Below are 57,671 nucleotides of genomic sequence, written 5' to 3'. Positions count from 1 at the left end.
CCTTTGGTAATCTTTCGGTCTGGGATGATGTATGTAATGTCTGCCTTGTGCTCTGTATTTACAGTGTCTGCCTCAAAACCAACATATTCTTGTTCAAAATGATAAAGTCCAGAATTTCTAAATTGAATGGTAAGCCTATCGCGTTCGTTCACAAAATCATTAGCGGCATATTGCTTTCCGGGAACGATAAATGATTTGCCTTTTGTACGTTGAAAAAGTGAATCTACCACCGGCGAGCTTATCTTTTCGGTAATAGAATCGCCCACAAAATACGGTTGGTGTTTTTTAACCAAATAAGTAATTTTTGCGCGTTTGTTTTTCTTTTCGCTAGGTTCAATTTTAAAATCTACTTCATCATTAAAATATCCATAACTAGCGTACCAACGTTTTAGCCGTGCCATGGATTTATCAATTTTTTGTTGGTCGATAATTGCGGGGGCCTCTCCAGATTTTTGAAGCCACTGATTGAAGTTTACATAACTACTATCAATTTTATCGACCTGTTTTTTTGAAAGAAGATTAATTAGCCGCGCCTCGCGTTTAGGGTTTTTATGAAGCCATTTGTAATACGTAGAGTCTGGCTGTTGGTCGGCTAGATTGTAGATGTGTAACTCCAAGGGTAAACCAATTAACGGAATGGTGGTATTTGGCTTCTGAGCTAGCTGGCTATAGAGTCCAGCATCCTTAACTTTTACACTATCCACCAAAATTGTATTTTCGGTGAGCAGGTATTTTCCGTCTGGCACTCTTTTTACAGCATTGCACGAATAAAACAGACTGATAATTACTATTATTATTGATATTTTTGTCGGGTCGCGCTTCAAGTGTACATTTTTAATCGAATTCAAAAATACTATATTTTGGTCAGCAAAAGTCAAACAAAATTAATAACGAGTCTGCAACAAAAAAAGTACCGTGCTCTAAATGGTCTTTTTGTTGCTGAAGGGCCAAAAGTAATTGCCGAATTGCAAAAAGAAGGGTTAAAACTTCATTCATTTTTTTCAACCAATGCTTCTGAAATTACTGCTGAAAATCATTTTCTTGTTACCGAAGCCGAGCTTAAAAAAATTAGTTTTCTAACAACCGCAAATACTTCTTTGGCGTTATTTGAAATTCCAAAGGCAAATGCGTTACAGAATTCAGGATTAATTGTAGCGCTGGATGCTGTGCGCGACCCCGGAAATCTGGGCACAATAATTCGTTTGTGCGATTGGTTTGGCGTGCAACAGTTAATATGTTCTGAAGATACAGCCGATTGTTTTAATCCAAAAGTAGTGCAAGCAACTATGGGTTCTTTAGCCCGAGTTCAAGTGCATTATTTGTCGCTTTTGGAATATTTCGAAAATACTACTTTGCCCATTTTTGGGGGTTTTATGGAAGGAAAAAATATATATTCCGAAAAACTTCCGAAGGATGGTATAGTGGTAATGGGTAATGAAGCGAATGGTATTTCAGAAGAAATAATTCAGAAAATAACTAATAAAATAACTATTCCCCGTTTCGGAAAAATTCAAAAAACAGAAAGTCTTAATGTAGCTACGGCAACCGCTATTCTTTTAAGCGAATTTAGAAGATCTATTGAAATGTAAAGTTTATAAAAACACCTCGAGTAGAAAGTTTTTCTATGTTTCCAGTCCACGGACTGTTAGGGTTGTCGTCGCGAATTAATTCATCATTCATCGCAAAAACACCTCGAATAGAAGGCGTAAATTTGAAGTAATATAGGTATAAATCAATTCCAAAACCTAGCTCGTAATAATTTGTGCCATTGGTCATTCGGAATCTTCCCTGCTCGTTGTCTTCCGGGTTTTTCTGGTTGCTAGAAAGATTGAGCGAAGTAGAAACACCGCCAATAAGGAACGGTTTTATATTATTTAATCGTTTGGTAGAAACCTTAACCAAAAGCGGCACGTGGATATAGGTAGATTTCACCTCGCGCAGAAAATCTCTTTCTTCCGTAAAACCAGGAAAAATTAAATCGCGCTGGGTAAAATAAAGTCCCGGCTCCAAACGTAAGTTTATATATTCGTTGATGCGCAAATCGCCAACAAGTCCTACGTTAAAACCTGAAGATCGCTCCACAAGAATGTCTGTGTTATTATCGGCATATTGATCTTTATAGTCAAATTTAAAATCGTAGCTATTAAAGCCTAAGAAGTAACCCCAAGTAAATTGTTTTTTGTCGAAATTCTCTAAATTGGCAATACGCTCTTTGTTAAAAAACCACTGCGCATTTACGCTGTTTGCAATACATAAAAAGGCAAGTAGAAAAAATAGCTTCTTCATAAATTATTTAGTAGCATTATAGATGGTTGCCACGCCAAAAGTTTGTGGTTTATTTTTCACTTCATTAAACCCCGTTTTTCGCAAAATATTGTTGAGCTTTTCACCATAAGGAAATACCGAGGCACTTTCGCTTAAATATTTGTACGCCACTTTATCTTTAGAAAAAAGCTTTCCAACGAGTGGCAATATGTTTTTTGAATAAAAATAATACCCTTGTTTAAACGGAAATTTTGTGGGAACCGAAGTTTCCAAAATAACAAATATGCCACCTTTTTTTAGTACACGCAGAATTTCAGAAAGTCCTTTTTCAAGATTTTCAAAATTTCTGATTCCGAAAGAAACGGTGATGGCGTCAAAGGTGTTATCTTCAAAAGGCAAGGCTTCAGAGTCTGCTTGCACAAATTCAATTTTTGCTGAAATTTCCTTTCCCAAAACTTTTTTGCGGGCAACGGAAAGCATGCCTTCAGAAATATCTAAACCAATAATTTTTTCTGCCGAAGTTTTTTCGGCAAACTGAATTGCCAAATCGCCCGTACCCGTAGCTATGTCTAAAATAGATTTCGGATTTTTTTCGGCAACCATTTTAATGACTTTTTTTCGCCATTTAATATCAGAACCCAATGAGATTACACGGTTTAAGCCGTCATAATTTTCAGAAATAGTATCAAACATTTGTTCAACCTGCTTCTTTTTTCCGTCAGAAGAATCTTTATAAGGTGTTATTTTCTTTTCCATAAAATCGATTGCAAAACTACATATTTTTTAAGAGGTGCTACTAACTTTGTTGAAGTTTCAAACTTTTGAGTGTAATTATTCTACCAAGACTATTTGGTTAACGATGCCTTTTATTTCTATATCTTTGCTGCTGTAAAGTTTCATAAAAGATTTACTTGGAGTTGATTCCACAAAAAGTTATTCTGAAAAAACTAATCCCATCTAAATGAAGATTATTATTGCCGGGGCCGGTGAAGTAGGGTTTCACCTTGCAAAATTGCTTTCCTTTGAATCGCAAGATATCACCCTTATTGATCCCAACCGCGACTCGCTTGCTCACGCAGACACCAACCTAGATATACGGGTTGTGCGCGGAGATGCCACATCCATTTCTGTATTACAAGATTCGCGCGTTAACGATACCGATCTTTTAATTGCAGTTACTTCTAGTGAAACCACCAATATTACCGTTTGCGTACTTGCAAAACAATTGGGCGCTAAGCGTACAATTGCGCGTATTTCCAATACCGAATTTATCGATAGAAAAGATGAAGTAGGATTTAAAAAATTTGGGATTGACGAACTTATTTCGCCAGAATCTTTGGCTGCCAATGAAATTGAACTATTGCTTGGCCAAAGCGCTTTTAACGATACCTATGAATTTGAAAACGGAGCCTTAACGATGATAGGGCTAAGTTTATCGCGTACTTCGGCATTTGTTGGAAAATCTGTAAAAGAAGTTGCGAAGCTGAATCCCGAACTGCGCTACGTGCCAATTGCATTGCAGCGTTATGGTACGCAGTACACGCTTATACCACGTGGAGACACACAATTTAAAGAAGGAGATCAAGTTTATTTTACTACCTGCAAAAATGGTTTGGATCAAATATTCAAACTTACAGGAAAGGTGCGCCAGGAAATTAAAAATGTAATGATTCTCGGCGGAAGTAAAATTGGTTATAAAACAGCAAAAGATCTTTGTAAAGGAAATTTCAACGTAAAACTTATTGAAAGCAATAAAGACAAAGCATTCGAAATTGCCGATGATATTCCGGGCTGTCTAGTAATTAATGGCGATGGTAGAAATGTTGATTTATTATCTGAAGAATCTATTGAAGATATGGACGCTTTTATCTCCGTAACTGGAAATAGCGAAACCAATATTATGTCTTGTTTGGTTGCAAAATCAAAAGGAGTGAAAAAAGCAATCGCTTTGGTAGAAAATATGGATTATTTTCAACTTTCGCATTCCATAGGTATAGATACCCTTATTAATAAAAAGCTTTTGGCGGCCAATAATATATTTCGCTACGTACGTAAAGGTGAAGTTGTGGCAATGACGAAGCTAAACAACATGAATGCAGAACTTCTCGAGTTCGTTGTTTCGAGCCATTCTAAAGTCTGCAACAAAAAAATTAAAGATTTAGATTTTCCTGTTTCGGCTATAATTGGCGGAGTAATTAGAGATGGAAAAGGCATTATTGCCTTGGGCGATTTCGAAATTAGAAACGGCGATAGAGTAGTGGTTTGCTGTCTTCCGCAATCTATCAGGAAAGTAGAAACAATGTTCATTTAATGAATTCACTCGCCAAACTTAATTATAAAATCATTTCGCACTTAATGGGCCTATTGCTCATGGTGAACGGTGGTTTTATGTTATTGTCTTCCATCGTAAGTTGGTATTACGAAGATGGCGTGTTTACTGAAATGATAATGGCGGGTGCCGTCGCGCTGGGCGTTGGGGGAATTGTAATGCTGCTTACCCGAAACCACAGAAAGGAAATCAAAAAGCGGGAAGGTTATATAATCGTTACTTTTGGTTGGATTTTTATGGCGCTGATTGGTACGTTGCCCTATCTTTTTACCGGTGCCATTCCGGATTTTACAAATGCTTTTTTTGAAACGATGAGTGGTTATACCACTACGGGAGCATCTATTTTAACTGATATTGAAATTATCCCGCGTGGTGTTTTGTTTTGGCGTAGCATCACACATTGGATAGGAGGGATGGGGATTATTGTTTTAGCAATAGCCATTTTACCATTGCTTGGTATTGGTGGTATGCAGCTCTTTTCTGCCGAAGCACCTGGCCCAAGTGGCGACAAACTTCATCCACGAATTACAGATACGGCTAAGCGATTATGGCTAATTTACGTGGGTTATACTTTAGCTGAAACCATATTATTGAAAATTGCTGGAATGAGCTTTTTTGATGCTATAAACCATTCTTTAGCAACGCTGAGTACAGGAGGATTTTCAACTAAAAATGCTAGTGTTGCTTATTGGAATGATAATCCGATGGTGCAATACATTATCATTTTCTTTATGTTTTTAGCGGGGAGTAATTTTGTTTTAAGCTATTTCGCCTTTAAGCGCAAATTTCAGAAAATACTTCACGATGAAGAATTTAAAATGTACACTATTTTTATAGTTGCGTTAACCATTGTGGCAGCCATATTAATCTATTTTGAAGCAGATGTAACCGTTTCAAGTATAGCGCACCCAATGGTTTGGGGTCCTTTTGAAAGCGCTTTTCGTCACGGACTATTTCAAGTACTTACGATTATTACAACCACAGGTTTTGTGAGTGCCGATTACACAATGTGGACGCCATTTTTAACAATTTTCTTTTTCGGAATGATGTTTTTGGGCGGTTGCGCAGGTTCCACAGCTGGAGGAATTAAGATAATGCGCCATTTAATAATGATTAAAAACGGCGTACTTGAATTTAAAAGAACACTTCACCCGCACGCTATTTTGCCGGTGCGTTATAATCAGAAAGCGGTGCCCAAACAAATTGTATTCAATATACTGGGGTTCTTCATTCTTTATATGCTTTCATTTATTGTTGGGACTTTAGTTTTTTCTTGGTTGGGCTTAGATTTTAAAACCGCCCTCGGTGGAGCTGCGTCAACATTAGGAAATGTGGGCCCCGCCCTCGGTGATCTTGGCCCGGTGAATAATTATGCATACTTGCCCGATGCTGCCAAATGGTGGTCAAGTTTCTTAATGCTTATTGGTAGACTGGAATTGTTTACGGTACTTATTCTTTTAACGCCTTTTTTCTGGAGAAATAGGTAGGTTGAAATTTCAAATAGAATAAAGAGACTAAGCAAAACCTTATTCACTTCGTGAATTATGTGTTCCACTAAAATCAGTCATTTATAATTTTAATCTGACGTTACTTTTACATTATTAACTAAGTTTTTCGCTCTTTCAATAACCTTATCGATATCACCATCTAAATTGTCGTACGTTAAAACTACGCCCATTCTTCGGTACGGACGGGAAGTGGGTTTGCCGAAAATTCTAAAATCTGTTTTTGGCGATGCCGCTACTATTTCAAGCCCTTCAAAATTAGGGTTTTCAGAATTTTCTGTAGCTAAAATTACCGCGCTGGTGCCTATGCGTTCTAGCGTAATTTCAGGAATTGGGAGTCCGAGTATGGCGCGAAGGTGCAATTCAAATTCATTAAAATTTTGGGTGTTCGCTAAGGTTACCATCCCCGTGTCGTGCGGACGAGGAGAGAGTTCTGAAAAATAAACCCCATCATCTGCAACAAAAAACTCAACACCCCAAATACCACAGCCTGTTAGGGCAGTGGTTACTTTTTCGGCCATTTGTTGTGCTTCTTCTAAAACAGCGCTTTTCATGGGTGCAGGTTGCCAGCTTTCCATATAATCGCCGCGTTCTTGACGATGGCCAATGGGCGGGCAGAAAAGTGTTTTTCCGGTGCGCTGGGTAACGGTGAGCAGTGTAATTTCGTAATTAAAATTTACAAATGCTTCCACAATCACTTCGGCAACATCGCCGCGGGAACCATCTTGTGTATATTGCCAGGCTTTTTCAATATCTGCTTCGGTTTTTATTGTGCTTTGGCCTTTTCCGCTGGAAGACATTAAGGGTTTTACAACGCAGGGCATTCCTATTTCTGCAACCGCTTTCTTTAAGCTCTCGGCTGAGGTTGCGTAGCGATATTCGGCAGTTTTTAAGCCTAATTCTTTAGAGGCTAAATCGCGAATGGCTTTTCGGTTCATGGTGAAATTTGCCGCCCTCGCAGAAGGGATTACCGTGTAACCCTGTTTTTCATATTCATAAAAACGTTCGGTGCGAATGGCTTCAATTTCAGGTACAATGTAATCTGGTTTGTATTTTTCAACTAACGCATCCAAAGCTTTGCCGTCCAGCATATTTATTACTTCGGCAAAATCTGCGAGTTGGGCCGCGGGAGCATTGGGATAGCTGTCTACAGCAATTACAGTTTGTCCTATTCTTTTGGCGGCAATGGTGAATTCCTTTCCTAATTCTCCACTTCCGAATAATAAAATTTTGGCCATTTTTAAAGTTTTTGTAAAAATACAGTATTAGATTTAACGAAAAAACCCAAAGCAGTATTAGTGCTTTGGGTTTTTAAACTAATAAATATTCGAAATTACTTAACGATAATTCGTTTTACTCTTCCGTTGTCTTTGTTACCAACGCGAACTAAATAAACTCCTTTAGCTACATAACTCATATCTAATTTGTAAGTGTATCCGTTGCCATTGTTTTCCAGTTTTCTGAATAACAATCTTTGGCCAAGGGTATTAAACACCGTTAGATTCATAGATTCTGAGTAATTAATAGTTTTTAAGCTTACATCGAAATTGTTGTTTTCTAACGTTAGAATTGTAAGTCCATTTTCGTCAAAAAGGTTATCTGTAACACCAGCAGTTCCAATTTGTGCAGAATAATCTTCAGTTTCACCAAAGTTAGTTTCTTCACAAGCATCGTCTGGTACTGGTCCATTCCAGTTAGTTTTAGCTCTCATTAAATGCTGACCGAAAGCCGCACCTGCAGGAACAACTAAATCTGTTGTAGTAGTATATGATCCACCAGCCTGACCCGGTGCAATTATTATATTATCTACAACAAGCTCATCCATACTGTAAACGAAATCGTCGTTAAAATCTATCCAAACACGAACGTACTGATTTCCGTAACCTGTTGTTAAAGTAAGATCGTAAGTAGTATCTGCTTCCATTCCTGCTATAAGATTAGTGAAATCTGCATAACCTTCGCAATCTGATGTATTGTTAATGTCTGTAACACTGAAAAGTTGCAATCCATCGCCGAAAGAACAATCTCCAACAGGCTGGCAATTTTGGTGTGCAATAATTACAGTTTTAGCATCATTTGTAGTATCACTATCGCCTGGCAAAGATGTGTAAGCCGATAAATTATAACTTCCAATGGCAGAAAAATCTCCTGTTTGCGCAAAAGTGAAAGAAGCTGCCGTATCTCCAGCTAATGTGCCAGTATATACTTCAGTAACCACTGTTCCGTCTAAATCGTAGGAAACGTCAAAATTTGATTGTGACTCTCCACCAAAGTTAGTAATGGTAACAATTATATCTTCGGCAGCTGTAAGGCTAGTTCCCGATACAGGTGAAGTAATAGCACTTACACCAATATCATTAGGCTCTAAATAAATAACTGATTTTGTGCGAGCATCGTTTCCATTGTCTTCGTCGCCAACTAAATTAGTTTTTGCTGTAATAATGTACGTTTGTCCTACCGTACCTAAGTTAGCAGTAGCCGTAAATGTATATTGCGCAGTAGCGGCAGATGCGATTGTACCTGTATAAGTTTCAGAAATAACGGTTCCACCATCAACCTGAAATGTTACAGGAAAAGTGGAAGCGCTGTTTTGTCCGTAATTAAAAATAGTAACAGTAACCGTTTCACTATTAGATAGCGTTCCAGTTTCTGGAGCATCAATACTCACTACACCAATATCATCATTGAAGTTTGGTGCAATTTGAAAAACGCCTACAACATCTTTTCTTCCGGTATTCATATATTCATTAATAAACCAGAATTGTTTATCGTTAGCAGGATCTATATCAATTTTACTGTAATCGCCGTAACGAGTTCCAGGGATATTTTGATTTCCAGCAGCAATTAATTCTTCTGCAACCGTCATCGTGTTTAATGGATCGCTTGAGTAGCGCCCTGTGTAATATGAACTAACTCTTTTAGTAGTTGGATCTGGCGTTGTTGGACCAGCCATAGCCGTGTAACCCATACCTATGTTTCCTTGAACATCCATCATCATACTTGCGTGCCAAGCGTGTTTTCCATCAGGCGAAGTATATGTACCTTCCTGATAAATACTCCACGGTTGTCCGTCAGCAGGTTGTCTAAGTTCAAACCAGCGTACTCCTGCAAGTTCTCCTCCAGAAGCATCAGTATCTACAACAAAATTAAATACTGCAGAATTATGACCTCCAAATTTTCTGAATTGAGCCTGGTTCATTACTGTAGCCTGTAGCGCATCTATGCTAGCACCACCGCCTGGTTGAGCCAAGTTTGAAAAGCTTCCACCGTCAAAAACTGAAATGAAAGGTGTAGTTGTTAATTCAACTGGAGCAGATATTGTAGAGCTTCCTGGAGTTGTCCAGTTTACATCTACAGTCCAAAGTTTTACGTGATCTTGTGCAACACCCGACCATGCATCATCTTGCAAATAAACAATTGGCATACCTCCTGCAGCAGGAAGATTGTCATTGGTTACGTTTAGTGCTTGTGGGCTATAAAAACCGCTTGTTACAATTCCAGGAAGTGGAAAACCAAGTATTTGAGCAGTTGGGTCACCAGCTAGCATCTTCGTTCTTTCCATTGCATAAATTCTATTTGCAGCACTGGTATTGTCAGTCATATAATAGCCATCACTCCAAACTGAAAGTTTTTGATAGTCATTAATTTGAGAAATAGTATAAACATACCAGCCATCATTTACTGGGTCTGGTCCATCAGAAACTGCTATTTGAGCGCCACTACCTAAAAAGGTCATAACAAATCTATCTGCAGCGTTGTCATAAGAAATGGTAAGATCGCAGCAACCTCCATTTGGAAAAATGGTTGGGTTTGGTGAAATTTGCCCGGTAAGTGGATTTCCACTTTTATCAAAAATCCTGAAACCAGTGTTGAAAACAACAACTGCATGATTTGGGCCTACACCTATTGAAGGATCTGTAGGTTGTGAGTTTGACGAAGCTGCATCAAATACTAGAGATGGAGCTCTTCCGCTAAGCATTTGCTCCAATTTGTCTGGATTTCTCTTGAAATAATCATCCTCTATTTGTGGATCTTTTCCAGGAACAATTAAGTTTTTAGAAGCTCTTCCATCTTGCATAACTTGTTCCTTCACTCTAGCTGGAGCAAGATTAGTCTGAGAGGCTATTGACGGAACGTGTACCATGGAGCCTATGGTGCCAATAAAAGTTGGCTTTGTTTTTTCCTGTGCTAGCATTCCGAAGGAAAGTGCAAAGAAAAAAAGTAATAGCGTAATTTTGGTTTTCATTGTTTATAATATGTATTAGAAGTTAAAAAATATAAACGCCCAATTTACAGATAATTTCTAACAAGAAAACGGGATTGATTTAAAATTATCAATCCCGTTTTGTTATGATGAAAATTTTTATTATTCTATAGCTTCTTTAATTCTGCGCATAGCTTCTTTTATGTCTGTTTCTGATGCAGCATAAGAAAGACGAATGCAGTTTGGATCGCCAAAAGCTTCACCAGTAACGGTGGCTACCTTGGCTTCTTCTAGTAAATAAAGTGAAAAATCTGAAGCGGTATTTATGTTTATTCCGCGCAGCGTTTTTCCGAAGAAATACGAAATATCTGGAAACACATAAAATGCGCCTTCGGGTTGGTTTGTTTTGAAACCTTCAATTTCAGAAAGTAATCCTAAGATTAATGTTCTTCGTTCTTTAAAGGCGTCGACCATAAACTTTATTTTGCTTGGCGAATTTTCCAAAGCAGTTATGGTTGCTCTTTGTGCAATACAGTTTGCACCACTAGTTACTTGGCCTTGCATTTTAGTGCACGCTTTGGCTATCCACTCTGGAGCGCCAATGTAACCAATACGCCAACCGGTCATAGAAAAGGCTTTAGAAACACCATTTACTACTACGGTGCGATCGTACATGTCTTCAAATTCTGCCATAGAGGCGTGACCTCCGCTAAAATTGATATGTTCGTAAATTTCGTCGCTAATAACAATAATGTCTGGGTATTTTACCAAAACATCTGCAAGTTTGCGAAGTTCTTTTTTACTATAAACAGAACCACTTGGATTACAAGGGGAGCTGTAGATAATCATTTTAGTTTTTGGAGTAATAGCAGCTTCTAGTGCTTCTGCAGTAACTTTAAAATCTGTTTCAATAGAGCTGGAAATTTCTTTTGGAACTCCGCCTGCTACTTTACATTGGTCTGCATAACTTACCCAATATGGGGCTGGAAGCAAAACTTCGTCGCCTTCTTCTAAAAGCACCATTGTTAAATTTGCCAAAGACTGCTTAGCGCCTGTGGAAACCACAATTTGCGAAGGTTTATAATCTATGTTATTGTCTCTTTTAAATTTAGTGATGATGGCTTTTTTAAGATCGCCATAACCATCTACGGGCGAATAAGAGTGGTAGTCATTCTCAATAGCCAGAATAGCAGACTCTTTTATATAATCTGGTATTGGAAAATCTGGTTCTCCAAGACTCAAACCAATAATATCGATTCCTTGCTCTTTTAATTCTCTAGTTTTGGCGGCCATTGCCAGCGTGGCAGAGATTGCCATCTCGTTCACACGTTTTGAAAGTCTGTTGTCCATAAATATTATGCGGATACGGCAGGTTTAATGCCCATTTCTTTTAAATGACGGAAATGTGCAAGAATAGCGCTGCGGGTAGTTTTATATTCTTTGTATGGTAGATTAAATTCTTTTGAAGTACTCTTCACTATTTTCGAAATGTTTTTATAGTGAACGTGGCTAATATTCGGAAATATATGGTGTTCTACTTGATGATTTAAACCACCAGTGTACCAATTTACAATCTTGTTTTTTGTTCCGAAATTCGTAGTAGTGAACAATTGGTGAATCGCCCAAGTGTTCTTCATTGTGCCGCTTTCATCTGGCAATAAGATATCAGTATCTTCAACAACATGTGCAAGTTGGAAAACGATACTCAGTATTAGTCCTGCTACATAATGCATTATAAAGAAGCCTAGCAAAATTTTCCACCAAACAATGTTGAAGAATAATATAGGAATTACAATCCAAAGTGAAATATAGATTAATTTAGTAACCACCAAAATACTCCACTGCGTAATTGGTTTTGGCAATTTTCCGTAAGAAAGCTTACGCGCCAAATATCTTTTAGTCTGAAAAAAATCTGTAGTAAGTACCCAGTTAAAGGTTAACAAGCCATAAAAGAAAATGCTGTACCAATGTTGAAATTTATGCATTTTGTTCCATTTTGAATGTTTTGAAAAACGTAATATTCTTCCCGCTTCCAAATCTTCATCGTGACCGTGAATATTGGTATAAGTATGGTGAAGCACATTATGCTGTACCTGCCAATTGTAAACATTTCCGGCAAGTATATACATACTGCTGCCCATTACTTTGTTAACCCATTTTTTTGATGAGTAAGATCCGTGGTTTGCGTCGTGCATTACATTCATACCCACGCCAGCCATACCAACACCCATAACAACGGTAAACAACAATTGAGCCCATCCGGGGACGTTTAGCGTTAAAAGTAAAAAGTAGGGAGTAAGGTAAATTGAAAACATGATAATAGTTTTCAGATGCAATTTCCAATTGCCTGTTCGAGCTATTTCGTTTTCTTTAAAATAATCGTTAACGCGCTTATTTAGAGTCCTAAAAAATTTAGCGCTGTCAACTCTTGAAAAATTTAAATTTGTATATGTCAAAATGTAATTGTTAACTGAAATTTGTTACGGTGAAAAGCACAAAAATAATTATCTTTTGTGGAAATCGGGAGGTACAAAATCATAATTTTACCAAAGATAACATACTTTTGCCTCTTAAATATAATTATGGAACTCATATTAAAATATTTTCCGGAGTTAACTGACCATCAAATGAGTCAATTAACCCAATTACAAGCGCTTTATGAAGATTGGAATTTAAAAATAAATGTGGTTTCCCGAAAGGATATTGAAGAGCTTTACCTTCGGCATGTGCTCCATTCGTTAGGAATTGCAAAAATACAGCCTTTTCTTCCTGGTTCAAAAATATTGGACGTGGGTACGGGAGGCGGTTTTCCTGGTATTCCGCTTGCTATTTTATATCCAGAGGTAAAGTTTCATCTTGTGGATAGCATCGGAAAAAAAATAAAAGTTGTTGAAGAAGTAGTTGCAGGCCTGAAATTGGAAAATGTAAAAGCCACCAATGCGCGTGTGGAAACGGTTTCTGGAAAGTACGATTTTATAGTAAGTCGCGCCGTGGCCCAGATGGAAACTTTTGTACATTGGGTAAATGGAAAAATTGCCAAACAAAGCATGCACGAACGAAAAAACGGAATCCTTTATTTAAAAGGAGGTGATTTAAGTGAAGAATTAAAGGTTTATAAAAATGCTGCAATCTTTCCTTTAAGTGACTTTTTTGAAGAAGAATTTTATGAAACCAAAAGCGTGGTATATCTACCTATGAAATTTAAGGGCTAATGTTTAAAGTCTTTAAAAGGAGCTCTTTTTGAAGCAAATACCATTGCAACGCAAGAATAGTTTTGGCGTCTTTCAATTCTGAAATTTTAGAAGCTATTTCTGAAACAGGAATTTTTACTAGTTGAATATCTTCGCTTTCTTCTGAATTACCGCCACCATTTCCAATTTTATCATTCTCAGAAACTTCCGAATAATATAAAAATATACGTTCCGTTGAAGCACCTGGTGAGGTGTAGAAGGTGCTTATTAATTTTGGATTTGCTATTTGGTAGCCCAATTCTTCCATTACTTCGCGTTTTACACAATCTTTGGGCTCTTCATTTTCTTCCAGAGAACCTGCGGGTATTTCTAGCAGCCAGCCATCTTGGTTTTTACAACTTGGATAACGGAATTGATTGGTTAATAAAATACTTTGGGTTTCCTTTTCAAAAAGAATAATAGCCACCGAATTGCCTCTCTCAAAAGCTAATCTTTTTGCTGTAATCTGCTTTCCGTTAAAAGTATCGTAAGTTACTGTGGCTTTTACCATTTTATAATGGTCGTTAAAAACTATTTTTTCGTCTTTAATAGCGTATTTCATCGTAGCATATTTTCATTTAAAGTAATAAAAAAACCCCGAACGAGTCGGGGTTTTTAAAATGTTTAAGAAAAACGATTTATTTTGAAATCAAGAATCTTTTTGTTGCAACAGTATTGTCTTTAGAAATTTTCATAAAGTAAGTTCCAGTCTGAAGATTAGCAACATTTATTTGTGCATCCATAGAAATGTTTTCTTGTGAAAGAATCAATTTTCCAAGAACATCGAATATTTGAATATTTGCGTTTTCAGCATTTTTAAGATTTAGTACTGTACTAGCAGGATTTGGATATAAGCTAATGTTTTCAGTGTTGAAATCATTAGTTCCTAATACACCATTACTGCTAAAGTTACCTAGTTTTTCAGAACCCCAGTCTCCAACTGCTCTGAAAAGCTGAGTTCCTTCGTGATCTGTTAAGGTAAATCTTGTTCCTCCATCACCGAAAGTATCTAGTGCTGAAAATGTGTAACAATCTGAATCTAAGTTAAAACGGAAGTTTAAAGTTTGGTTGTTAGAATAAGGTCCTCCTTGTTCAATAATAGTTCCGCTTCCGTCCTTTAAATTCCAACGACATTCTGATCCATAAGCATCAGTAATTATTTCAAGATCTACAGTTCCTGTACCGCCAATTGATTCATCAAAAGTAATTGACTGTGAGTTGTTGTTGTTGTCATCATCAGAAGGAACATTTACTTCTAGTGTGTTTGTACCGTTTAAAGTATATGGAACAGCAGGTAAAGTAATTGTTTCTTTTCTAAGAGAAGTAATGTTTCCAGTCCAGTTATACGTGTTCGATTGACCATTTATAACATACTCAATAGCTAATGAAGTTAATGGATTTGCTCCTAAGTTTTGGATAACTACATCTGGTCCAAGTTCTGCAGCACAAGTAGGTAATATCTCTAAAACCTCATCAACAGATGCATCATTGTTAGTTGTAATTCCAGTATAAGTTGGGAAAGCACGAGATCCACTAGGAATTTCTTGTTGGGTGTTACTAATAAAAACAACAACTTCCATATCGGCTAGCTCAGTTGGTACGTTGTTATAAGCTGCAGGAATTGGGTATGTATACGTGCGGTCTACAAATGTACCTGCAGTTGTTGTATTGATAACTTCACCCCATTGGCCAGTAATCATTTCAACAAGTCTGTGCATGTGGATGTAATTATTTCCTTGTCCACCACCAGTTTGTGGTCCTGCAGTGTTGTTTTGTAGAAGAGCAACATTTAATAAATTTGTACTTTCTGGGCTGTTGCTAGTGTAATATCCTTCCACGTGAATGGTTAGAACATTTGTTTGTACATCAATTACAGCTTCAATAGCTACGTTTACTTCAGAGGCAATTGCCAAAGTTTCGTTAGACGAAACAGCCCAATTACTTCTAGACATAGCAGTACCGCCGCCAGTAGCCATAGAGCGACCTGGAAAGACGTGTCTGTTTACTGATCCAGATGGATAACCAAAACCTGAGCCAGAATATGATTGTGCTACAATTGCATTACCATAAGGAGTTCTGAAATCTGGTTCGTTTCCATTTGGAGCTGCATAACCTCCTTGGTGGATGTTGATAAGCACTACGTCATCTGGGTGAGCGTCTTGAATAGCTTTTGCAATTGCATGACCTGACGGACAATACACGCAATGGATTCCTGTATATTCTTCAAGAACTACATTTTTGTTTTCTGGTGAAGTTGATACAATTGTCTGCCCGTATGATGCGAGAGCAATTAATGAAACAACTAGCGTGAAGGGTAGTTTTTTAATCATGATTTAAAAATTTAGGTTTAGAGTGAATTGAAGTTTATAAAATTAGAAATAAATATTATATCTATGTAATTTGAAGTCAGTTAGTTGCGAAATTAATTTTTTATTTTCTATGTATAAATAAATGATTCTTTGTTTTAAGTTTAAAATCTATATAAAGCCTTGAGCAATTCTGTGGCGATCATTTCAAAAAACACATTATATATCTTATAATTATTCGAGAATAAGATTTTTATTTTCTGATGTATACATCTACACGTTTACCCGAAATTATCTTACCCTAGCCAATGTCAAAACCTTATTAAGACGTATTGTTAATTTAAACTTACTAAATTTAACAATTATTGTGAAAATAAGTTGGCGGTAAATGTACTTTTTTATATTTAATTTTCGAGCTCCAACAAATCAAATATTTACGTAATTTATGTTAAAATTTACTAATTTCGTTTTATTATTTCAAATAATCAACTGTGAGGCACTAATTTCACTATTAATTAGGCAAAATTAGCATGAAGTTCACAATGATTAGGAGATTAGATGGCTTTTTAGCTCTATTTGTACCAGTAATCAATTTAATGAAATTATAAATGTCTGAAAGAGAAATAGTAAAGAATCGATAGGTTTTAATAATTATCTTTACTTTTGCTTTTCTCAGTAAACTTTTTAAAATATTTAACCTAAAAACAAAAACAATGAAATTTAAACTACTACTCTTAAGTGTTCTTGGTTCAGTTGCAATGGCAAATGCTCAGTACACAGTTATGGACAGATCAGGTAATGTGTTGAATAATGGTGATGTTATTCAATTCGGGACGCTAAGCTATCCAGATGCTTCTTACGAATTTTTCGTAACCAACGACAATCCTGCTGAGGAAATTTATACTAGAATTGAGTATGTATCTGAAACAAACTCAACTAATGGACAGTTTGAACAATTATGCTATGGTTTATGTTATAACAATCTTCTTCCTGGTGCAACAGTGCCTCCTTCAAACGAAGATGCGCTTCCTATAGCTATTGGCGAAACTACACCTATGGGTAATCACTTTTGGAACGATGATCCAGGAACCGGTGCTGGTAGTGTTGATTTTGTTTTTGCTTTCCGTCAATATGAAGATGCAGCAGGAACGGTTGAAACAGGTACTCCTTTATTATTTACGTATCGCTACGATCCAACGGGAGGTGTAAAAGATAATACTTCGGTAAACCTTACTATTCAATCTACTTTAGTTTCAAACGAATTAGTTTTGAATGTAAACGAACCAGTAAATATGGTTGTTTATAATATTCAAGGTAAAGTTGTTAAACAAGGAAACTTTGAAATTGGCCGTCAGGTTATAAATGTTTCAGACTTGAGCCCACAAACATATATTGTTCAGTTTAAGAACCATAATGGTGGTGTGCAGACTAGTAAATTTTTAGTTCAATAAGACTTTAAAATACCTAACATAAAAAGGCCCCGAAGTTCTCTTCGGGGCCTTTTTGTATTTAAAACTTATGGTTTCTTAAAAAGTAACTACAAGGTTTGCTGTTACACCTGTACTTGCAGGAACTTCTCTACAAACGCCACCAACGCAAATTAAACCTCCGCGTTGTCTTCCGTAGTTCATTGCGAAACGAGCTCTTCCTTTTGTATAACTTCCACCTACACTATAATAATGAAGTTCTTCTTCTCCACCATAGTTCCAAGAGTCTGCGGCATAAATAGTAAAGGTAGGATTGAAGTTGTATTCCAAAACACTGGCAGCCCAGTTTTTATCGTCGTCTTTAGTCCATAAATGTTGAAGTTCAAGACGTAATGCTTTCCCTTTTTCAAAACGACGCGTAGCTTCAACAACTGCAACTTGTGCTCTAATATCTCCTTCAGATCCTAGAATACCACCTTGAGAAACTCCTTTGTCAATAATTACATCTTGGTAAGATGCAACAGTGCTCCACTTAGATGTCCAACGGTTTTTTATTTCAATATTTAAATCGCGGAAATAACGATCTCCGGCGCCAATAAATTTAGCGTCATACGTTAAATCGTCAACATTATAGGTTGCTTCTAAGCCAGCCCAGTATGCAAAATTTCCTGCTACTTTGGTTCCATATTTTCCTAATACAGATTCTTTGTCAAAAGAAAAATACACATCTACCTGTGCCCCAACTTCACCGGCTCTTTTTTCGTTTTCGGAAAAAAGAAGACGTGGTTGTGAGTTGTAAACGTAGATGTTAGAAAGTAGGTAATCGTGTTGTTTGGTAATAGCAGGAACATAGTTTACTAATTGTTCATTGAATTGATTGCCTTCAGCATATCTATCTGCATAGAACGTGAAATTTTCCAATCTTCTAAATGTAGAATTTATACCTAATCCCTTTTGGGCATAACCCATATTTAATTGTAATGCTGTACCGTCAAATAATTGTGGCGTAATAACTTCTCCTTCATTTATTAATACATCTGGGTCTTTCGTAATTGCTTCAATACTTCCGTAGAAATTTGAAATCACAAAATCTAATCTACCACCGTAAGCGTTAATGTTTGCGGGAATAGAATCGCCAGAGCCGTTATCTTGGTAACGACCTACATAACTTGCGCCTAATTTTAAATCTACAGCTTCTATTTTCATAAGCTCGCTTAAATCTAAGTTTGCATCAAGCCCTTGAATAACACCTTCTGAAACATCAAAACCGTTTCGTATTTGGCCATAAACACCTGTTATGCCCAAGGTGGCTGTTGGATTAAACTTAACGCGAACTCCTTTCATTGCGTTGTTTATTCCTAATTGTCTGTCTTCCCATGAGCGAAGAATTAAACCGCTACCAAATTGCTCATAAAAATAACCTCCAGTAATGTCTAAGGTTTCATTTCTGAAATTAAGATAGTAGGTTCCTACTCCGTTCTGTCCATCCCAAGTTGGAGAATATCCCAAAAGGGCAGAAGGCAAGTAGGATTCGTATTGAACGCCTGCAGTAAATTTTCCGAGTGAATAGTTAAGTTGCAAATAATTATTGGCTCTAAATTGATCTTCAGGAGCGATGAAATTAAAATCTTCATCGTCTAAAAGCCATTGAGAGTTGGATTCTAAGCTACCAAAAAAGTAGCCATTGTCTTGCGAAAAGCCGATGGCGCCCATACACATAAAGGCGCCGAGTATTAGTTTTTTCATTATAAAGGTTTGGTTGATTGGTAATTAGATTAGTTAGAATACTCCTTTATTTTTTCATAAAGTTCGTATTCAGCGCCAGGACTGTAACCAGAATGGCGGTATACTATTTCGTTGTTTTTAACCAATAAAGTTAATGGAACGGTAGCTGCACCCAAGGCGCGTTTGAAGTCGTTATTAGTATCTAAAAGAACGGTATAGTCCCAGCCTTTTCCGTTTATTAGTGGCTTTACTCTTTTTACAGTACGGCTGTCGTCTACTGAAACAGCAAATAGTTCAACACCAGTTTCATCTTGCCATTCTGGGTAAATTTCACTGATGGCATCAAGCTCCTTTAAGCACGGAACACACCAAGTGGCCCATAGCGAAATTACAATTACCTTATTTTCCTTTGAAAGGTCGTTGGAGTTAATAGTGTTTCCATCAACGGTAGTTAAATCTACCTGGGGTAATTCACTTTGAGAAAATCCGATGAGTGAAACGAATAAAAGAAGAAGTGGAATAATTTTTTTCATAAGTAATAAGATTTGTGATTATTTTAAGTGAAGCAATATTAAGATTTTTTTAATGAAAGTTGAATTAGTTTGAGCGAAAAATATTGATTTAACAAATAATGCCTATGCATTTTTAAGATTTAAACTATATTAGCGCTCATTTTTATATCTAAATAAACAACCTTAATATGAAAACTAATACCTATTTAAAAGCTTTACTGTTCTTTGCAGTTATAGCAATTGTTTCTTGTAGCAAAAAAGAAGACCCTTTTGTGCCGGCCGCTGCAGATTTAACTATTGAATTAAAAAGTGATGCAGGAACGGGAGAATTAGAAGTTTTATCGCTTAATGATGTAGTTGTATTTACTGTATTAGGAAGTGATGGCGAAGATTATTCAGAATCGGCTACCTATTATATTAATGACGAACCAATTACAGAAAGAACTTACACATTTGATGCTTCGGGTGCCTTTACCGTTAAAGCGGTTTATGACGATAAAAACAGTAATATTCTTAATTTTGAAGTACTTACCCCAACAGAAAGAGCATTGACAATTGACGCACCTAGAGCGATGAAAAATCAAACTATAACTTTTGGATTGTTTGATAATAACGGAATTAATACAGCTTCTGAAGCAACGTTTTATGTAGGCGGCACTGCTATTGCTGGTTTCACCTATTCCTCTGCATCTGTTGGCAGTTTTCAAGTATATGCAGAATATGTGGTAGACAACGAAACGTATACTACACCTGCCAAAGACTTTTCAGTTTACGTACCAAAAAGAAAGGTAGTAATAGAAGATTATACAGGTACTTGGTGTGGCTTTTGCCCTGCTGTAGCACTTGCTATAGATGCTGCTAAATTAGCAACTAACGATATTTCTGTAGTAGCTATTCACGAAACTGGTTCTTCACTACCAGACCCAATGCATTTTGATAGAGTGCTAGAGATGAAAGACGCCTTCGGAATTGGCGGACTTCCTCAAGCGCGTTTAAATCGCAAGCAGAAATGGTTGGATCCTTATAGTATAGCTGATGTGCTCACAATGGCTGGAAATGAAACCAATCTTGCTATCGCTATTGATTCAAAAATGACAGGAGCAAACTTAACTGTTGATGTAAAAGCAGTATATGCTGGCGGATCTGAAGTTGGCGATAAACTTGTGGTTTACCTTGTAGAGAGCGGTATAGTGTATGCTCAAACAAATTATTTCAACAATACAGCAGGACACCCATTAGAAGGGCACGGAAATCCAATTCCAGATTTTATTCATAACGATGCGCTTCGTAATTCACTCACTGATATTTTTGGAGATCCAATTGCTGAAATGTCTGCTTATTCAGAATACAAGAAGCAGTTTAGTCTAGAAATTCCTTCAGAATACAATGTGGATAATTTAAGTGTAATAGTAATGGTTGTTAATTCTAACGATGAAGCCAAAAACTCACAGTTCGCAAAAGTTGGAGAGAATAAAAAATACGATTAATAAACAAAGTAGATAAAACTAAAAAACCCATCTTGAATATTTCAAGATGGGTTTTTTCATGAATGCAATTGAAAATCTATCCTAAGAAAGGGTATCTATAATCAATAGGAGAAACAAAGGTTTCCTTCACCATACGTGGCGAAATCCATCTGTAAAGATTTTGCTTACTTCCAGCCTTATCATTAGTACCACTAGCTCGGGCACCACCAAAAGGTTGTTGGCCAACAACAGCTCCCGTAGGCTTGTCGTTTATATAGAAGTTACCTGCAGCATTTTCAAGAATCTTAACCGCTACTTCCAAGGCATATCTGTCTTCACTAAAAACAGCTCCGGTTAAAGCGTATTCGCTGGTTTCATCTACTAAATGAAGGGTTTCTTCCCACTTTTTATCGTCGTAAATATAAACGGTAAGTACAGGGCCGAAAAGTTCCGTACACATTGTTGTGTATTTTGGATCTTTAGTAACAATAACTGTAGGCTCTATAAAGTAACCTTTGCTCTTGTCGTAATTACCACCTGCAATAATTTCAGCGTTTTTGTCTTTTTTGGCAGCATCAATATAGCTTGCAAGTTTATCAAAAGAACCTTCGTGGATTACTGCATTTATAAAATTGCCCATATCTTCTGGAGTTCCCATTTTGAAAGAACGCAGATCATCAATCAAATACTGTTTAACGTCTTTCCAAATACTTTCAGAAATATAGCAACGGCTGGCCGCACTACATTTTTGTCCTTGGTATTCAAAAGCACCACGAGCCATTGCAGTTGCAACTTGTTTTGCATCGGAAGTTTTGTGGGCAACGATAAAATCTTTTCCACCCGTCTCCCCAACAATACGTGGGTATGTTTTGTAATTAGTAATGTTATCACCAATTTTTTTCCAAAGTCCTTGAAAAACATTGGTAGAGCCTGTAAAGTGAACACCACTAAAATCTGGACTCGCCATAAGCGTGTCCGAAATCATAGCAGGATCTCCCATTACCATATTGATAACGCCAGCAGGAACGCCCGCTTCACGGAAAACATCCATAATAACTTTTGCAGAATATATTTGCGAGTTACTCGGTTTCCACACAACAACGTTACCCATTAACGCAGCACTTGCGGGAAGATTTCCAGCAATAGCAGTAAAGTTAAAAGGAGTAATTGCATAAATAAAACCTTCTAGAGGTCTGTATTCAACGCGGTTCCAAGCTGCAGAAGTAGATTCTGGTTGCTCTGCATAAATTTCAGTCATATACTGAACGTTGAACCTTAAAAAGTCAATAAGTTCACAAGCAGAATCAATTTCGGCTTGATAAATATTTTTAGACTGGGCCAGCATAGTAGCTGCGTTTATTTTTGCTCTGTAAGGACCAGCAATTAATTCGGCTGCACGAAGAAAAATACCAGCGCGTTGTTCCCAAGGCATTACTGACCATTTTTTTCTAGCCTCTAATGCAGTGGAAATTGAGTCCTCAACATTTTTTTTGGTAGCTTTATGATAGGTTCCCAACACGTGTTTATGGTCGTGCGGAGGAGACATAGTAGCGGTGTCTTTGGTTTTAACCTCTTCGCCATTAATAAATAAAGGTACATCTACCTTTGCCTTATACATTTCTCTGTAAGTCTCAAGTACTTCTTCGCGTTCTGCAGAACCTGGCGCGTAGCTTTTTATAGGTTCGTTAACGGCGATTGGCACTTCAAAAAATCCATTTCCCATATTATTTTATTTTTTCTGTTTATGAAGTGTGCAAAGGTACAAAAATGGAATCACCAAACCTTGAAATTCCAAATTCCAATTGGAATGCCTTTTTTTTGAAGTTTGGAATTTGTATTGTGAATTTTATTTGGAATTAGAAGCTTGTTATATAGAATTTTTAAATTTCCTTTTGTAGTTTCGGGAAACAACTCTAAGCTATGTGTACCGTAACTTTTATTCCGAAATCTAATAACGATTTTATATTAACTTCCAATAGAGATGAAGCACCTGGGCGCGAAACATTTTTACCAGAAATATATGAAGAAGAAGGCGTGCGTTTACTTTACCCGAAAGATGCTGTTGCAGGTGGAACTTGGATTGGTTTAAGTGAAAAGAAAAGAGTTATAACCTTAATGAATGGTGGTTTTGTGGCGCACCAACGAAAAACTTATTACAGAAGAAGTAGAGGTTTGGTGGTGAAAGATTTGCTGAAAAGCGATGCTTTGAAAGTTGAAATTGATAACTATAATTTCAACGATATAGAGCCATTTACAGCAGTTTTAGTTGAATGGAAAAACGAAGTACAATTGTTTCAATTGGTTTGGGACGGGACAAATTATCATTTTTCTGAAGAACCACTGGCGCCAAAAATATGGTCTTCTTCACCATTGTATCCAGTAAAATTGAAGAATAGACGGGAACATTGGTTTTCAGATTTTTTGATGAAAACTTTAAAGCCTTCCGAAGAGGAAATTCTTCACTTTCATAAAACTGCGGGCGAAGGCGATTTGAATGACGATCTTATAATGGATCGAGGTTTTATAAAAACAAAAAGTATAACCCAAGTTTCTAAAAAGGAGGATATTGTTGAAATGCGTTATGAAGATTTGCAATCGGGTAAAAGCAGCAATTCGTTAATACAGTAGACTCGCGATTTATCGCGTGCAAAGTATATTTTTCTGTTTTCCAATGCAGAGATTAATTCATAGAAAACGGTGCGCTCAAATTGAAAAGAGGAATAGAAACCCTAAACTTCCGGGTAGTAGCAAAATTCACCATTTTATAGTAACCCTTCATCGACCCAAAAGGAGAGTGGAGTAGGCAGCCGCTAGTGTAGGAGTGTTTTTCTCCAGGAAGTAGAATTGGTTTCTGGCCAATTACGCCTTCGCCTTCTACAATTTCGGTATTATTTAAGGAGTCTTTTATTTTCCAACAACGGGAAGTTAGCTGTACGGTGTCTTTACTCTGATTTTCAATAGTAATAATATATGCAAAGGCGTATTGCATTTTACTGTTTTTGTAAAACGTGCCGTCAAATTCGGTCTTCACCGAGATTTTAATACCCTGTGTTACTTGCTGTATCATTTCTTAATAAATTGCCGCGCTTGCTGCTACAAAAATTATTGTGGCAAAAGTCAATCCAATTACAAATACGGTGTTTAAAAATACGAATTTTATTAAAGTTACCGCTCTGCTTTGCTGGTAAAAATTGCGTAAAGCTTTGTAAAAATAAATTGGACCTATAAAAGTAAACAGACATCCCACAAAAAATTGTGTTCCAATTATAAGATCTGGAATAATAGAAAGGAGCATTACCAAAAAGATAAAACTGAAAATATGAAATATAAAAACCATATGTTCCATATAGGTATATTTTTTTCCAGAATAAATAAGCCAGAAAAACAATGCGAAAAAGGGTGCGAAGAAAAAGAGAAAAAAAGGTGTTTTGGAAATAATATAATTTATAAATGCAGTTGGATTTTCCCGAATTTTTTCAACTGTAATGTTTTTTGAATATACCCATCTGTTAAACGAAGAATTTTTGTGATGCATACTGTCTAGGGCATTTGCAGCATTTTTCATTTTATTTTTTTCATAAAAACTATTATATAAAGTAAACCTTTCAGTATAACTTTTTAAAAAGGGCATTGTGTCTAATTCTTTTTCTGAAATATATTTAAGTGGTTCAGTTGGCTCTTTCTCTTTTACAGAGTCGGCAAATTTAATTGCTTCTGTGGTTGTCATTGTAATATTCTGCTCTAAGGAATCTAAGCCCGCATTTTCCATTATTTTAGAGCTAAAGTTAAGCTCATTGTCAATGCTTGGATTTATAATATCCATTAAACTAATCAACAAGAAGTAGATAATAGAAACACTTAAAAAGAAACGAAAAGGGTTAGCGTATTTTAACCGCTGACCTTTTGTATAATTTCGGGTAATTCTTCCTGGTCTAAAAAGAAGATCTTTCAGTGTGTTTCGCAAACGTGAATCGTAAACGAGGATACTGCTTATGAATTCAGAAAAAAAATCTGTTGCAGAAAGCTGTTTGTCGCTATTTAATTGCGAACAATAAGAGCAATAAACATCGCTAATATCTAGCGGTTGACCGCAATTTAAACATGTATTGCCACGGAATCTCAACGACTTTCTTCCGGTGGAATTTTCGCTTCTTTTACGTTTCATGGCTAGGCGAAAAAAGATTAATGTTTAAACTAAAGTTTTGGAGGTTTAGTTGCTATTTATATTTGTAGAACTAGCGTTACCCGTTCCAATTATGCGATCGTATCTAGCGCCTAAATCGCGGAAATATACAATTACCGTATAGTCATTTTCGGTCTGCCAAAAATCACCGCCCACTGCGCCTTGCTCTATAGATCCGTCTCTATTTACAACCACGTATTTATAGTTGTAAAATCCTTGTTTAAACAAACGGGCATTTTTGTAGCTACCGCTATCAGCGTCGTATTTCATGTACGTGCTACCGTCAATAGTCCAATTATTGAAATTTCCATAAAGGTGTAATTCCTTGTCGCCAAGATCGTCATAATACTGAAGGTTAAAGTGCATACGCACGTATTCTGCTTCAATATCTTGGTTTTCAGCATCAATATTTCGCACTACAAAATTTCCATTAATGTCTGGATTGTATGTGTAAGGTCTGTTGTATCTTGGAATGTCTGTGTACAAATAATTTTCATAAACTTCGGTAACGCTAATGGAGCGCACACCGTTTGAAGCAGAGCGCTCGTCTTTATTGTCGAACGCGAGAAATTCATTGCCGCCACCAAAATAAGCTTCTTTGTCGTACCTATATATTAGCTCGTTGCCCATGGTGTATTGGGGGATGAGATCTGTGATAGCCGTTTTAAGATTGCTATTCTGCAACACCAATGTTTTAACCGTTTGCTTTGGGTTTACCAACAATAAATTTGGTGAGTTTACGGTGAAGTTAACAACTTGTTTTTCATTAATAAGTCTTAGATCGCGTGCACGTTTAATTTCAACGCCAACTGTTGCTATATTTTCTATTACCAAAAATCTTCGTGTGAAAATAAGATCACCATCGCTATTGAAAATGCTGATTAGGTAGTTTCCGCTTTTTTTAATAGATCGTGTATCGCGATTGGGAATCGAGAGTTCGTAATGCGAAAATATCTGAAGCGTATTCAGCGAGTTTTGGTAATTCTGTATGCGTACATCGTCAAAACCATCTAAATATTCACTTTTGGAAAGGTCGCTGGGAGTCCAATCAAAATCGTAGTGCGAAATGGTATAATAAAAGTCTTCCTCTTCACCATTTAGAGCATCAAACGAAAGTTGCAGTTGCCCGCCCAATTGAATTAGCGGCAATTGGCTGAGGTCTGTTGCGCCACGAAATTGGATAGTACTTATGTACGATGGTTCTACTTTTTCTACAATTTGAGAAAAGATTGGTAAAACTGTAAATAGAAGAATAAGGGTAGCCGCAAAAGTTTTTGACATAATATCGTTTTAAAAAAGCTAAGATAACAAATTTTGTGCCTCGCCCATTGAAGGGTTTTAGAAAGCAATTGATGTTTTCGTTTCTTCAGTATTTTCAATGTGGCAATTTGCAGCTTTAGAAGTTTGATGTCTTTCCAATTTTGGAGTTTGGAATGTGGAAGGCTATGCTAAATATGAATTTAGAGTGACTAGCATATCACATATTTAATCCACCTGTCCTTAAGTGATTTATATCATATAAATTCTGTCATTAGTAACTTAAATTTGTCTTAAATTAAATGTATTATGAAAAATTTAGTCATTCTTGGAGCAGGTACTTCTGGAACCATGATGGCCAATCATCTAGTTTCTAAACTTGATAAAAAAGATTGGAGCATTACTATTGTAGATCAGTACGAAACGCATTACTACCAACCTGGTTTCTTGTTTTTACCTTTTGATATTTATACCACTAAACAAGTAAAAAAGAAGGGTCAAAAATTTATTCCGAAAGGAGTTAATTATATACAAGAAAAAATAGAACTCATTGTGCCAGAGGAGAACAAAGTGACTCTCGAAAGCGGAAAGGATGTTAATTATGATATTTTAATTGTTGCCACAGGCACTAAGACTGCACCGGACGAAACTGAAGGTATGAACGGTCCAGAATGGTATAAAAGCATTTTCGATTTTTATACCTATGAAGGCGCCAAAGCCTTACGAAATAAATTACGCGAATGGGAAGGTGGTAAGTTGGTAATTCATATAACCGAAATGCCAATTAAATGTCCGGTAGCTCCTTTAGAGTTTGCTTTTTTAGCAGATTCATTCTTTAAGAATAAAGGCATGCGAGAAAAAGTAGATATCACTTTTGTGACTCCTTTGGATGGCGCTTTTACAAAGCCTAAAGCAACTCAAGCGCTTCATTATTTATTGGAAGAAAAAAATATAAAGGAAGTTACCAATTTCAATATTGAACGCGTGGATTATGAGAATAACAAAATCATAGATTACGCAGATACTGAAGTAGAATACGATTTACTTGTTACCGTACCAACTAATATGGGCGATGCTTTAATGGAGCGTTCTGGCTTGGGCGATGATCTTAATTATATTCCAACAGATAAAGCAACGTTGCAATCTAAAGAACATGAGAATATTTTCGCCATTGGAGATGCTACTAATTTACCAGCATCTAAAGCAGGCTCTGTGGCTCATTTTGAAGCTGAAATTTTAACCGATAATATTCTTCGATACATAAATGGCGAACCATTGAAGGAAGAATTTGATGGTCACGCAAACTGTTTTATTGAAACAGGAAACGGGAAAGCCCTTTTAATAGATTTTAATTACACTCACGAACCCGTGGAAGGCTCGTTTCCTTTTCCTGGCGTTGGACCATTGAGTCTATTAAAAGAAAGTAGAATTAACCACATGGGTAAAATGGCATTTAGATGGATATACTGGAATATGCTTATTAAAGGAATACACATTCCATTTGTTTCAGCAACCATGTCTGAAAAAGGAAAAAATTACGAAGAAGTAAAATAAAACAAACATAAAACATAGCATCATGAAAAAAGTAATAGCAAGTAAGGAAATTGACGTGAACGAAGAGGGATATCTCTTAGATTTTAATCAATGGGATAAAGAAGTTGGTAAGTGTATTGCAGATGATTGCAATATAGATTTAACAGATAGGCACTGGGAGGTTATTGATTATATACACGATAAATTCAAAAAAGAAGAGCCTTTATCCATCCGCGGTATTAAAAAAAGTGGGGTGTTTGATGTGAAAGAATTTTACAGTCTGTTTCCTGGAGGTCCACTAAAAAAAGCGACACTTATCGCTGGAATCCCGAAACCAAAAAGTTGTATTTAAACCTATAAATTAAAAGAAAATGGCTACAAAAGTTAGAAAAATGCTTTTTATCTTATCAAAAGCAACATTAGAAAACGCATATGCTGCATTCATAATGGCGAATGGCGCACGTATGGAAGGCATAGAGTCTGAGATATTTTTTACGTTTTTTGGTTTGGAAACTATTCAGAAGAAAAAACTAGAGCATCTACGTGTAGCAACGGTTGGTAATCCTGCTATGCATATTCCGACAATGTTGGGAGGTTTGCCTGGTGTAGAAGCCTTGGCTACAAAAATGATGAAAAAAGAAATGGAGAAGTTAGATATGCCACCCATTGGAGAGTTTTTAGAAATTCTTTCAGATTCTGGATGTAAGCTTTGGGGCTGCAAACTCGCGGTGGATATGTTCCATCTCAAAAGAGAAGATTTAATAGACGAATTAGATGGTATTCTAACTATTGGCGATTTTTACAATAGGGCAGATGAAGAGGGCTGTCAGCTTCTGTTTATATAAACTAACTATATTCAACGTCTAATTTAAAATACTCATCTTGTTAAATAGATTGGTGCGAATATTTCAAAAGTTTAAACTTTAATATAGTTTTTCGGACATAAACTCATGCCCTAATTTATAAACGTTTTAAAATACTTCTTCTTCGCTTTTTAACACATAAAATTATATGGTTTTATTGGGCTATGGAGGTTTTAATTTATAAATTTGCACGCCCATAATCCCTGTCAATGTAATTTCAAGGATTATAGGGAGTTAAAAAGGCATTATTAATATCCATATTTATGTCCAAAGACATTAAGATTAAAAAAGGTCTTACCATTAATTTACAGGGCGAAGCAGACAAAACGCTTGCTAACGCTCCGCGATCCAGAACTTTCGCAATTAGACCTTCAGATTTTCACCTCGTGACACCAAAAATGGTGGTTAGAGAAGGTGGAAAAGTTCAGGCTGGTGATACCATTTTCTACTCTAAGAGCAATGAAATTGTAAAGTTTGTTTCGCCTGTTAGCGGAACCCTTACAAAAATTGAGCGCGGTGCAAAACGTGTAATCACAGAAATTACTATTGAAGCAGATGCGCAGGATTCTTTTAAAGATTTCGGTATTCTGAGTCCAGATTCTTCAAGTGCGGATGCAATTAAAACCCGCCTGCTAGAAGCTGGCTGCTGGCCATTTATTTTGCAACGTCCCTATGCAGTAATTGCAGACACAGAGCAGGCGCCAAGAGATATATTTATTTCTGCATTTACTACCGCCCCATTAGCGAACGATTTTGATTATTCACTTCGTGGTAAAGAAAATGAGTTGCAGGCAGCTGTAACGGCACTCGGCAAACTAACCAAAGGGCAAGTGCACGTGGGTGTTGGCAAAAGTGGAAGCTCTCCTTTTAAAGGAATGAAAGATATTGTGCTTCACAATGTATCTGGTCCGCATCCAGCAGGAAATGTTGGTACGCAGATAAACAAAATTGGCCCAGTTAATAAAGGAGAAATTGTTTGGACTATTGCGCCACAAGATCTTGTTATTATTGGCGAATTGTTACTTACCGGTAAGTTTAACGCCGAAAGAATTATTGCACTTTCAGGTTCTGAGGTAAAAACTCCAAAATATTATAGAACCCGAATTGGTTCAGAAGCTTCTACATTCTTGTATGATTCTGGATTGAACAACGAAAACGTTCGCGTTATTAGTGGTGATGTGCTTACAGGGAAAAGGATTTCTCCAAAAGGACATTTGGGTTATTACACCAATACTGTTACCGTAATTCCTGAAGGTGACGATTACGAACTTTTTGGTTGGAACAAACCAGTTTTCGATAAAATTTCTACTTCAAGAGCACTTACTTTTTCTTGGTTAACGCCAAATAAGAAATTTGACTTAAATACCAATACAAACGGAGAGCACCGTGCTTTTGTGGTAACTGGTGTTTACGAACAAGTATTTCCGTTAGATATGTATCCACTACAAATGCTGAAATCTTGTATGGTTCAAGATTTAGATGAAATGGAAGCTTTGGGAATGTATGAAGTGGCTCCGGAAGATTTTGCACTTACCGAATTTGTTTGCGTGAGTAAGCAACCACATCAACAAATTATCAGGAACGGTCTTGATTTAATGTATAAAGAAATAGGATAACCGCTATGGGATTGAAACAGAATTTACATAAGCTAAAGGAAAAATACAAGGGTACAAAAATGGCCCCTGCATTCAATGCATTGCATACCTTTTTGTACACGCCAGACGAAACTACGCATTCTGGTTCTCACGTGCGTGTGGTTGACGATTTAAAGCGTACAATGAACACCGTTATTATGGCGCTTGTTCCGTGTTTAATCTTCGGAATATTTAATGCGGGTTTTCAACATTACGCAGCTATTGATGCAACTTTACGTTTAGACCCATTGGGTAACTTCTTTACTTGGGATAATTTTATTTTAGGAGCTTGGACAGTTTTGCCACTAGTTATAGTGTCGTATGTTGTAGGTCTTGGGGTAGAATTTATTTTTGCCGTAATAAAAGGGCACGAAGTAGAAGAAGGGTATTTGGTAACGGGAATGCTCGTGCCGCTTATTGTTCCTATAGATATTCCACTTTGGATGCTTACAGTTGCAGTAATCTTTGGAGTTGTTATTGGGAAAGAAGTATTTGGAGGAACGGGAATGAATATTTTGAATCCCGCACTTACCATTCGCGCCTTTTTATTCTTCGCTTATCCTACTTGGATGAGTGGCGATAAAGTTTGGGTTCACGGTGCAAAAGCTATGGCTGGACAGCCTGATGCTATTTCAGGTGAAACAATATTAGGAAGTTTAGCAGCTAACGCTGAAACTGTCTATAGTACGTGGGATATGTTCTGGGGCTTTATCCCTGGATCGGTTGGAGAGACTTCAACCTTCCTTATTATTTTAGGTGCTGCTTTTCTAATTTTTACAAAAATAGGAAGTTGGAGGATTATGCTCTCTGCCGTCTTGGGTGCTCTTACAATGGGATTAATATTTAATGGTGTAGTAGAAGCAGGATGGATTCAGAGTAATAGTAATTTCTACAGTTTAATGAGCGAAACTTTCTGGCATCACCTTATTATTGGTAGTGCAGCCTTTGCAATTGTATATATGGCAACAGATCCTGTAACTGCCTCACAAACCAATAAAGGTAAATGGTTCTATGGTTTCTTTATAGGTTTTCTGGGAATTATGATACGTGTTTTCAACCCAGCATATCCTGAAGGATTTATGCTTTCAATATTGTTGATGAACGTATTTGCACCAACTATTGATCACTATGTGATTCAAGGAAATATTAAAAAGAGAATGAAACGATTAAAAGTTAAAACAGCGTAATAATGGCGAAGTATACAGATAAAAATTCATACACCATTATCTTTGCAATTGTTATGGTGCTTGTAGTTGGCTCTCTTTTAGCGGGCGTAGCGCAAGGACTTAAAAGCAAGATAACACTGAATGAGCGTTTTGAAAAAATGCAAAACATTCTTTACGCTATGGGTGTAAATGATAATGAAGGAGATGGCGACATCGTCTTTATTTCTACCGAAAAGGTTGAAGCAGCGTTCGCTACAAATATTAAAAAGCAGTTGGTTATTCAAGGCGATAAAGTAACTGAAGACCCAGAAGCTTATTTAATAGATGTTAAAAAGGAAGAAACAAAAGCAAAAGACCCAAGTTACCAACGTAGACTTCCGCTTTTTGTGGGAGAAAAAGATGGTGAAACGCTTTATGTAATACCAATGCGCGGTAAAGGGCTTTGGGATGCTATTTGGGGTTTTGTAGCTATAGATAAATCATTTACTGTTCAAGGAGTGTTTTTTGATCACAAAGGTGAAACTCCAGGTCTTGGTGCTGAAATAAAGCAGCGCTATTTTATGGACGATTTTGAAGGTGAGCAAATTATGGACGGAGATGCTTTCGAAGGTATTACCGTTGCAAAAGGTAACAACGACCCTCTCAACGAGAATAAAACAGACAATAAAGTAGACGCACTTGCCGGAGCCACTATTACTGGAAACGGTGTAACGGCAATGATTAAGAAAGATGTTAGAATGTACTTGCCGTACTTAAAATCATTAAATCAATAAATTATGGGATTGCTATCAAAAAAAGACGGTAAATTAATACTAGACCCATTAGCGGATAATAACCCTATTACCATTCAGGTTTTGGGTATCTGTTCTGCATTAGCTATTACAGCACAATTAAAGGCATCTATTGTAATGGCCATTTCGGTTATTGCGGTTTTAGGAATTGGTAACGTAGTTATTTCGCTTATGCGGAATATTATACCTTCAAAAATCAGGATTATTGTTCAATTGGTAGTTGTAGCTGCATTGGTAATTATTGTAGATCAAGTACTAAAAGCTTTTGCTTACTCTTTAAGTAAGGAACTTTCGGTTTTTATTGGTCTAATTATTACTAACTGTATAATTATGGGACGCTTTGAAGCTTTTGCTTTGGGTAACGGACCGTGGCGTTCGTTCTTAGACGGTATAGGAAACGCAGCTGGATATGGAGTTATACTTGTAATTGTTGGTTTTTTCCGTGAGCTTTTAGGTTCGGGAACATTGTTGGGCTTTCAAGTATTAGGAGATCCAATTACAAAAACTGGTCTTTACTCCATAGGTTATGAAAACAACGGATTTATGTTGCTTTCGCCAATGGCATTGATAGTTATAGGTATCATTATTTGGGTACAACGTTCAAGAAACAAAGCATTAATAGAGGAATAACAAACTTGGCAGTAGCCCTTAGTAGTAGATAATCCTACTGCAAACTGGAACTGCAAACTGAACACTGAAAAAATGGAACACGTAGAGTTATTTTTTAAATCGATCTTTATTGACAACATGATCTTTGCCACTTTCCTTGGAATGTGCTCTTATCTTGCTGTTTCTAAAAAAGTAGCAACCGCTGTAGGTCTTGGAGCTGCAGTAATTTTTGTTCTTGCTGTAACTGTACCGCTTAACTGGTTGTTAGACCAGTATATTTTAAGAGACGGGGCATTGTCTTGGTTGGGAGAAGAATATGCTTCTTACGATCTTGGCTTCCTTTCTTTTATACTTTTTATTGCAACGATTGCAACAATGGTACAATTAGTTGAAATTGTGGTCGAAAAATTTTCGCCTTCACTTTATAACTCACTAGGTATATTTCTTCCGCTTATTGCAGTAAACTGTGCAATTTTAGGGGGATCATTATTTATGCAATCTAGAGATATTCAAACTTTAGGTTTGGCACTTAATTATGGTATTAGTTCGGGAATTGGATGGTTTTTAGCAATTCTTGCAATTGCCGCAATTCGCGAAAAAATACGTTACTCAAATGTTCCTGCACCTTTACGTGGTCTGGGCATTACCTTTATAATTACAGGTTTAATGGCAATTGGTTTTATGAGTTTTGGTGGAATGTTAACAGGTGGCGATGAATCTGCCCCTGCTTTAGACGGAAATCCTGAAAACGTAGGAATGCAAACTGAAGAAATTCAACAAGAAAATATAGAAACCGCACAAACGGTTGAAGTTTCAACTATAACGAAGCAATAGTATGTTTTTAGCAGTAAGTACACTCGGAGTTATTATAGTAACGGTTATTGCCTTTTTAATCTTAACCTTACTACTGGTATCATTATTACTTTTTACTAAGCAGAAGCTTTCGCCATCTGGCCCGGTAAAAATTACTATTAATAATGAAAAAGTAATTGAAGTAGAAAGTGGTGGCACACTTTTGTCAACCTTAAGTGGTGAAAAAATATTTTTACCATCTGCCTGTGGTGGTGGTGGAACTTGTATTCAATGTGAGTGCCACGTCAATGATGGTGGTGGTGAAGCATTGCCTACTGAAACTCCTCACTTTACACGTAAAGAATTAAAGGATGGTGCCCGTCTATCTTGCCAAGTAAAAGTAAAGCAAGACATGAATATCACAATTCCTGAAGAGGTTTTTGGTATTAAAAAATGGGATGCTACCGTTGTTAGAAACTATAACGTTGCTTCCTTTATTAAGGAATTTGTAGTTGAAATTCCTCAGGATATGAATTACAAGGCTGGGGGTTATATTCAGATTGAAATTCCACCTTGTGAGGTGAAATTCGAAAACATGGATATTACTGCACACCCTGAAGAACACGAAACACCAGACAAGTTTAAGGATGAGTGGGAAAAGTTTAAGCTTTGGCCGCTTACAATGAAAAACACTGAAACTGTTGAAAGAGCATATTCTATGGCTTCTTATCCAGCAGAAGGACGTGAAATTATGCTTAACGTTCGTATTGCAACTCCTCCATTTGACCGTGCAAAAGGCGGATGGATGGATGTAAATCCAGGGATTGCTTCTTCTTATATTTTCAATTGTAAAAAAGGAGATAAAGTAGTTATTTCTGGACCTTATGGTGAATTCTTCATCAATCCTTCAGAATCAGAAATGCTTTACGTTGGGGGTGGAGCAGGAATGGCACCTATGCGTTCGCACCTATATCATCTTTTCAGAACCCTTAAAACAGGAAGAAAAGTTACGTATTGGTACGGTGGACGTTCTAAAAGAGAACTTTTCTATTTAGACCACTTTAACCAACTTGAAAAAGAATTTCCAAACTTTAAATTCTATTTAGCACTAAGTGAACCTGCTGAAGAAGATAATTGGAAAGTAAAAAAAGACATACACGATGAAGCTGGCGATGGTTTTGTTGGCTTTATCCACCAAGTGGTTATTGATAATTATTTAAGCCTTCACGATTCTCCAGAAGATATTGAACTATATTTCTGTGGTCCACCATTGATGAACCAAGCGGTTCAAAAAATGGGTGAAGACTTTGGAATCCCAGACGAGAATATCCGTTTTGATGATTTCGGAGGATAATCTCAATTTCTAAGAATATTTAAAAACCGTTTCATTTTTTATATGAAACGGTTTTTTTTATAACCAGTAATTAGAAAAATTGCATTCAAATAATCGTAATTTTGTTGTCAATTATGAACGAGAAACTTAGCAAACAAGAACTTCACAACCTTGCGATGAATATCGTAGGGAAACAGCTGGAAGCAGATGGCTATGAATTTTTGGGCGTCAATTCTAAATTGAAACGCGATCCACAATTCGTAGCGTTAAAAGATAAAATTCTTCATTTTGTTATCGTGCGCGCCATCACATTTCCTCAAGACGCACATGCTTATGATCCGCTTTTTATGCAGACCATAAAAGATCACGCCGAAAAGTTTGAAGCAAAAACATTTTATGCGGGCGTTGGCCTTGGGCACGGAAGCGATTACGGCAACCCAGTAATTAAGGACGAAGATTACACCGTTGTTTATAAAGGTTTACAAGCTATTTTATGAAGAAATTACTTTTTTTACCCGTGTTACTACTATTTCTTTTTTGTGAAAAGAATGAAGAGCAACCTACGTTTTTGCAAGGCGAAGCATTCGGAACAACCTATAACATACAATTTTATTCAGATAAAGACATAGACTTTAAACAAGGCTTAGATTCTGTAATTGATGCTGTGAATCATTCAGTGAGCACCTATATTCCCGAAAGTGATATTTCCAAAGTAAATCGTGGCGATTCCACGGTAAAGGTTGATTCAATTTTTAGAGAAGTTTTTGAAATTTCAAAAGAAGTGAATCAAAAAACGAATGGTTATTTTGATCCTACCGTTGGCGTTTTGAGGAATGCCTATGGTTTTGGCGACGTAAAACCACTAAAAAATATAGACCGCCATACTTTAGATTCATTGATGAAATATGTAGGATTTCAAAAAGTCAGCATCAATAGCGACGGTACCATTTCCAAAGAATATCCAGAAATTTATTTCGACTTTAATGCCGTAGCAAAAGGCTTCGGAATTGATTTATTAGGGCGCTATTTGGAATCTAAAGGCGTAACAGATTACTTAATTGAATTGGGTGGTGAAATTCTTACTAAAGGTGAAAACCTTGCTAAAAACCAAGAATGGGTAGCAGGTATTGAAGCTGTAGATTCAGAATTAGAAGACCGAAGTATTGAAGCCACCGTTAAATTGAAAAATGTTGGAATGGCCTCTTCTGGCAATTATCGTAAATTCAGAATTGACTCTGCAACTGGAAAAAAATACGTGCATACCTTAAATCCATTAACTGGTTCTGCGGAAAAGAGTGATGTTACAAGTGCCACCGTGCTTGCTTCCACTTGTGGATTTGCCGATGCTTATGCCACTTCGTTTATGGCTTTAGGTTTAGAAAAATCGAAAGAGTTATTGAAAAATCTACCTAATATTGAGGCGTATTTAACCTTCAACGATACTCTCAATAATCATCAGGTTTTTATGACTGATGGTTTCAAAAGAAAAATGCCAAAATAATTTATCTCTTTAGTGTAAAATGCCCACGGTATTTGGGTCTGTTTTCAATTTCAATTGTGAACCAATAATCACTTGAAGGTAATGGAGTTCCTTTTTGATTGGCGCCGTCCCAACCCATAGAACGTGGTGGGATTGCCTTTAAAAATTTTCCAAAACGATCAAAAATATAAATCTTCGCCCTTGGAAATTCGTCCATTCCTATAATTTGCCAATAATCATTAAAGCCATCATTATTTGGTGTAAAAAACCGCGGATAGTCTAAAATTAAAACCTCTTGCGAAACTGTACCGCAACCACGCCTGTCGCGAACAAATACGGTGTAATAACCATTCGTAAGCCCAGTAAAAATGTTGCTTTGCTGGTATATTAAATCTGTGTCGAGCGCATACTCATAAAGCCCAGGTCCTTCTACAATTACTTCCATAGAATTGTTAGAACCATTAAAATCGATAACTTTTATATCAATAATCGTGGCAACATCTGAAGCTAAAACCTGTACGCTTACGCTATCTTCACATCCGTAATAATTTGTAACGGTAACAGTATAAGTTCCTGGAGCGTCCACAAAAATTTTATTCAAATTGCCGCCGTCTTCACCAGTATTCCATACATAATTTTGAAAACCCGCTTGCACAGAAATCTTCAAGGGTTCTGTTGCGTTTAAGCAGTAGATATACATTTCCTGATCAAATAATGGTTCTGGCATTGGATTTACAACTATATTGAATTGGGTATAATCAAAACATCCCGTAGCTATTTCCAACATAGTCACATAAATTGTCTGCGGGTTTTCGGTGTTTTGAAAACTTCCAGAAACAGGATTAGTACCATTTAATCGGTCCTCAGCAGAGGTGTAATAAAGTATCTGAAAATCGCTAGCCGGAAGTCTGTTCAGGATTTCAGCATTCTTCTCAGTAAGGTTTACTGTAGTTTGACCATCAAAATCATCATCACAAATAATAAAGCCTTCGGGTTGTGTAGCTCGTGTAATTATATTTATATAACCTTGAAAAGAAGTTACTGCGTAACACAACGGATCGTTTTCATCTGAAACCCGAACAAATACAGTGGTTGGGGTTTCGGTGAAATAGATAGTTCTTCCTATCGGATTCGTATTATTATTGGCATCAAGATCAGTTTCGTGATAACTAAAAACATATCCCTCTGGATCTAAAATTACCTCTGGAATTATAGCGTCCAAAAAATAAAGCGAACTAAAACCGTAATCACAAAGAACAACATCTTCAGGAGTCAATAATTCGGGACTGCCCACCTCAATTGTGAATGTGGTTAAATCTGTACATCCGTTTGATCTTTGAATACGTGCATAAATAGTTTGCGGGTTTGCAATACTATGGTATGGACTCGCCAATGGGTTTATACCAATACTAGCATCGTTTAAAGTTTCGTGATAAGTAACTGTCACATCAGTTTGTGAACCAATTATATCGGCTGTTTGTAACTCGAGATCGAAATCGGTAAAACCATCTTGATTGCCATCTGTATCACAATTAGCCAAATTTTCTGGCTGATTAGCAACCACGCTATTTGGTAATTTTGCAGTTCCTGTATAAAATAGGCTCAAAGGCCCAGATCCAACAGCGCGATCTACTAAAAGATAATAAACATCGCCCACTGTGGCATCTATATATTGTAAGTATCCATTGCCATCCTCTCCGGGACCTTCGTTTACATCTGTCTCATCCATGTTCAATCCCGTTGCAACTTGCACACCTGCCGCCAGCGGATTGGTGCTGGAACATCTAATTGAACTACCTAAAGTAGTGCAGGTTACAACAGGGCCATAAATAGCGAAGTCATAATCGTCTTCGCCGTTGTCGGGTACAAGATCGAAGGTGAGTGTGCCAGACCCAATTATGATAAACTTAAACCAAATGTTATGTTGATCGAAATAATAACAGGGAGGAACTTCATTGTCAGGTAGTGAAAATTCATCAAAACCTATTCCGCTGGGATCAATTCCCAAACTTGAATCGCCACAGATAACTATTGCATTTACACAATCGTTCGGATTTTGAGCTATAGCATTTAAAGTAAACCCAAGAAAAAGGAAGAGTAATTTTATTTTCATTAATTCGAAGTTTCGAACAAATGAACGTATTATTTTTTACATACGGGAATTAATTCGCCTAACGGAAGTCGAAATTTTTCAATTTCAGAAGAAGAAATTGTTTTTGTATAATCTTCAGCTTCCACTTTAAAGCCAACACGCTCTAATTTTGTGAAATAATCCATTCCATAAACTCGCACGTGGTCATATTGTCCGAATATTTTTGCGCGCTCTTTTGGGTCTGTAATACTATTGTCTTCAAATGTTTTTTCTAAATTTGCTTTGTAGGGAACCTGAAGAATTGCTGTTCCGCCGGGTGCTAAAACACGATAAATTTCCTGCATCGCCTTTGTGTCATCGGGAATGTGCTCCAAAACGTGATTGCAAATTATAAAATCGAATTCATTATCTCCAAAGGGTAAATTGCAGATATCGGCTTTTACATCGGCAATTGGCGAATTTAAGTCGGTAGTAGTGTAATCCAGATTTTTCATTTTTCTGAATTTCTTATAAAAAGCCTGCTCGGGAGCAAAGTGAAGTACTTTCAGATTTTTTGTGAAAAAATCAGTTTCATTTTGAAGATAGAGCCAAAATAATCTGTGTCTTTCCAAAGAAAGCGTTCCGGGAGAAAGTACATTTTCGCGAACCACTTCATAACCGTACGGAAGAAATTTCCGGTACGACTTACCATCAATTGGGTCTGTGTGTTTATTTCCTTTTAAAAAGAAAGCCAGAATTGGCCTGCCAATAATACTCAATCTAATGAGTAACGGCCGCGGGATGATATTTAATATTTTTTTGAACAATGATCTTAAGTTATTTCGCAGAGTTGCACAGAGGTTTCGCGGAGTTGCACTGAGAATTTATAAATCTTTTTAAGCCGTTTTTTAAAAGAATTGTATGAAAATTAAGTAATAAGCCTAATGGATAATTACCTAATTTTAAATAAATTAAAACTTGAGCAGAATGTACATCTGTAAAACTTTCAACAGTTTTAATTTCTATCACAACTTTGTTCTCCACTAATAAATCAATTCTGTATCCGTGATCAAGTTTAACGTCTTTATAAACGATAGGTAATGCTTTTTCCTTTTCAACGAGCAAACCTTTTGACCGCAACTCGAATAACAAACATTCTTGATAAGCAGACTCCAATAAGCCAGGGCCGAGGCTGCGATGTACCTCTATTGCTGAACCAATTATAGTTTCTGTTAATTCGTTATCCATTTCTCTGTGAATCTCTGAGTTTCTCAGCGTAACTCTGTGTAATAGCTTTTTTAGCTTGCGCGAAACTCTTTTTCCTCGTCACTAACAATTCCCAATGCTTCATATACATATTTGAAAGTTGAAAGCAATTCTGGTTTTCCGTTTACCAAAGCTATATCATGTTCAAAGTGTGCGCTCGGTTTTCCATCTTGAGTTACAATGGTCCAGCCGTCGTTTAGTTGCTTCACTTTATGAGTTCCTAAATTTATCATCGGCTCCAATGCAATGGTCATTCCTTCAATAAATTTCTTTCCACGACCACGACGCCCGTAGTTTGGCATTTCAGGATCTTCGTGCATTTTTCTTCCTAAACCATGACCCACCAATTCACGCACAACACCGTAGCCGTGTGCTTCGCAATACTCTTGTATAGCAAAACCAACATCGCCCACGCGGTTCCCAGATTTAAATTCGCGGATGCCGATATAGAGTGATTCTTTTGTTATTTTAAGTAGTTTTTTAGTTTCAGCATCCACTTCGCCAACTTCAAAAGTATAGGCGTGATCGCCATAAAACCCGTTTTTGATAGAACCACAATCAATAGCCACAATATCGCCTTCTTTCAAAGGAATATCTGTAGGCAACCCGTGAACAACCGCTTCGTTTACGCTGGTAAGTAGGGTAGAAGGACAGTCGTATAATCCTAAAAACCCCGGAATAGCGTCTTGGCTTCTAATGTACTCTTCCGCCATTTTATTAAGTTGATTGGTGGTAACGCCTGGTTTTACTTCCTTTGCAAGCATTCCCAATGTGCGGGATACTACCAAAGCACTTTCACGCATTAATTCAATTTCTTCTCTTGTTTTGGGTATTATCATAAGTGCTATTTTAAAAAGGAGAAAAATCCTTTTTTCTGTGTTTTAGATTTTGCTGGCGCAGCTTCGCCAATAAGTTGCTGATATATTTCGCCCCAACTTTTAAGACCGCCAATATTTCGGTCGTCTATAAAAACATCAGCGTGAATTTTTCGGCTGTGGTTGATATCAAATTCTTCTTCAGGAAAACTGTTGTTTACGGCATAAAAAACAATTCCATTTTCTTTGCAAAAAGCTACTGCTTCTTCCAAAGTTTGGCCTTTGCGATAGGTCCATAAAATAAGCCGATGCCCTTCTTGTTGCAATTTCTTTAATGTATCAAAAGCAAAAATAATAGGGCGACCAATGGATGGATAAGCATCTTCTACAATGGTGCCGTCAAAATCTACGGCTATGGTGATTGTTTCTCTAATCATCGTCTTTTTTCAAGCCGCAAATTTACAAAGAATTATACCATTGCTAAAGTTTTATTCAGAGTATGCGTGCTTGTATTCCTTTCCGCTCAAAATGGCGAGCATATCTTTTTCAAGGCTTTCTATCGGGTACTCTACAATACGGCCCAATTCATTTCCGTCTTTGTAGAAAATAAGTGTAGGCACGTTGGTTATATTTTTTCCTTCCTCAAACCCTTGAGGCGTTGTTTTTTCTGCGGAAACAGTATATAAAGTGAGTTTAGATTCATCAAATCCTGCATCGTCAAGAATTTTATAAAAGTGCGGTGTTTCGCGTTGGCTATCTTCGCACCAAGTTCCCATAAAAACGGTAATGTTTACGTCTTTTAAAAGTGGTTTTAGCTTTGCCATTGCTTCTGAATCTACCTTATAATCTGCATAACCCGTATTAAACCAACCTTTAAAAGCATCCATTTTAAAACCTTTACGGTTAGCTTTTCCTAAAAGCATTACAGAATTTTCGTAAGGCACGGTGTCGTTTATTTTCTCTTTTGAATTTTCTGAAATCATTTCCTTTGAAGCGTTTTCGTTTATTTGGTTTTTTTCTTTTGAAGAATTGCAAGCAACTATCGTAATTGCTGAAATGATTAGAAGTATTTTTTTCATTTTTTCTATTTTGAAATTGATGTGAAATTTACTGTCTTTAAACAGCTTTTTTATGAAAGAAGGAGTCTAATTCTAAATATTTCTCCTTCATTAAACTTAAGGCAAATGCAGCCGCAGCCGCACTAAAAACTGAATAATCGAAAACGCCTTTTATCCCCGTCGAAAAAGTCATGGATAAAGCGAATAGCAACAAAAGAAACCCGCTTAATTTTGCGAAAAGCTCCGTTTTAAATCCAATTATAAGAAACAGTGCAAAAATAACTTCGGCGGCAGTAGCTACAATTGCTACTGTAGGAATTAATGAAATAGGAATCCAAGGATTTATTATTTCGGTGTATTCTAAAAAACTGTTCCAATTTCCCCAAGCCGAAATATCTTGCGGCCACCAACCAAATCGATCTGCGGAGGCAGACAAAAAACCTGCTGCAATTGCAAGTCTAAGAAAGAGTTTGATTATTTTTTCGACCATAATTTAGACTTTAAGTCGTTCACAATTATAAATTCTTACCACAGTTTAAATCAAAGATTGTTGCGTCATTATTTCGGGTTTTTCAATGCCCAAAATATCGAGAATCGTTGGAGCAATATCTCCCAAAATTCCGTCTCTAACTTCCTTAATTTCGTTGTCAACAATTATGATTGGTACGGGATTAATCGTGTGTGCGGTATTTGGCGATCCGTCGGGATTGCGCATTGTTTCACTATTTCCGTGATCTGCAATTATGATTGTAACATAATGACTTTCCAATGCTTGCTCCACAATTGCGCGAGCGCAGTTATCTACAGTTTCACAGGCTTTTACAGCAGCTTCAAAAACTCCGGTGTGGCCTACCATATCTGCATTGGCAAAGTTTAAACAAATAAAATCGGCAGTTTCTTGTTCAATTTCTGGCAAAATCATATCCCGTAGCTCATAAGCGCTCATTTCGGGTTTTAAATCGTACGTAGCAACTTTGGGTGAGGGACAAAGAATTCGTTTTTCACCTTCAAAAGGAACTTCTCTTCCACCGGAAAAGAAGAAAGTTACGTGTGGATATTTTTCAGTTTCCGCAATCCGGATTTGCTTCTTTCCGTTTTTCTCCAATATTTCACCTAAAGTGTCGTGTAGGTTTTCTTTGTTGTAAACTACGTGCATATTTCCGAAGGAATCGTCATAATTGGTAAGTGTTACAAAATAAAGCGGAAGTTTTTTCATTCCCAAAGCGTCGTGATCTTTTTGGGTTAAAACCTCGGTGAGTTGTCTGCCGCGATCGGTTCTAAAATTGAAGAAAATTACAACATCATCTTTTTCAATAGTTGTAACTGGCTTGCCTTCAGAATTCGTCATTGTAATTGGTTCGAGGAACTCATCGGTAATTCCTTCGGCATAACTTTCATCAATGCTATTTAGGGCATCTGTTGAAGGTTTTCCTTTTCCGAAGACCAATAAATCATAAACTTTTTTTACACGTTCCCAACGTTTGTCGCGATCCATAGCGTAATAACGCCCAATTATAGAAGCCAATTTCCCGCCTGTATTTTCTAAGTGATTTTGTAAATCTGCAATAAATCCTTTCCCCGAATGTGGATCCACATCGCGACCGTCTGTGAAAGCGTGAACATAAACATTCTCTAGTCCGTCTTCTTGTGCGGCAGTTAACAATCCTTTTAAATGATTAATATGCGAATGCACACCGCCATTAGAAACGAGGCCTAAAAAGTGTACGTTTTTATTTTGAGACTTTGCATAAGCAAATGCTTTTTGAAGTTCAGGTTCGTTTTTCAACGTGCCTTTTTCAACGGCAATATTTATTTTTGCGAGGTCTTGATAAACAATTCTTCCTGCACCTAAATTCATGTGGCCCACTTCGCTATTGCCCATTTGGCCTTCGGGCAAGCCAACATTCATGCCGTGCGTAAGCAATTGTGCGTGTGGATATTTTTTGTAAAGTGAATCTATAAATGGTGTATTGGCTTGGGCGACGGCAGAAACCGAAGCATTTTGCGTAACTCCCCAACCATCGAGAATCATTAAAAGGACTTTTTTATTCATCGGAATTTTTAAGGTTCAAGGTTTAATATTCAAAGTTAACCAACATAGGCTAAACCTTGAATTTTAAACCTTAAATTTTGAATTATTTAAAGCAATTTCGGATTAATATCCAGAATATTATCTTTTACATATTTTGAAATAAATGCTTCAGAAAAATGTTCGTTCCCCATTATTTTTTCTTCAGAAAGCATTTTCTTTACGTCAATTCTTTCTTTGTACTCCTTCAACATTGGGATGGAAACTGGAGCATAACTAAAATGCCAAGGCTCGTATTTAAAGCCTTTGCGGTTGCCGTTGTCTGTGTAAACTTCGTAAAAATCAAATTTAGCTGCATTGTCGTTTAGCCACATTTTTAAATTACAAAAGGGGCCCGTGCCGTGAAAATTTTCTGGCATTAATACATTCGCAGGTCGTGGCGCGTTGGCGTCAATAATATCTATATCTGTTCCCCAATGGTGGCGTGAGGTGCCGGGAATGGTGGAATATTCTATAATTTTTTCAATTGCCTTTTCGGGTGAAAGTCCTTCGGAAGTGAAGCGTTTGTATTTGCCTTCAAATATTTCTTTTTGTCGTTGAAAGCTTCGATACGAAGAAACTACTTCAATTTTAATATTATCTTTGGCGGCTGCAGTTTTCATTCTGTTAAATGCTTCCTTGGCTGTTTTATGCATTTTGGAAGTATAGCTATCGCCCACTATATCTGGGTTTCCTTTGCCAATTAATTGGTTTCGAGTAAATTCTTCTGAAAAGTTTTTGAAAGAAAACTGTGGAAAAATGGCCAAACTTAGCCCCGCAATACCTGAAATTTTAATAAATTCGTTTCGCTTCATTTTATTTTTTAGTGAAGTTTTAAAATTACCATTATTTTGAAAGATAACGCCATTTCAATCCGTATTATTGACCCCGCAGAAATTTTTAGCATTATCCCTTTAATGCAAAAACTTGGAAATTTCTCAGTTTCCGAAACCATTCTAAAAGAGCGTGTGCAGGAAATGACGCAACAAAATTATGAGTGCCTTGGAATTTTTGATGCTGAAAAGTTAATTGGAATCTGCGGACTTTGGTTTCAAACGCGTCACTATGCCGGTAGAAGTATTGAGATGGATCATGTAATTATCGACGATGCCTACCGAGGTCATGGGATCGGTAAAAAACTAATTGATTTTGTTAGCAATTACGCAAAAAACAAAGCTTGTAATTGGGTTGAACTAAACAGTTATGTGCATAATTTTCCTTCACATAAATTTTTCTACAATCAAGGTTTTGTGGCGAAGGGGTATCATTTTGTAAAAGAACTCAAGTAATTCTGAATTCAGAATTCTAAATTCAGAATAGTTCCACTTTCCACTTCAAAAGGATCTTTCCCTTGTTCAAAGACGCGTGCTTTTAATTCGCCATTCAGAATAATTTCTTCTCCTTTTACGCGTAGCCAGCTGCCTTCGCGTAGCCCAACAACGGGAACAGTGTTTTGCGTATGAAATTCTGCAATGCGAGTTTCGCGGGTTTCACCCATATGCTTACTACCGAGGTCTGGATCTAAATAATGCGGATTTAAATTGAAAGGAATAACCCCCAAAGTTTTAAACGAAGGCGGATACACTATAGGCATATCGTTCGTAGTTTGCATAGAAACTCCACAAATATTACTGCCAGCACTGGTGCCCATATACGGCAGACCATTAAAAATAGCTTCGCGAAGCGGTTGCATTAACTCTAATCGGTAAAGCGCGCTCACTAATACAAATGTGTTTCCGCCGCCAGTGAATGCACCTTTCGCGTTTTTTAGAGCTTCAACTGGATTGTCAAAAGTGTGTAATCCAATTAGTTTTTTGCCAATTTTATTGAATGCTTTAGCAGCTTTTTCAGTGTACTCGTCGTGGCTAATTCCACCCGGACGCGCGTAGGGAATAAAGATAACTTCTTCGGTATCTTTAAATAGATCAGTCATCTCTTCTGTAAGATAATCGAGGTATTCGCCGCCGTAAACGGTGCTTGTGCTTGCTATAATTAATTCCCTTGAAGCCGGGAATCTCTTTGAGTCTGTATTATTCATTTATGTTATTTTTCAGAATTGTAAATTTAATCATTGAGATTGTAAACTTTAAGTTTTCGCTATCAAAACAAATATGTATTTTTAGTGAATGACAAAAAAGCTACTTCTACTTTTATTAATCGTCGCTGCGCCCGCAATTTTTGCGCAAGAGATTGACCGCACAAAAGTTTCTGGAAAAATACATGTTCCCCAAGGTGAAGATGCGGAAGGAATTTCTGTTTACAATATTTCTTCACAGAAAGGAACCATTACCAATGTCGATGGGACTTTCGTAATTGATTTGGCCGAAAACGATCGGATACAGATTACAGCTCTGCAATACCAATCGTTTACCGTTATAGTGGATAAAGGCGTTGTGGACAGAAAACTGATGAATATTTTCCTAAACGCTGCCGTAAATCAGCTGGAAGAAGTTGTGGTGCGACCGTACGATCTTTCGGGAAACATAAATGTAGATGTAAAGAAAATACCGACTTATAATGTAACGAAAGATTGGGATCTTAGTTATGGTAATTTGGAATACGGTTATACTTTTGTGCCAGACGTTAAAACTTCTGTTTCTGGCAACGCTGCAGAGGAGGCTCTTCACGGCAATGCGCTGACGAATGGCGCAAATGTTTTAGCGCTTTTAGGCGGGGTGGGACAGTTACTTTTTCCGAAAGGGAAGAAGATTTCTCCTGTAGAAAAATTAGAAGATCAAAGCACTGTAAGCAATAATATCCAGCAGCGTTTTAGTAAAGATTTTATTGTGGCAAACTTTGGAATTGCTGAAGATAAGGCTGTAGATTTTCTGTTCTTTGCTCAAGAAAACGGTTTAGATAAGGAATTACTAAAGCCAATTAACGAAATGCAGTTGATGGAATTTCTTATCAAAAAAAGTAAAGAATACAAAGCACGAGGTGAGTAAAAAGTGCTTTGGTATGTTGCTGAAGAATATTTCAAAAGCAATAATCTAAAGACATTTGTAACAAACCATTTTATAGACCGTCTAATGTTCCATTAGCCTCCCTTTTTAATATGAAGTATTTTAGAATTCTCCTTTTAATAGTAGTATTACCGTTAATTTCGGGCACTTCTGCGCACAAATTTTATGTTAGTATTACCAAGATTGAATACGTAAAGGAGAAAAATTCTCTTCAAATTATTACTAAAATTTTTACTGATGATATTGAAGATGCGCTTCAGCAGCGTTATGATGCTTCAATTTCGCTGAATACCAAAAAGGAAACTGAAGCCGCAGACGAAGATTTAAAAAAGTACCTTCTTCAAAAGATAAATATAAAAGTGAACGGCAAGCCTGTTCAACTAAATTATATTGGCAAAGAATACGATACCGATATGCTTATTGCTTATATAGAAGTAACGGGCGTGAAAGAATTAAAAAATATTGAAATTGAAAATAAGGTGTTGCTGGATAAGTTTAGCGAACAGCAAAACATAATTCACCTAAAAACCGAAACGAGCCGCCGAAGTTTAATCTTGGACAAAGACGAACCTAGCGGAAAATTAAAATTTAATTAATACATTGCCAATCCATTTTTTAAAATTTCCTAATACATATGCGATTATTCAATTCTCTTCTACTTACGGGGCTTTTCCTGTTTGCCGGCGCAGTTTCAGCACAAGATGAAACAGAGTCTCAAAAGCGTGACCCTGGCCATTACAATATCAACCGTTTTAAACAGCTTTACGAAGAGTTTTCTACACCCAATATGTTCCGTACTGCCAGTGGAGCGCCAGGTCCAAGTTATTACCAACAACAAGCAGATTATAGAATGGACGTGGAGTTGGATGATAAAAACAACAAACTCACAGGTTTTGAAACCATAACTTACACTAATAATTCTCCAGACCAACTAGAATATTTATGGGTTCAGTTAGATCAAAACGTACGAGCTAAAGATTCTAAATCGCCTTTGATTGAGCCATCAAGTGCCGTTCCCGCAGATATGGTAAATAGCTTTGTAAAAAACCATATGGGCAATTCTTTCGACGGTGGTTTTAATATACAAGAAGTAAAGGACGAAAAAGGCAATCCGCTGAAGCATACCATCAATCAAACTATGATGCGTATTGATATGCAAAAACCTTTAAAGCCAGGCGAAAAATATGTGTTTTCAATTAAATGGTGGTATAATATTAATAACCACGTTTTAGACCGTGCTCGAAGTGGATATGAGATTTTTGAAGATGGCAACAAAGGGTTCGTTATTGCACAGTTTTACCCAAGAATGGCCGTTTATAACGACGTTGAAGGCTGGCAGAATAGTCAGTTTTGGGGAAGAGATGAGTTTGCACTTCCCTTTGGAAATTTTGAAGTGAATATTACCGTTCCTGCAGATCATATTTTGGATGCAACGGGAAACCTTCAAAACACAAAAGATATTTTTACAAAAGAAATGATGAATCGCTACGAAGCGGCGCAGAAATCTTTTGATAAACCAGTACTAATTGTTACCCAAGCGGAAGCTGAAGCTGCTTCAAAAGGATTTGCAACTAATAAAAAGACTTGGAAATTCAAAGCAGAAAATGTTCGCGATTATGCTTTTGCTACTTCCAGACGCTACATTTGGGATATGATGGCTGTAAAAATGGGCAACCGAACAGTGATGGCAGTTTCAATGTATCCACCTGAAGGAAATCCGCTGTGGGAAGATTGGTCTACAAGAACCGTGGCGAGTACTTTGAAGACGTATTCAAGAATGACTTTTGATTATCCTTATCCGAAAGCTATTTCGGTTAATGCGAAAAATCAAGGGATGGAATACCCAATGATTTGTTGGAATTACGGAAGACCAGACAAAGACGGAAACATTAGCGACCGCACAAAATACGGGATGATGAGTGTAATTATTCATGAAGTTGGGCACAACTATTTCCCGATGATTATTAACAACGATGAACGCCAATGGACGTGGATGGATGAAGGCTTAAATACTTTTACCCAATACGTGGCTGAGCAAGATTTTGCCGAAGCGTATCCAAATGCTATTGCGCCAAATACTAAATATCCGTCTCGTCGCGGTCCTGCCAATAAAATTGTGGATTATATGGCTGGCGATCAAAGTCAGTTGGCGCCCATTATGACCAAAGGTTTAAACACTTATAACTTTGGCGCGAATGCCTACGCTAAACCAGCTACAGCGCTCAATATTCTTCGCGAAACCATTATGGGTCGTGAGCTTTTTGACTTCGCATTTAAAACCTACGCAAACCGATGGATGTTTAAGCACCCAACGCCCGAGGATTTTTTCAGAACTATGGAAGACGCTTCAGCGGTAGATTTGGACTGGTATTGGAGAGAGTGGTTTTACACCACAGATTATGTAGATATTGGGGTGAAGGATGTTAAAAAATTCTACATTACTTCAAAAATGAATAAAGAGGTGAAAGAAATGATGACCGCTCGCGGAGTTTCTGAAAGTGATTTGCCGCCAATGGTTTATTTAATTGAAGAAGGAAGTGAAGATTTTGAAGAAAGTATGCGTAATTCAAAACTAGAAGACATCACTTCGCTTAATGACTATTTAATGGAAAATGTTCCAGCCGAAGAGCGTGCGAATCTAAAAAGCCCTAAATATTTTTACGAAGTTACTTTTGAAAAACTTGGTGGGATTCCAATGCCAATTATCGCGCAGTATACTTATAGCGATGGCACAAGTGAGCGCGTAACTTATCCTGCTCAAATTTGGAGAAAAAATGACGAATCTGTAGGGAAAGTTATTGCTTCTGAAAAAGAAATCACCAAGATTGAAGTAGATCCCGATGAAGAAACCGCAGACATTGATACTTCAAATAATTTCTGGCCAAAGCGCAAAAAACTGGGTGCTTTTGATAAGTTTAAAAAGAATTCACAGACAGATTAAATCTGTTGCTATATCTTGAGAGAACTGGGCTTATAAAAATGAATAGGTTTTTAATTTATATTAGGCCTAGCTGTAAAGCATTTTGAAGAAAATCTGGGACATATTATTAATACTCGTCGGAATAGGAAGTCTATTGCTTATCGCCTTTACAATTTTAATTGCAACCGTTTTGGGAAAAAGGACTGATAGTGATGATATTATTCACAAAGAACAAATAAGTTTTAATAAACAGAATCGTAAAACTGAATTAATAGAAACCGACAGTATTCCTCAAGGAAAGATGAGATATGAATTATACTTTGCGGAATTTGATGGACGAATGGAAAACCTTCCAGTTCAGATAGAAATTGATGGAAATAGAATCACCGTATATAATAACGAAATAAATCCTCTGACTGGCGAAAAAATAATAATCAATGGAATTTTGTTAAAACATAAGTCTGGCAAATGGATTATCGGAGAAACGGAAACGGACCGAAATGCAGCGGAAATTGGGGGATGTTCCGGCGGACCAATACCAATCAATTTTGAAACAAAAACAATCGAATGGTGCTAGGGAAACGTTTTGCAAAAACGTATAAACGCAAGTAAAAAGAAATTTTCTACGCAAAAATTCACGCCTGTGCTTCTTTTCCGCCACATACTGCAAGAATTTGGAAGTGTGATTGCCGAGTTTGTGATTAAGCAAAATTAATTTTAAAATTTTGGGTCAATCATAACGTTGAAAATAGTAGTCCTTCAATGTACTATTATTACAAATAAACCATTAATTCCGAAGATTCCATAAGGCGAATCAATTAACCGTATCTTCTAAATTCAATCAATCTCATAAAACTTTTAGTTTCATAAAAACTCTTCGCTCAACACCAATAACTCATAACTCATTACTATATTTGCATCATGATTTCACAGGCAATTTTTCTTTTTATTAGTGGTGCCGAAATAGGGTTCATCATGTTTATGATTCTGTTGGTTTTTGGCGCAGATAAAGTGCCAGAGATTGCCCGTGGTTTGGGTAAAGCAATGCGACAGGTTAAAGATGCTACGAACGATATAAAATCTGAAATCACTAAAAGTGCCGAAAAACAGGGGATTGATATAGACATTACCAGCGACGTCCAAAAACAGATAGATCAAGTTAAAGAAGATGTTGATGAGGTTACAGGCCCTATCAAAAGAAAGTTCTAAATTTTGATCTGTTTAATATTTCTATAAAACACGAGAAATAGTCAATCCATCGCGGATAGGAAGCAATACAGTTTCAAGTCGTGGATGCTCGTTTAATAATTTATTATATTGAATCAGCGCTTTTGTATCAATATCATCAGCTTTCACTTTTTCAACCACTTTTCCACTCCAAAGCACATTATCACTCAAAATAATCGAGCCTTTTTTTAGCTTCGGAATAATTATTTCCAGATAGTTTGGGTAGTTGCTTTTATCGGCATCAATAAAAACCATATCGAATGTTTTATCGAGCTTCGGAATTATTTCCAAAGCATTCCCTAAATGCTGAAAAATCTGTTTTCCGAAAGGAGATTCATCAAAATATTTCCGCTGAAAATCTACCAATTCTTCGTTGATGTCAATAGTGTGCAATTCACCATCTTCCCGCATTCCTTCAGCCAAACATAGAGCGGAATACCCTGTGTAAGTGCCAATTTCAAGAATATTTTTTGGTTGCATTAATTTAGATAGCATACTCAAAACACGTCCCTGTAAATGGCCGCTCAACATTCGTGGTACTAGTACTTTTTGCCAAGTTTCACGATTTAGTTTTGCAAGTAATTCCGGTTCGGGTTGCGAATGTTTTTCTACGTAATCGTTTATTTTTTCGGGAAGAAAATCCATTTTGAAATTTTTAGTGAATGCCGACCATCATCTTTTTTATAATTGGCGAAATGAGTATTGCAAATATACCCACAATCATACTAATTACGCCAAAACTTGCATAAACAGAAACGTACGAAAACAATTGTTGAAATCCCTCACTTTGTCCCGAAGCAATCTGTGGTGTCAAGCCAGTAATGTATTCCGTGATTGTCCCGAAAATTCCTTCTGAAAAAACATTTGAACCACTATCGGAAACGGTAGTCAGTTTCGCAATTTTTCCGGCAAAAAAGTGTCCGTAAAAGTTCGCCGAAAACCAAACCCCCATTATAAAAGCTACATATTTTATGGGTGAAAGCTCCGTCATTTTTGAAAGGCCAATTGGAGATAAAAATAATTCTCCTATGGTTAAAACCAAATAACCAATTACCAAATAACTCATCGAGGTTTTTGCAAAATTGTCTACACTATGCGCAGAAAGTGCAAAAACAATAAAACCGAGACCGAGAAATAGCAGCCCAAGCCCAAACTTTACAGCAGAATTTGGATTTGCTTTTCTTCGGCTTAAATAGGTCCAAAGCATTGAAAACGGAATGGCGAAAAGAATAATGAACCCCGCGTTTATACTATTTGTACCCGCGGCATCCATACCAATTAAATTCACATTTCTATCTGCAAAAAGTGTTAGTGAACTACCAGCCTGTTCAAAAATTGCGGCGAACAAAGTGTATAAAATTGTAAAGTAAACGGCGACTAATAATCGCTTCTTTTCTTTTGAGCTGACTGTAGAAATAATGTAACCAATATAGAAAACCAAAAAGGCAGAAACAATCCAAACCAGATACCCTTCAAATTCATTAAAGCGAACAAGAGTTGCAAAAACTCCAACTGATGCAACTGCCGCCAAAACAATCAATTTTCCTCGATTTAATCCAAACGATTTGCGGTCATAAATTTCCTGATTCGGTACATGACCTTTATTTCCAAAGACATTATTTTTCAATCCATTTCTAAATACCAAAAGCCCTGTAACCATTCCAATTCCTGCCAAAACAAAACCGTAATGCCAGCCGTAAGTAATCGCGAACCACGCGCATAAAAGTGGTGCAATAGCGGCACCTAAATTAATTCCAAGGTAAAAAATAGTGAATCCTGAATCGCGCCGAGCATCTCCCTGGGCGTAAAGTTCACCTACGAAAGACGAAATATTTGGTTTGAAAAATCCATTACCAACAATTATCAATCCGAGCGAACCATAAAAGAAAATAGGCATTTCAATTGAAAGGAAAAAGTGACCAAACACCATTAAAATACCGCCAAGAATAATGGCTTTCCGGTAACCCAATATCTTGTCGGCTAAAATCCCTCCAATCATTGGCGTAACATAAACTAGCGACATATAAGCGGCGTAAACGCCAAAGGCCATATCGTCATCATATAAAAGATGTTTGGTCATATAAAGCACCAAAAGAGCGCGCATTCCATAGAAGGAAAAACGTTCCCATAATTCGGCGAAAAACAGATAAAGAAGTCCTTTAGGGTGGCCAAAAAGTTGAGGTTGTTCCGCCTCAGAAATTACATTGCTCATAGTTGGGTTTTTAATTTGGGGCAATGTAGAACAGATTATAAATGGAGCCTTTCTCTGTTTTAAATTATATTAAAAAATAGCGGATTGTGATTAATTGTGTACGCGGTTACAATGAGTTACAAAAGGCTTTGTAATCTTTGTTTTCGGCACTTTCGGAGAATTCTTCAAGCAATCGTTTATCGATTAAAATATTATTCGGGACAATACGCAGTCTGTATTTACTTTCGCCAATAAAGGTGAAAAGATCGCGCCGATCTAGTTTTTGTGTAGTGTTAAGCTGAAGAATATCGTTGATGTTTTCGATTATTCGGGTAAGGTAAGTTTGGTTTTTTATTTCGCCTCCTAGATGTACAGGAATGGTTTGCAAATCGCCTTCCGTATATTTTCTTCTAATGGCAAATTTCAGCAGGTTTTTATACTGCGTGGTTTTGGACCCGAAATCAATAGTTTGGTCGTAAATATTTTTGGTTGGAATGTTCAATTTCACCAAGCCCCAATCCATAAAGTGAATGGTAATTTCGTTTGGCTTTGGCATGCTTGCAAGCCTAATTACCCACGTTGTAGCCAAAACTAAAAAGATTGAAATCAACGAAGTCTTTGCGATTATTTTTATGAAATTGTTGCTGAAATCATTTCCGAAAGTCAAGAAAACTTCAGAAATCTGCGAAACAAAAATTAGCAGCATTACCAAAACAGAAATATAGCCGATAATCTTTAAACCTCGATATACAAACGTTCTGTAGAAGGAAATTCCCAATATATACGAGAGAAAAGCAGAGATTAATAAATCTGGAATTCCGCTTATGTGGATCCCGTTTATTACATTATTTTCTTTTAAAATGAAAGGAAGCGCAAAGGTTACAATTGAAGTGAAAACAATAACGACAACAATTTTCTTAATGTTTTTTTTGTTGTGATAAATAAATCCCGGAGCGTAATAGAAGTAAAAAAGCGCCAAAAGCAGAAACATGTTATTGACAATAGAAAATAGATTTATTCCTAATTGGTACCCTTGTGTTTCCGTAAAATTGAAAACGGTTCCGCAATAAATCCAACATCCAGAAATTACCCAAATAAACATAGAAAAACTTAGGTAAAGCATTCCTTTGTCCACTCTTTTCTGCGAATCGTCTTCTTCTAAAAGTTGGCTAAAACGCGCCCGAATATTGAACCAAAGTGCAAGTAGCAAAACCCCGCCCAGAAAAGCGATACAGATATGAGAAAGGATATAAAATTTGGCTACTTCGGTCATTATTCACCAAGAATTCTTTTAACGAGTTTATCTTTTGCAGCTTCATCATCGCCACAAAGCCATTGAATAACATTTTTATCCCAAATGTCATCACATTGTTCAGAGGTTATAATCTTTTGCTCAACGGCCAAATCTAAAATTTTTCCGGGATAGGAAGATTGCACTGCGCTTTCCATTTCGCCTAACGGATACGGATCGTCTAGGCCCATAAGCACTTGTTTGCTTCCTTGATTTTTCACCAATAATTCCAAGCCGCCAGTATCGTGTAATAGCGTATCGAAGAAAATATTTTTGTGCCCCACAGCTTTTCGTGGATGTGTTTTTCCTTCAAAAAGATCGGGACGTCCATCAAAACCTTGAATTCTTCTTCCCAAATTAATTTGCGCTAATTGTCCGCCGTGGGCGAAACATGTTCGCATATTTGGGTATTTATCTGCGTAGCCATTCAAAGTTAAAAAGTGATAGGCATCTGCGCATTGTGCCAGCATCCAGATTAGATGAAATCGCCAAGAGGTATTTTCAAGTTTTATAAATTTTTCACCGTCATAGGGATGAATTTCAACAGCGAGGTTATATTTTGAAGCCAATTCAAAAATAGGCTCATTTTCTTCGTCAAAAATGCAGCGCCAAGTACCAATGGTATCCATATAGTGGGTTGGCAAACATAATAATTGAAGCCCTAAAGTTTCCACACAACGCTCAATTTCCCATAATGCACCGCGGACAAAACCTGGATGCACAACAAAACCGCAGGTAAATTTGGAGGGATGGTCGTGCTGTACCTTAGCATTAAAATCGTTTTGAAAACGAAGCGCTTGTTTCATTTCTTCCACACGCAAACCATTTCCATAGAGTTGAGAAAGATTCAAAACCACGGCGTGATCTATTTTGAAACGGTCCATCCATTCCAATTTTTCGTCCAAAAAGAAACTAGAGTCGGTTACAGGACGGCTCCAATCTTTTTGAAGCATAAATTTTCGATCTTTATCAACCCAAAAAATTCCTTTGTCCTGCATAAACTGTGGAATTTCCTCGGGATAAGGAAGAAGGTGTGAATGGCCGTTAATGCGTAGTTTTCGTCTCATATTTATTCCCCGCAAAGGCGGAGATCTCATTAATTAATTCTCTAATTGAGTATAAAGTTACAAACTTTTGGTGCGTCCTCCATCTACCGGAAGATTTATTCCGTTTATGTAGCTGGCAGCTTCACTCGCCAAAAAAGCGACTGCGTTGGCAATTTCACCAGGTTGCGCAAAGCGTCGTGCAGGGACTAGACTTTGCATAAACTCGCTAGCTTCTTTTTCAGTTTTGTTCATTTTTTTTGCTGCGTTACCAACGATATCTTCCAATCTGTCTGTAGCAGTGAAACCTGGTAAAACATTGTTTACAGTTATACCATATTGTCCCAACTCATTAGCCAAAGTTTTACTCCAACTGGCAACGGCACCACGAATAGTGTTACTTACGCCCAGCCCATCGATAGGTTGTTTTACCGAAGTAGAAATAATATTTATTATGCGACCGTAATCCGCCTCTTTCATTCCCGGAACAACTGCTTGCGCCAAAATCTGGTTGCAAATTAAATGCATGGAGAATGCTTTTTCAAATTCGTCCGTTCCAGCAGAAAAAATAGGCCCACCTTTTGGTCCGCCGGTATTATTCACCAGAATATGAAAAGTCTTACTTGAAGCTGCCAATTCAGCTTTCTTTTTTACCTCTTTGGGTTTGGTGAAATCTGCCACAAAATAATTGTGCTTTTGGCCTTTGTCGTGTGCAAGTTCAATTAACGTTTCTTCGAGTTTTTCTTTATCTCGGGCAACCAAAGTTATCGTAGCGCCAAGTTTGGCTAATTGTATAGCTGTAGCTTTTCCTATGCCGGCGGTGCTGCCGCATACTAATGCATTTTTATCTGTTAAATCTATATTCATATTTTCTTGTCAGGTCGAGCACAGTCGAGACCTATTTAATCATTATTTGTCTTCAAATAAAACCCCTCGACTGCGCTCGGGGATATTTTTTTTAGTGTTCAGTAATCAGTAATCAGTATTCGTTTTTCGATTTCAAGTTCGATTTTGTTTTCCATTCCCCCTTCGGGGGTTAGGGGGCTTATTCATATTTAATACACACATTCTTCGCCTCCGTAAAAAACCGAAGCGCTTCAAAGCCACCTTCACGGCCTACGCCGCTGTCTTTCATTCCTCCAAAAGGCGTGCGTAAATCACGGTTTAGCCAAGTATTCACCCACACAATTCCCGCTTCAATTTGTTTTGAAATGCGCATTGTGCGATTTAAATCTGAAGTCCAAAGCGTAGCGGATAAGCCGTATTTAACGGAGTTTGCCATTTGCAATGCTTCTTCTTCGGTTTCAAAAGGCATAATAGTTACAACTGGTCCGAAGATTTCTTCTTGGTTTACTCGGCACTGATCGTCAAAAACTTCGATAACCGTTGGTTCTAAATAATAACCGTTTTCGAAATCTTTCACCGTAACTCTATTGCCGCCAAAAAGGATTTTTCCACCTTCTTTTTCAGCGAGTTTTATGTAAGATTCTACTTTTTCTAAATGTGATTTAGAAACCAAAGCACCCATATTTGTTTTCGCATCAAAAGGATTTCCAACTTTTAATTGCTTTACTTTTTCAACGAAATCTTTATTGAATTTTTCATAAATAGGTTTTTCAACAAAAATCCTGCTGCCGCAAAGACAGATTTGACCTTGGTTGGCGAAAGAAGAACGAACAGTTACTTCCAGCATTTTTTCATAATCACAATCTGCGAAGATGAGATTTGGGTTTTTTCCGCCCAGCTCCAACGAGAGTTTTTTGAACATTGGCGCAGCGGTTCGGGCAATGTGTTCGCCAGTTTTTGTTCCGCCTGTAAATGAAATTGCTTTTATATTTTCATGCTCCACAATCGCTTGTCCTGCGGAAGGACCCGTACCGTGAACAATATTTAAAACACCTTTTGGCAAACCAGCTTCCGTGCAAATTTCACCTAAAAGAAAAGCGGTCATTGGCGTAACTTCGCTGGGTTTTGCCACAACTGTATTTCCTGCCGCTATAGCTGGTGCGATTTTCCAAGTGAATAAATACAGCGGAAGATTCCAGGGCGAAATACAACCTACAACCCCAAGAGGTTGCCGTAGCGTAAAATTCATCGTGTTCAATCCCACACTTTCATGGGCTTCGCTGGAAAATTGTGTGATTGCAT

Annotated in this window: 55 protein-coding genes (2 of these 55 cut by a window edge); 24 read left to right on the top strand and 31 right to left on the bottom strand. The window is 37.1% G+C overall.

The genetic code is table 11. The features are described from left to right. Positions 1-848, bottom strand: the 5' portion of a protein-coding gene (gene tamL / locus AC3RVG_RS13120) for a translocation and assembly module lipoprotein TamL (protein ID WP_489691924.1). The gene continues 1,774 nt to the left of window position 1, outside the view; only the first 848 of its 2,622 coding nucleotides appear in the window; its start codon is at positions 846-848; its stop codon lies off the left edge, out of view. A gap of 12 nt (positions 849-860) precedes the next feature. Here tamL and AC3RVG_RS13115 point away from each other — a divergent pair, with 12 nt between their 5' ends. Further along, positions 861-1,589, top strand: coding sequence for an RNA methyltransferase (locus AC3RVG_RS13115; RefSeq protein WP_489691923.1), 729 nt, complete (start codon positions 861-863; stop codon positions 1,587-1,589). Here AC3RVG_RS13115 and porT read toward each other — a convergent pair. After that, positions 1,576-2,286, bottom strand: a complete 711-nt coding sequence (gene porT / locus AC3RVG_RS13110) for a type IX secretion/gliding motility protein PorT/SprT (protein WP_489691922.1) — start codon at positions 2,284-2,286, stop codon at positions 1,576-1,578. The genes AC3RVG_RS13115 and porT overlap by 14 nt on opposite strands. Before the next feature lie 3 nt (positions 2,287-2,289). Next, a complete protein-coding gene (ubiE, locus tag AC3RVG_RS13105) occupies positions 2,290-3,021 on the bottom strand; it encodes a bifunctional demethylmenaquinone methyltransferase/2-methoxy-6-polyprenyl-1,4-benzoquinol methylase UbiE (protein WP_489691921.1) in 732 nt (243 codons plus the stop codon). Positions 3,022-3,226: 205 nt separating this feature from the next. Here ubiE and trkA point away from each other — a divergent pair, with 205 nt between their 5' ends. Further along, on the top strand, positions 3,227-4,576 hold the full coding sequence (gene trkA, locus AC3RVG_RS13100) for a Trk system potassium transporter TrkA (RefSeq protein ID WP_489691920.1): 1,350 nt from the start codon (positions 3,227-3,229) through the stop codon (positions 4,574-4,576). Further along, entirely contained in the window at positions 4,576-6,081 is a 1,506-nt protein-coding gene (locus AC3RVG_RS13095; RefSeq protein WP_489691919.1) for a TrkH family potassium uptake protein, read from the top strand. The genes trkA and AC3RVG_RS13095 overlap by 1 nt, the downstream gene beginning before the upstream one ends. 89 nt (positions 6,082-6,170) lie before the next feature. Here the strand turns inward: AC3RVG_RS13095 and purT are convergent, their stop codons facing one another. The 4 genes from purT to AC3RVG_RS13075 form a co-directional block, all read right to left on the bottom strand. Next, complete coding sequence (gene purT, locus AC3RVG_RS13090) at positions 6,171-7,337, bottom strand: formate-dependent phosphoribosylglycinamide formyltransferase (RefSeq protein WP_489691918.1); 1,167 nt, start codon at positions 7,335-7,337, stop codon at positions 6,171-6,173. Between the two features lie 95 nt (positions 7,338-7,432). Next, on the bottom strand, positions 7,433-10,345 hold the full coding sequence (locus tag AC3RVG_RS13085; protein ID WP_489691917.1) for a GEVED domain-containing protein: 2,913 nt from the start codon (positions 10,343-10,345) through the stop codon (positions 7,433-7,435). A 120-nt stretch (positions 10,346-10,465) separates the two neighbouring features. Further along, entirely contained in the window at positions 10,466-11,653 is a 1,188-nt protein-coding gene (locus AC3RVG_RS13080) for a pyridoxal phosphate-dependent aminotransferase (RefSeq protein ID WP_489691916.1), read from the bottom strand. A 5-nt stretch (positions 11,654-11,658) separates the two neighbouring features. After that, positions 11,659-12,618 (bottom strand): fatty acid desaturase family protein, encoded by a 960-nt coding sequence (locus AC3RVG_RS13075; RefSeq protein WP_489691915.1) that lies wholly within the window; start codon positions 12,616-12,618, stop codon positions 11,659-11,661. A 267-nt stretch (positions 12,619-12,885) separates the two neighbouring features. On the opposite strand from AC3RVG_RS13075, the gene rsmG reads away from it, so the two are divergent. Further along, positions 12,886-13,515, top strand: a complete 630-nt coding sequence (rsmG, locus tag AC3RVG_RS13070; RefSeq protein ID WP_489691914.1) for a 16S rRNA (guanine(527)-N(7))-methyltransferase RsmG — start codon at positions 12,886-12,888, stop codon at positions 13,513-13,515. On the opposite strand, the gene AC3RVG_RS13065 is transcribed toward rsmG, so the two are convergent. Beyond that, complete coding sequence (locus AC3RVG_RS13065; RefSeq protein WP_489691913.1) at positions 13,505-14,095, bottom strand: NUDIX domain-containing protein; 591 nt, start codon at positions 14,093-14,095, stop codon at positions 13,505-13,507. The two genes, rsmG and AC3RVG_RS13065, sit on opposite strands and share 11 nt — an antisense overlap. A gap of 76 nt (positions 14,096-14,171) precedes the next feature. Continuing rightward, entirely contained in the window at positions 14,172-15,863 is a 1,692-nt protein-coding gene (locus AC3RVG_RS13060; protein ID WP_489691912.1) for a T9SS type A sorting domain-containing protein, read from the bottom strand. Between the two features lie 689 nt (positions 15,864-16,552). Between AC3RVG_RS13060 and AC3RVG_RS13055 the strand changes: the two genes are divergently transcribed. Further along, positions 16,553-17,290, top strand: coding sequence for a T9SS type A sorting domain-containing protein (locus tag AC3RVG_RS13055; RefSeq protein WP_489691911.1), 738 nt, complete (start codon positions 16,553-16,555; stop codon positions 17,288-17,290). A gap of 75 nt (positions 17,291-17,365) precedes the next feature. Here the strand turns inward: AC3RVG_RS13055 and AC3RVG_RS13050 are convergent, their stop codons facing one another. Further along, positions 17,366-19,012: a DUF6029 family protein gene (locus tag AC3RVG_RS13050; RefSeq protein WP_489691910.1), complete on the bottom strand. Its 1,647-nt coding sequence runs from the start codon at positions 19,010-19,012 to the stop codon at positions 17,366-17,368. Positions 19,013-19,041: 29 nt separating this feature from the next. After that, entirely contained in the window at positions 19,042-19,524 is a 483-nt protein-coding gene (locus AC3RVG_RS13045) for a TlpA family protein disulfide reductase (RefSeq protein WP_489691909.1), read from the bottom strand. A gap of 167 nt (positions 19,525-19,691) precedes the next feature. Between AC3RVG_RS13045 and AC3RVG_RS13040 the strand changes: the two genes are divergently transcribed. Beyond that, positions 19,692-20,990, top strand: a complete 1,299-nt coding sequence (locus AC3RVG_RS13040) for an Omp28-related outer membrane protein (RefSeq protein WP_489691908.1) — start codon at positions 19,692-19,694, stop codon at positions 20,988-20,990. 76 nt (positions 20,991-21,066) lie between these two features. Here the strand turns inward: AC3RVG_RS13040 and pruA are convergent, their stop codons facing one another. Further along, positions 21,067-22,692: an L-glutamate gamma-semialdehyde dehydrogenase gene (pruA, locus tag AC3RVG_RS13035; protein WP_489691907.1), complete on the bottom strand. Its 1,626-nt coding sequence runs from the start codon at positions 22,690-22,692 to the stop codon at positions 21,067-21,069. Positions 22,693-22,889: 197 nt separating this feature from the next. Here pruA and AC3RVG_RS13030 point away from each other — a divergent pair, with 197 nt between their 5' ends. Beyond that, positions 22,890-23,597 carry an NRDE family protein gene (locus tag AC3RVG_RS13030; protein ID WP_489691906.1) on the top strand — a complete coding sequence of 236 codons (708 nt, stop codon included), beginning with the start codon at positions 22,890-22,892 and terminating at the stop codon, positions 23,595-23,597. Positions 23,598-23,649: 52 nt separating this feature from the next. Here the strand turns inward: AC3RVG_RS13030 and apaG are convergent, their stop codons facing one another. The 3 genes from apaG to AC3RVG_RS13015 are packed head-to-tail and all read right to left on the bottom strand — an operon-like array spanning position 23,650 to position 26,433. Then, positions 23,650-24,036 (bottom strand): Co2+/Mg2+ efflux protein ApaG, encoded by a 387-nt coding sequence (gene apaG / locus AC3RVG_RS13025; protein ID WP_489691905.1) that lies wholly within the window; start codon positions 24,034-24,036, stop codon positions 23,650-23,652. Positions 24,037-24,039: 3 nt separating this feature from the next. Further along, positions 24,040-25,134 carry a DUF3667 domain-containing protein gene (locus tag AC3RVG_RS13020; protein ID WP_489691904.1) on the bottom strand — a complete coding sequence of 365 codons (1,095 nt, stop codon included), beginning with the start codon at positions 25,132-25,134 and terminating at the stop codon, positions 24,040-24,042. A gap of 45 nt (positions 25,135-25,179) precedes the next feature. Next, a complete protein-coding gene (locus AC3RVG_RS13015) occupies positions 25,180-26,433 on the bottom strand; it encodes a type IX secretion system plug protein (protein WP_489691903.1) in 1,254 nt (417 codons plus the stop codon). Between the two features lie 285 nt (positions 26,434-26,718). Here AC3RVG_RS13015 and sqr point away from each other — a divergent pair, with 285 nt between their 5' ends. From sqr to AC3RVG_RS12960, 11 genes are all read left to right on the top strand, one after another. Then, complete coding sequence (sqr, locus tag AC3RVG_RS13010) at positions 26,719-27,963, top strand: type III sulfide quinone reductase, selenoprotein subtype (protein WP_489691902.1); 1,245 nt, start codon at positions 26,719-26,721, stop codon at positions 27,961-27,963. Between the two features lie 22 nt (positions 27,964-27,985). Beyond that, on the top strand, positions 27,986-28,294 hold the full coding sequence (locus tag AC3RVG_RS13005) for a TusE/DsrC/DsvC family sulfur relay protein (protein ID WP_489691901.1): 309 nt from the start codon (positions 27,986-27,988) through the stop codon (positions 28,292-28,294). Positions 28,295-28,313: 19 nt separating this feature from the next. Beyond that, on the top strand, positions 28,314-28,787 hold the full coding sequence (locus tag AC3RVG_RS13000; RefSeq protein ID WP_489691900.1) for a DsrE/DsrF/DrsH-like family protein: 474 nt from the start codon (positions 28,314-28,316) through the stop codon (positions 28,785-28,787). A gap of 281 nt (positions 28,788-29,068) precedes the next feature. After that, entirely contained in the window at positions 29,069-30,421 is a 1,353-nt protein-coding gene (locus AC3RVG_RS12995; RefSeq protein ID WP_489691899.1) for a Na(+)-translocating NADH-quinone reductase subunit A, read from the top strand. Positions 30,422-30,426: 5 nt separating this feature from the next. Next, positions 30,427-31,626, top strand: a complete 1,200-nt coding sequence (locus AC3RVG_RS12990) for an NADH:ubiquinone reductase (Na(+)-transporting) subunit B (RefSeq protein WP_489691898.1) — start codon at positions 30,427-30,429, stop codon at positions 31,624-31,626. A gap of 2 nt (positions 31,627-31,628) precedes the next feature. Then, positions 31,629-32,378 carry a Na(+)-translocating NADH-quinone reductase subunit C gene (locus AC3RVG_RS12985; RefSeq protein WP_489691897.1) on the top strand — a complete coding sequence of 250 codons (750 nt, stop codon included), beginning with the start codon at positions 31,629-31,631 and terminating at the stop codon, positions 32,376-32,378. 3 nt (positions 32,379-32,381) lie between these two features. Then, a complete protein-coding gene (locus AC3RVG_RS12980) occupies positions 32,382-33,026 on the top strand; it encodes an NADH:ubiquinone reductase (Na(+)-transporting) subunit D (RefSeq protein WP_489691896.1) in 645 nt (214 codons plus the stop codon). Positions 33,027-33,098: 72 nt separating this feature from the next. After that, on the top strand, positions 33,099-33,839 hold the full coding sequence (gene nqrE, locus AC3RVG_RS12975; protein WP_489691895.1) for an NADH:ubiquinone reductase (Na(+)-transporting) subunit E: 741 nt from the start codon (positions 33,099-33,101) through the stop codon (positions 33,837-33,839). 1 nt (position 33,840) lies between these two features. Beyond that, entirely contained in the window at positions 33,841-35,151 is a 1,311-nt protein-coding gene (gene nqrF, locus AC3RVG_RS12970; RefSeq protein ID WP_489691894.1) for an NADH:ubiquinone reductase (Na(+)-transporting) subunit F, read from the top strand. 113 nt (positions 35,152-35,264) lie between these two features. After that, the gene (locus AC3RVG_RS12965; protein WP_489691893.1) at positions 35,265-35,627 is read left to right on the top strand and encodes a DUF8840 domain-containing protein; all 363 of its coding nucleotides are present in this window, start codon (positions 35,265-35,267) and stop codon (positions 35,625-35,627) included. After that, positions 35,624-36,631, top strand: coding sequence for an FAD:protein FMN transferase (locus tag AC3RVG_RS12960; RefSeq protein WP_489691892.1), 1,008 nt, complete (start codon positions 35,624-35,626; stop codon positions 36,629-36,631). Before AC3RVG_RS12965 ends, AC3RVG_RS12960 begins: the two co-directional genes overlap by 4 nt. 1 nt (position 36,632) lies before the next feature. On the opposite strand, the gene AC3RVG_RS12955 is transcribed toward AC3RVG_RS12960, so the two are convergent. The 9 genes from AC3RVG_RS12955 to AC3RVG_RS12915 all read right to left on the bottom strand — a co-directional run bounded on the left by AC3RVG_RS12955 (position 36,633) and on the right by AC3RVG_RS12915 (position 44,703). Further along, entirely contained in the window at positions 36,633-38,723 is a 2,091-nt protein-coding gene (locus AC3RVG_RS12955; RefSeq protein WP_489691891.1) for a T9SS type B sorting domain-containing protein, read from the bottom strand. Positions 38,724-38,752: 29 nt separating this feature from the next. Continuing rightward, positions 38,753-39,508, bottom strand: coding sequence for a class I SAM-dependent methyltransferase (locus AC3RVG_RS12950; RefSeq protein ID WP_489691890.1), 756 nt, complete (start codon positions 39,506-39,508; stop codon positions 38,753-38,755). Between the two features lie 10 nt (positions 39,509-39,518). After that, positions 39,519-39,929, bottom strand: a complete 411-nt coding sequence (locus AC3RVG_RS12945; RefSeq protein WP_489691889.1) for a GxxExxY protein — start codon at positions 39,927-39,929, stop codon at positions 39,519-39,521. Between the two features lie 50 nt (positions 39,930-39,979). Beyond that, positions 39,980-40,786 carry a type I methionyl aminopeptidase gene (gene map / locus AC3RVG_RS12940; RefSeq protein ID WP_489691888.1) on the bottom strand — a complete coding sequence of 269 codons (807 nt, stop codon included), beginning with the start codon at positions 40,784-40,786 and terminating at the stop codon, positions 39,980-39,982. Positions 40,787-40,791: 5 nt separating this feature from the next. Next, a complete protein-coding gene (locus tag AC3RVG_RS12935) occupies positions 40,792-41,199 on the bottom strand; it encodes a BT0820 family HAD-type phosphatase (RefSeq protein WP_489691887.1) in 408 nt (135 codons plus the stop codon). 51 nt (positions 41,200-41,250) lie between these two features. Next, positions 41,251-41,841 carry a thioredoxin family protein gene (locus tag AC3RVG_RS12930; RefSeq protein ID WP_489691886.1) on the bottom strand — a complete coding sequence of 197 codons (591 nt, stop codon included), beginning with the start codon at positions 41,839-41,841 and terminating at the stop codon, positions 41,251-41,253. A 37-nt stretch (positions 41,842-41,878) separates the two neighbouring features. Further along, positions 41,879-42,310, bottom strand: coding sequence for a DoxX family protein (locus tag AC3RVG_RS12925; RefSeq protein WP_489691885.1), 432 nt, complete (start codon positions 42,308-42,310; stop codon positions 41,879-41,881). Between the two features lie 45 nt (positions 42,311-42,355). After that, entirely contained in the window at positions 42,356-43,873 is a 1,518-nt protein-coding gene (gene gpmI, locus AC3RVG_RS12920; protein WP_489691884.1) for a 2,3-bisphosphoglycerate-independent phosphoglycerate mutase, read from the bottom strand. 86 nt (positions 43,874-43,959) lie between these two features. Then, on the bottom strand, positions 43,960-44,703 hold the full coding sequence (locus AC3RVG_RS12915) for a M15 family metallopeptidase (protein WP_489691883.1): 744 nt from the start codon (positions 44,701-44,703) through the stop codon (positions 43,960-43,962). Between the two features lie 36 nt (positions 44,704-44,739). On the opposite strand from AC3RVG_RS12915, the gene AC3RVG_RS12910 reads away from it, so the two are divergent. After that, complete coding sequence (locus AC3RVG_RS12910) at positions 44,740-45,177, top strand: GNAT family N-acetyltransferase (protein WP_489691882.1); 438 nt, start codon at positions 44,740-44,742, stop codon at positions 45,175-45,177. Positions 45,178-45,185: 8 nt separating this feature from the next. Here the strand turns inward: AC3RVG_RS12910 and pepE are convergent, their stop codons facing one another. Next, on the bottom strand, positions 45,186-45,926 hold the full coding sequence (gene pepE / locus AC3RVG_RS12905) for a dipeptidase PepE (RefSeq protein WP_489691881.1): 741 nt from the start codon (positions 45,924-45,926) through the stop codon (positions 45,186-45,188). Between the two features lie 88 nt (positions 45,927-46,014). On the opposite strand from pepE, the gene AC3RVG_RS12900 reads away from it, so the two are divergent. From AC3RVG_RS12900 to AC3RVG_RS12880, 5 genes are all read left to right on the top strand, one after another. Continuing rightward, positions 46,015-46,833, top strand: coding sequence for a carboxypeptidase-like regulatory domain-containing protein (locus AC3RVG_RS12900; RefSeq protein ID WP_489691880.1), 819 nt, complete (start codon positions 46,015-46,017; stop codon positions 46,831-46,833). A gap of 110 nt (positions 46,834-46,943) precedes the next feature. Next, positions 46,944-47,447: a DUF6702 family protein gene (locus AC3RVG_RS12895; RefSeq protein WP_489691879.1), complete on the top strand. Its 504-nt coding sequence runs from the start codon at positions 46,944-46,946 to the stop codon at positions 47,445-47,447. Between the two features lie 38 nt (positions 47,448-47,485). Continuing rightward, entirely contained in the window at positions 47,486-49,792 is a 2,307-nt protein-coding gene (locus AC3RVG_RS12890; protein ID WP_489691878.1) for a M1 family metallopeptidase, read from the top strand. A gap of 82 nt (positions 49,793-49,874) precedes the next feature. Continuing rightward, a complete protein-coding gene (locus AC3RVG_RS12885; protein ID WP_489691877.1) occupies positions 49,875-50,348 on the top strand; it encodes a hypothetical protein in 474 nt (157 codons plus the stop codon). 344 nt (positions 50,349-50,692) lie between these two features. Beyond that, positions 50,693-50,980: a twin-arginine translocase TatA/TatE family subunit gene (locus tag AC3RVG_RS12880; protein ID WP_489691876.1), complete on the top strand. Its 288-nt coding sequence runs from the start codon at positions 50,693-50,695 to the stop codon at positions 50,978-50,980. A 21-nt stretch (positions 50,981-51,001) separates the two neighbouring features. Here AC3RVG_RS12880 and AC3RVG_RS12875 read toward each other — a convergent pair whose 3' ends face one another. The 6 genes from AC3RVG_RS12875 to AC3RVG_RS12850 form a co-directional block, all read right to left on the bottom strand. Continuing rightward, on the bottom strand, positions 51,002-51,643 hold the full coding sequence (locus AC3RVG_RS12875; protein ID WP_489691875.1) for an O-methyltransferase: 642 nt from the start codon (positions 51,641-51,643) through the stop codon (positions 51,002-51,004). 10 nt (positions 51,644-51,653) lie between these two features. Then, a complete protein-coding gene (locus tag AC3RVG_RS12870; RefSeq protein ID WP_489691874.1) occupies positions 51,654-53,210 on the bottom strand; it encodes a peptide MFS transporter in 1,557 nt (518 codons plus the stop codon). Between the two features lie 106 nt (positions 53,211-53,316). Next, on the bottom strand, positions 53,317-54,462 hold the full coding sequence (locus AC3RVG_RS12865; protein WP_489691873.1) for a hypothetical protein: 1,146 nt from the start codon (positions 54,460-54,462) through the stop codon (positions 53,317-53,319). Next, a complete protein-coding gene (locus AC3RVG_RS12860) occupies positions 54,462-55,547 on the bottom strand; it encodes an amidohydrolase family protein (protein ID WP_489691872.1) in 1,086 nt (361 codons plus the stop codon). The genes AC3RVG_RS12865 and AC3RVG_RS12860 overlap by 1 nt, the downstream gene beginning before the upstream one ends. Before the next feature lie 57 nt (positions 55,548-55,604). After that, complete coding sequence (locus AC3RVG_RS12855; RefSeq protein ID WP_489691871.1) at positions 55,605-56,390, bottom strand: SDR family oxidoreductase; 786 nt, start codon at positions 56,388-56,390, stop codon at positions 55,605-55,607. Positions 56,391-56,568: 178 nt separating this feature from the next. Beyond that, on the bottom strand, positions 56,569-57,671 hold the 3' portion of the coding sequence (locus AC3RVG_RS12850; RefSeq protein WP_489691870.1) for an aldehyde dehydrogenase. 343 nt of this gene lie beyond the right edge of the window; 1,103 of the gene's 1,446 nt are visible here — the last part of the coding sequence; its start codon lies off the right edge, out of view; it ends in the stop codon at positions 56,569-56,571.

The sequence above is a fragment of the Aequorivita sp. IT1282 genome, assembly GCF_058068205.1.
This window is presented reverse-complemented; position numbering and strand designations above follow the sequence as displayed.

What these genes read in the sequence shown, in the direction of transcription:
- AC3RVG_RS12895 (WP_489691879.1), top strand. Translation starts at nt 46,944, where the DNA reads ATGAAGTATTTTAGAATTCTCCTTTTAATAGTAGTATTACCGTTAATT.
- purT (WP_489691918.1), bottom strand. Translation starts at nt 7,337, where the DNA reads ATGGCCAAAATTTTATTATTCGGAAGTGGAGAATTAGGAAAGGAATTC.
- AC3RVG_RS13045 (WP_489691909.1), bottom strand. Translation starts at nt 19,524, where the DNA reads ATGAAAAAAATTATTCCACTTCTTCTTTTATTCGTTTCACTCATCGGA.
- AC3RVG_RS13085 (WP_489691917.1), bottom strand. Translation starts at nt 10,345, where the DNA reads ATGAAAACCAAAATTACGCTATTACTTTTTTTCTTTGCACTTTCCTTC.
- AC3RVG_RS12890 (WP_489691878.1), top strand. Translation starts at nt 47,486, where the DNA reads ATGCGATTATTCAATTCTCTTCTACTTACGGGGCTTTTCCTGTTTGCC.
- AC3RVG_RS12865 (WP_489691873.1), bottom strand. Translation starts at nt 54,462, where the DNA reads ATGACCGAAGTAGCCAAATTTTATATCCTTTCTCATATCTGTATCGCT.
- AC3RVG_RS12985 (WP_489691897.1), top strand. Translation starts at nt 31,629, where the DNA reads ATGGCGAAGTATACAGATAAAAATTCATACACCATTATCTTTGCAATT.
- AC3RVG_RS12855 (WP_489691871.1), bottom strand. Translation starts at nt 56,390, where the DNA reads ATGAATATAGATTTAACAGATAAAAATGCATTAGTATGCGGCAGCACC.
- pepE (WP_489691881.1), bottom strand. Translation starts at nt 45,926, where the DNA reads ATGAATAATACAGACTCAAAGAGATTCCCGGCTTCAAGGGAATTAATT.
- AC3RVG_RS12960 (WP_489691892.1), top strand. Translation starts at nt 35,624, where the DNA reads ATGAAGAAATTACTTTTTTTACCCGTGTTACTACTATTTCTTTTTTGT.
- AC3RVG_RS12900 (WP_489691880.1), top strand. Translation starts at nt 46,015, where the DNA reads ATGACAAAAAAGCTACTTCTACTTTTATTAATCGTCGCTGCGCCCGCA.
- AC3RVG_RS13040 (WP_489691908.1), top strand. Translation starts at nt 19,692, where the DNA reads ATGAAAACTAATACCTATTTAAAAGCTTTACTGTTCTTTGCAGTTATA.
- AC3RVG_RS12860 (WP_489691872.1), bottom strand. Translation starts at nt 55,547, where the DNA reads ATGAGACGAAAACTACGCATTAACGGCCATTCACACCTTCTTCCTTAT.
- AC3RVG_RS12925 (WP_489691885.1), bottom strand. Translation starts at nt 42,310, where the DNA reads ATGGTCGAAAAAATAATCAAACTCTTTCTTAGACTTGCAATTGCAGCA.
- AC3RVG_RS13095 (WP_489691919.1), top strand. Translation starts at nt 4,576, where the DNA reads ATGAATTCACTCGCCAAACTTAATTATAAAATCATTTCGCACTTAATG.
- AC3RVG_RS12935 (WP_489691887.1), bottom strand. Translation starts at nt 41,199, where the DNA reads ATGATTAGAGAAACAATCACCATAGCCGTAGATTTTGACGGCACCATT.
- AC3RVG_RS12880 (WP_489691876.1), top strand. Translation starts at nt 50,693, where the DNA reads ATGATTTCACAGGCAATTTTTCTTTTTATTAGTGGTGCCGAAATAGGG.
- trkA (WP_489691920.1), top strand. Translation starts at nt 3,227, where the DNA reads ATGAAGATTATTATTGCCGGGGCCGGTGAAGTAGGGTTTCACCTTGCA.
- AC3RVG_RS13065 (WP_489691913.1), bottom strand. Translation starts at nt 14,095, where the DNA reads ATGAAATACGCTATTAAAGACGAAAAAATAGTTTTTAACGACCATTAT.
- nqrF (WP_489691894.1), top strand. Translation starts at nt 33,841, where the DNA reads ATGTTTTTAGCAGTAAGTACACTCGGAGTTATTATAGTAACGGTTATT.
- porT (WP_489691922.1), bottom strand. Translation starts at nt 2,286, where the DNA reads ATGAAGAAGCTATTTTTTCTACTTGCCTTTTTATGTATTGCAAACAGC.
- AC3RVG_RS13080 (WP_489691916.1), bottom strand. Translation starts at nt 11,653, where the DNA reads ATGGACAACAGACTTTCAAAACGTGTGAACGAGATGGCAATCTCTGCC.
- AC3RVG_RS12870 (WP_489691874.1), bottom strand. Translation starts at nt 53,210, where the DNA reads ATGAGCAATGTAATTTCTGAGGCGGAACAACCTCAACTTTTTGGCCAC.
- apaG (WP_489691905.1), bottom strand. Translation starts at nt 24,036, where the DNA reads ATGATACAGCAAGTAACACAGGGTATTAAAATCTCGGTGAAGACCGAA.
- ubiE (WP_489691921.1), bottom strand. Translation starts at nt 3,021, where the DNA reads ATGGAAAAGAAAATAACACCTTATAAAGATTCTTCTGACGGAAAAAAG.
- nqrE (WP_489691895.1), top strand. Translation starts at nt 33,099, where the DNA reads ATGGAACACGTAGAGTTATTTTTTAAATCGATCTTTATTGACAACATG.
- AC3RVG_RS13015 (WP_489691903.1), bottom strand. Translation starts at nt 26,433, where the DNA reads ATGTCAAAAACTTTTGCGGCTACCCTTATTCTTCTATTTACAGTTTTA.
- AC3RVG_RS12930 (WP_489691886.1), bottom strand. Translation starts at nt 41,841, where the DNA reads ATGAAAAAAATACTTCTAATCATTTCAGCAATTACGATAGTTGCTTGC.
- sqr (WP_489691902.1), top strand. Translation starts at nt 26,719, where the DNA reads ATGAAAAATTTAGTCATTCTTGGAGCAGGTACTTCTGGAACCATGATG.
- pruA (WP_489691907.1), bottom strand. Translation starts at nt 22,692, where the DNA reads ATGGGAAATGGATTTTTTGAAGTGCCAATCGCCGTTAACGAACCTATA.
- AC3RVG_RS12980 (WP_489691896.1), top strand. Translation starts at nt 32,382, where the DNA reads ATGGGATTGCTATCAAAAAAAGACGGTAAATTAATACTAGACCCATTA.
- AC3RVG_RS12945 (WP_489691889.1), bottom strand. Translation starts at nt 39,929, where the DNA reads ATGGATAACGAATTAACAGAAACTATAATTGGTTCAGCAATAGAGGTA.
- map (WP_489691888.1), bottom strand. Translation starts at nt 40,786, where the DNA reads ATGATAATACCCAAAACAAGAGAAGAAATTGAATTAATGCGTGAAAGT.
- AC3RVG_RS13000 (WP_489691900.1), top strand. Translation starts at nt 28,314, where the DNA reads ATGGCTACAAAAGTTAGAAAAATGCTTTTTATCTTATCAAAAGCAACA.
- AC3RVG_RS12875 (WP_489691875.1), bottom strand. Translation starts at nt 51,643, where the DNA reads ATGGATTTTCTTCCCGAAAAAATAAACGATTACGTAGAAAAACATTCG.
- AC3RVG_RS12915 (WP_489691883.1), bottom strand. Translation starts at nt 44,703, where the DNA reads ATGAAGCGAAACGAATTTATTAAAATTTCAGGTATTGCGGGGCTAAGT.
- AC3RVG_RS13050 (WP_489691910.1), bottom strand. Translation starts at nt 19,012, where the DNA reads ATGAAAAAACTAATACTCGGCGCCTTTATGTGTATGGGCGCCATCGGC.
- AC3RVG_RS13020 (WP_489691904.1), bottom strand. Translation starts at nt 25,134, where the DNA reads ATGAAACGTAAAAGAAGCGAAAATTCCACCGGAAGAAAGTCGTTGAGA.
- AC3RVG_RS13005 (WP_489691901.1), top strand. Translation starts at nt 27,986, where the DNA reads ATGAAAAAAGTAATAGCAAGTAAGGAAATTGACGTGAACGAAGAGGGA.
- AC3RVG_RS12995 (WP_489691899.1), top strand. Translation starts at nt 29,069, where the DNA reads ATGTCCAAAGACATTAAGATTAAAAAAGGTCTTACCATTAATTTACAG.
- rsmG (WP_489691914.1), top strand. Translation starts at nt 12,886, where the DNA reads ATGGAACTCATATTAAAATATTTTCCGGAGTTAACTGACCATCAAATG.
- AC3RVG_RS13075 (WP_489691915.1), bottom strand. Translation starts at nt 12,618, where the DNA reads ATGTTTTCAATTTACCTTACTCCCTACTTTTTACTTTTAACGCTAAAC.
- AC3RVG_RS12955 (WP_489691891.1), bottom strand. Translation starts at nt 38,723, where the DNA reads ATGAAAATAAAATTACTCTTCCTTTTTCTTGGGTTTACTTTAAATGCT.
- gpmI (WP_489691884.1), bottom strand. Translation starts at nt 43,873, where the DNA reads ATGAATAAAAAAGTCCTTTTAATGATTCTCGATGGTTGGGGAGTTACG.
- AC3RVG_RS12965 (WP_489691893.1), top strand. Translation starts at nt 35,265, where the DNA reads ATGAACGAGAAACTTAGCAAACAAGAACTTCACAACCTTGCGATGAAT.
- AC3RVG_RS12990 (WP_489691898.1), top strand. Translation starts at nt 30,427, where the DNA reads ATGGGATTGAAACAGAATTTACATAAGCTAAAGGAAAAATACAAGGGT.
- AC3RVG_RS13055 (WP_489691911.1), top strand. Translation starts at nt 16,553, where the DNA reads ATGAAATTTAAACTACTACTCTTAAGTGTTCTTGGTTCAGTTGCAATG.
- AC3RVG_RS13030 (WP_489691906.1), top strand. Translation starts at nt 22,890, where the DNA reads ATGTGTACCGTAACTTTTATTCCGAAATCTAATAACGATTTTATATTA.
- AC3RVG_RS13060 (WP_489691912.1), bottom strand. Translation starts at nt 15,863, where the DNA reads ATGATTAAAAAACTACCCTTCACGCTAGTTGTTTCATTAATTGCTCTC.